Source organism: Micromonospora terminaliae, assembly GCF_009671205.1.
Taxonomy (GTDB): domain Bacteria; phylum Actinomycetota; class Actinomycetes; order Mycobacteriales; family Micromonosporaceae; genus Micromonospora; species Micromonospora terminaliae.
The window spans coordinates 1,188,140-1,245,810 of record NZ_CP045309.1; the positions used below are offsets into that span (position 1 = coordinate 1,188,140).

A 57,671-nucleotide genomic window follows, 5' to 3' on the forward strand; every position below is an offset into this window, starting at 1 on the left:
GAGCGGTGCGAGCCTGGCCTGCCGCCGATCCTCGGGACGTTCGGGGATGTGGCGACCGCCGTGGCGCACGTGGGTGCGGACACGGTGGTCGTGCTCTCCTGCCCGGAGATGGCCGGAGCGGCGCTGCGCCGCCTGGGGTGGCAGTTGGAACGCGACGACGTGGACCTCATCGTGGCGAGCAACCTCGTCGACGTGGCCGGCGACCGCACCACGGTCCGCCCGGTGGACGGCCTGCCGATGCTGCACGTCGAGCATCCTCGGCTGAAGGGTGGCCGGCGGTTCGTCAAAGAGGTCTTCGACCGCGTGTCGGCGCTCGCACTGCTGATCCTCGCCGCCCCGCTGCTGTTGGCGATCGCCCTGGCGGTGCGGACCGGCCCGGGAGCCGGCGGTCCCGCTGTCTTCAGCCAGGTGCGGGTGGGTAAGAACGGCCGGCCGTTCACCATCTACAAGTTCCGCACGATGTACGTGGACGCCGAGGCGCGCCAGGCGGAGTTGCTCGACCGCAACGAATCCGACGGCGAGCTGTTCAAGATGCGGCACGACCCCCGGGTCACGCCGGTCGGACGGTGGCTGCGCCGGCTGTCGCTTGACGAACTCCCGCAGCTCGTCAACGTGCTCAAGGGCGACATGTCGCTGGTCGGGCCCCGGCCGCCGCTGCCTCGTGAGGTGGCCAACTATCCGTCCGACATGCGCCGGCGCCTGGTGGTCAAGCCCGGGCTCACCGGGCTGTGGCAGGTCTCCGGCCGGTCCGACCTGTCGTGGGAGGAGTCCATCCGGCTCGATCTGTCATACGTGGAGAACTGGTCGCTGACGATGGACCTGGCCATCCTGGCCCGCACGCTCAGCGCCGTCGTCCGGAGCTCCGGAGCCTACTGACCGCACCGTTTGGAGGAAGTAAATGACGACCGAGCATGCCGAACCGGGCGCTGCCACGAGCCCCAGGCTCACCGTCATCGGCACGGGCTACCTGGGGGCCACCCACGCGGTGTGCATGGCGGCTCTGGGCCATCAGGTTCTCGGCGTGGACGTCGACGCCGCGAAGATCTCGCGCCTGGCCTCGGGTGAGGTGCCGTTCTTCGAACCCGGGCTGCCCGAGTTGCTCGTCAAGGCGTTGGAGTCGGGGCGGCTGCGGTTCACCACCTCGTTCCCGGAGGCGGCGGACTTCGGCGACGTTCATTTCGTCTGTGTGGGGACGCCGCAGCGCGCCGGGTCGTTCGCGGCCGACCTGAGCCAGGTCGAGGCCGCAGTGACCGCGCTGGCCCGGGACGTGCGGCGGCGGGCGCTGGTCGTGGGCAAGTCGACCGTGCCGGTGGGCACCGCGGCTCGCCTCGCCGAGCTGATCCGATCGGTCGCGCCGGCGGGTGACGGCGTGGAACTGGCGTGGAACCCGGAGTTCCTTCGCGAGGGCTTCGCGATCGACGACACGATGCAGCCGGATCGGCTGGTGTTCGGCGTTTCGTCGCCGTGGGCCGAGCAACGGCTACGTGAGGTGTTCGCGCCGGTGATCGGTCAGGGCAGCCCGGTGCTGGTGACGGACCCGCAGACCGCCGAGTTGGTGAAGGTGGCCGCCAACTCCTTCCTCGCCACGAAGATCTCGTACATCAACGCCATGGCCGAGGTGTGCGAGGCCATCGGAGCGGACGTCCACGACCTGGCGGTGGCGCTGGGCCTCGACGCCCGGATCGGCAGCCGGTTCCTGCGGCCCGGGCTGGGCTTCGGTGGCGGGTGCCTGCCCAAGGACATCCGCGCGTTCCTGCATCGCGCCGAGGAACTGGGCGTGGGTCACGCGGTGGCGTTCCTCCGCGACGTCGACGAGATCAACCACCGACGCCGGGCACGGACGGTGGATCTGGTGCGCGAACTCGCCGGCGGTGACCTGCGGGGCGTCCGGGTGGCGGCGCTCGGTGCGGCGTTCAAGCCGGATTCCGACGACATCCGGGACGCGCCCGCCCTCGATGTCGCGAACGCCCTTCACCAGTTGGGGGCCCGGGTGCGGGTGTTCGACCCGGTTGCCATGGACAACGCCCGCCGGGCCTGGCCCACCCTCGGGTATGGACAGAGCACCTTCGACGTGGCATCGGGCGCGGACGTCGTGGTGCTGCTGACCGAGTGGTCCCAGTTCCGGGAGATCGACCCGGAGGCGTTGGGCACCGTGGTCGGCAAGCGGCGTATCGTCGACGGCCGGCACGCCCTGGAGCCGGCGCGCTGGCGCGCGGCGGGTTGGGAGTATCGGGCCCTGGGCCGTCCATGAGCCCGAGCCTCGCTCCGCCGGGCGTCGGCCGCCGGCTCACCAGCTGACTCAGCCGCTCAGCCGGCCCAGCCGGACGTCGGGATCATGCTGACCGCCGGATCGCGGACGGCCGGACACCTGGCAGTGACTTTCCCGCTAATCTCGGCGCGTGAGCGTCCGTTCGCTGCGATCGCGGTTGGTCGACGCCCCCGATTCGTGGGGCGCGCGCCGCCGTGAAGCGCGGGCACGCTGGCTTGGTGAGGCCTTTCCCGACCTCGCCAACATGTCGGTGATCGACCTCGGTGGCCGGCTGGACACCTGGCTTCGGGCGCCGGTCCGCCCGAAGCACGTGCACGTGGTCAATCTGGAGCCGATGTCGGGCGACCTGCCCGAGTGGGCCGACCTCGACTACGGGGACGCGTGCGGCCTGCCCGCGCACATCGCCAGACGCCGCTACGACCTCGTCTTCTCGAATTCCGTGCTCGAGCACGTCGGCGGGCACGAGCGCCGGCTGCGCTTCGCCGAGTCGGTGCACAGCCTGGCAGACGCCCACTGGGTGCAGACGCCGTACCGCTTCTTTCCGGTCGAGCCGCACTGGCTGGCGCCCGGCATGCAGTTCCTGCCCACCGCCGGCCGTGCCTGGCTGGCGCAGCGCTGGCCGCTCGCGCACAGCCCCGCCAGGGACCGGCTCGACGCGACGCGCAGCGTGCTCTGGACGGAGTTGCTCGACCGGACGCAGCTGCGGTTCTACTTCCCGGACTCGACGATCCGGTCGGAGCGCTTCCTCGGCATGACCAAGTCGCTGATCGCCTGCCGCGCTTCGAATGCCTGATCACGACCGGTCCCGCCTCAGCCGGCGGCCGAGGACGCTTCCGCCGGCGCAACCTCGCCGGCCGTGGTGAGGCCGATCGCCTCGGCCACCGTCCGCGCCCTCCGCGGCCATGAGTGTCGCTCGGCGAACCGGCGCCTGCGGGCGACCAGGTCGGGCTGTCGGGCGCGTTGCGCCGCCGTGCGCACGGCGGCGGAGAACTGCGCCGGACCGGAGGCGACCTCGATCAGGTCGGTGTCGAGCCAGCGGATCGCTGGTAGATCCGTGCTCACCACCGGCTTGCCCGCCGCGAGATACTCCAGCGTCTTCAGCGGGAACGACGCCCGGTTGAAGGCGTTGTCCACGTACGGCGTCAGGCCGACATCGATCATCTTCAGATAGGACGGGAGCGCGGCGAAGGGCCGGTGCCCGACGTAGGACACGCGGGGGTGTGCGGTGAGTTTCGCGAAGCGCTCGGGTTCCCACCGCTCGTCACGGGAGCCGACGAGCAGCAGGGAGGAGCCCTCCTCGACCACCGCCTCCAGCAGCCCGACGTCGATGCGGTCGGACAGGTGCCCGACGACCCCGGCGACCGGAGCCGGCAGACGAACATCGTCCGGCAGCGGCGCCGACTCCACATCGGCGTACGCCTCGGTCAGTACCCCACCGGGCACGAGCACCGGGTCGGCCCCCCGGGCCCGCCATTTGTCCGCGAGCACCGGGGAGACGGCCACGATCCGGTCGGCGCGGGACAGGGCGGCCTTCTCCTCCCTGGCGATGTCGTCGGCGCTGATGCCGAGCAGGTCCGCGCCCGCCAGGAAGTCGTCGGTCGCGTAGAGCACGTCGATCACGTCGTCGCCCCAGCGCCCGAGCAGGTCGGTCGCGGAGAAGGTGATGACGGCGGCGGGCGTCACGCGCAGCCGCCGTAGCGCCCAACGGATCTGCGCGCGTAGCAGTGCCGGGGTGGCGAGCCGGATCAGCCGGCGCGTGTAGAACGGTTGCGCCACGGTGACCAGCCGCGTGATGCGTGGGCCCTCGGGGATCAGCCTGGGCCGGACCCCCCGGGACGCACCGTAGCGAGACGCGGCGGGAGTCACCACGGAGACCGGAGGCTCCACCCAGAGGACCCGGGCGTAGCGGCTGAGCTGCGTGGCCATGTGCCGGTCGGTGCGGGCCGTGCCGGTCCAGAGGTTGACGGCGCAGAGCACGATCCACGGCAGAGTGGCCGGGTCGCTCCTCGGCTCGCGTTCGGAGGCCATCTCCATCCCTTCACCACCGGGATCAGCTAGCGGACAAACCACGCCCAGCGCGCCGCCGTGCCCTGACACAGCGCGTCGCTCAACGACCGCCCGACGAGGCCCTGCTCGTCGAGACCGGTGAGCATCATCGTCGCGAGCAGGCCGCGATCGATGGGTGGCGGCGGGCCGTCGTCCACCCCGTCGTCCGGCCCGGCGTGCCCGTCGTGGGCGAGCACGATCGCGCCGGGACGGCTGGCGGCGAGCGCGTCGCGCGCCATCGTCTCCTCGGGGACGTGCCGCCAGTCGGCGGGCGTCGCTCCCCAGACCACCGGCATCAGGCCGGCCCGGCGCACCGCGCGCCAGTGGGGCAGCAGCAACGCACCGTACGGCGCTCGGAACCAGCGTACGGGCGTACCCGTCAGGTCCTCCAGCTCCGCCCGGCCGGCCTGGGTGCGTCGCAGCACCTCGGGTGCCGGAACGCCGGTGAGACGGACGTGGTCGAGGCCGTGCAGGGCGACCTCGTGCCCGGCGGCGATCAGCTCGGCGAGCAGATCGGGATGACGGCGGGCCCGTCCGACGAGGACGAAGAAGGTGGCGGTGGCGCCGAACTTGGCGAGAGCCTGGAGCACGAGCGGGGTGCCCTGGGGATCCGGCCCGTCGTCGTACGTGAGCACGACGTGCGGAGCGTCGGTCGCGACCGCGCGAATCGTGCCGACCGGGCGGGTCAGGTAGCGTCCCGCCGCACGGGCCATCCGGTAGCCGGCCGTCCTGGTCGAGCCAGTGGTCACCGATGCCTCCCGCCTGGTCCGAGGGCTTCACCATAACCAGCGGCGCCGTATGACCAGCGCACTTCGGCAGTCGGATATCCGTCCCGGCGCTTCGCCGGTCGGAGCGCCGACGCATGGATAGAGTCGGTCGTCCGGGGTCGGTACCGAGGAGGAGACGTGCAGCTCTGCAGGGACCTGCTGGCGGTGACGGCCGCACCCGGATGCACGGCGCCGAACCCGACCGCGCCCTTCGGTGGCCTGGCCGAGTGCCACCCGTTCGACGGCGGCACGGTCTGGACCCGGGCGGTGGGGCACGCTCTCCCGTCCGGCGGCGACGTGCAGGTCTTCGCGCTCTCCCGGGGGCCGCGTGACCACGACTTCCGGCCGGTCGACTCGACCGAGCTGGCCGCGCGGCTGCTGTCCGGCGCGGCGCTGGGGCAGTTGGCCGCCCCGTTCGCCGCTGCGGCGCTGACCGCCACGGAATTCGTCGCCGCGACCGACCATGCCGGCCTGCGTCACCTCTACGCCGTGCAGGGCGAGGGCTGGGCGGCGGTCTCGACCTCCGCGCTCGAACTCGCCCGCCTCGCGGGTGCTCCCGTGGACCGTTCCGCGCTGGCGGCGTTCGCCGTCACCGGCTTCCATCTCGGCGAGGCGACGCCGTTCCAGGGTGTGCGGAAGCTGCCGGCCGGCACCCGCACCGGCTTGGCGAAGGGCATCCTGGAGATCAGTCGGTACCCGTCGGCCGCCGCCGACGAGCCGGACCGGGCCGACGCGGTCACCGCCATGGCCGACCTGCTGCGCGGCTCGGTCGAGCGGTGCCTCGACCGGCACCCCGACACCGTCTTCGAACTGTCCGGCGGATTCGACAGCCGGTTGCTCTTCGCCGCCGTCCCGCCGGCGCGCCGCGCCGGTCTGCGAACCCTCACGCTGGCCGCCCCGGGAAGTGCCGACGCCGCGATCGCCGGTGCCCTCGCCACGCGCTACGGCACGCGTCATCAGGTCATCGACCTTGCCCGGCTGGGCGCGCTACCGCCGTCCGCCGCGTACGAACTCGTCCTGGCCGCGGCCCGCCGGCACGACACCGTCGGCAACCCGGTCGCGCTCGGCGTGCTGGACTGGGTGGAGAGCCAGGTCGAGCCGGGGGTCCGGATCAACGGGCAGGGCGGCGAGATCTGCCGCGGCAGCTACCACATGGGGCAGCGGCAGCACCCCCGGCCCGATCCGGCGCTGGTCGACCGGCTGGCGCGGTGGTGGTTCATGACGAACGAGGCCGTCAACCCGAATGCGCTCGTGCCGGACTTCGCCGAGCGGGCGCAGGCCCAGGGGCTCGCGGTGATCCGTGCCGCCTTCGCCGCCTACGACACCGACTGGCTCACCGCGATCGACCACTTCTTCCTGGACGAGCGGGTGCACCGCTGGGTCGGCATCAACTTCTCCGGGGCCTGCCTGGACCGCACGATCGTGAGCATCTACCTCGACCCGCGGTTTCTCGCCATCGCCCGCGCGGTGCCGCCCGCGGTCCGGGGCGGATCCGGTTTCGCGGCCCGAGTCCTGGAGCGGCTCGACCGCGACCTGGCCCTCGTGCCGCTCGCCACCGGCGTACGACCGAAGCACCTGCCCCGCCGCTACGTGCCCCGGGCGCTCGCCGAATACTCCGTGGCCAGGTACGTACGGCGTGGCGGGGAGAAGCTTCTCCAGTTCGCGCGACGTGAGGCGCAGACCGCCGCCGGCACCCCGGCTCTCGCTGATCTCGTGGTCCGTCACTGGCGGGAGCATCCGGACCTCGCGGAGCCGGCGCTGCGGATCGGGGTCGTCCGCGAGGACTGGCTCCGTGGCCTGCTCGCCGGCCGCCACGGCGCCGACGCCGCCACCGTGGGCTTCCTGGTCAACCTGGCCGTGACCGCCGAGGAGCAGACCCCGGTCAGCGCGGGCTGACCGGCATGGGCGTCGCGGCGCCGCCGGAGATCGTCCTGGGCGGCTCGATGCCGTCGCCCGGCACCGCCGGCCAGCCCGGCAGCCACGCGCCGCGGTCGCGCCACACCGTCCGCCAGGCGCTCTCGCGCCGCAGCAGGGCCCCGACGGAAGCACGCAGGCCGACGCCCACCACGAGCAGCGCCCGCGCGGCAGCCGCCCGGCGTCGGGGCCAGTGCAGCCGCACGTATGTGCACTTCCCCCGCAGCACCATCATCCCTTTGTTGGCGGTCGAGGAGGAGGCTCCGCCGAGGTGCCGCAGGCGGGCGTGCGGCACGAGCACCGGGCGGGCGCCGAGTGCGGCGGCCCGGGTGCACAGGTCGATGTCCTCGCTGTACATGAAATAGTCCGGCGTGAACCCGCCCAGCTCGGTGAAGAGATCGCGGCGGATCAGCATGAGGCAGCCGGAGACGGCCGGCACCTCGCGCGGCTGGGTCCGGTCGTAGCCGGGCAGCTCCTCCGGGTTGAACCAGCGGCCCAGCCAGCTCACCCGCCGGCCGACCGTGGAGAGACCCAGCGCGAACGCCAGATAGCCACGCAGGCTGGGCAGCGCGAAGCAGGAGCGGAAGTCGTCGGTGCCGTCGACGTGCAGGGTGCGGCCGGTGTAGATGCCGTGCTCCGGGTGGTCCGCCGCGTAGGCGACGAGGGCGGTGATGACATCACCGTCGGGCTCGGTGTCCGGATTCATCAGCAGCAGCCACTCACCCCGGGCATGAGTCGCGGCCCGATTGACGGCCCGGCCGAAACCCACATTGACCGGCAGCTGATCCACTGTGGCCGACGGGAAGGCGGCGGCCACCGCCTCGGCGGCGCCGTCGGTGGAGGCGTTGTCGACCACCACCACCTCGTAGGGCGTGCCGACGCAGGTGTCGCGCAGGCCGCGGAGCGCACGCAGCGTCAGCTCGCGGGTCTGATACGACACCATCAGCACGCTCACGCTCGGCGTCACGACGCCACCTCCCGGGAGGACTCGTCCTGTGCCCAGCCGACGCCCTGCCGGGCCCGCAGTTCGGCGGCGGCGATGATGCCGACGTAGCAGACGGCGGCCGGCAGCAGCCATGGGCGTGGCAGGGTGACGTCGCGCAGCCACGAGGACCGCACCGGCGGGCGGACGCCGGCGGAGGTGGCCCGCAGGGCACGGTTGCCCGTGCGCACCCGCGCCAGCCGCCGGACCAGGTCGCGGGCGCGCCGGGGGACCACCACCCGGCTGACCACGGTCGCCACCTCACGCCGCTCCTGCGGGGCGAACAGGGAGTCGAGGAACAGGTCGTCGGCGATGATCGCCGGGAAGCGGTCGAACCGGGCCCGCCCCGACGCGCCGAGCATGACGACGCCGCGGCCGAAGAGGGAACCCCGGAATGCGGGCAGGCGGCGGTTGATGGCGTAGTAGCCGCGTACGGGCACCGACGAGCCGGCGGTGTCGAGTTCGCGGCGCGCCGTGGCCGCCCGGATTCCCGGCTCGTCGAGCGCCGCAGCGAGCGCGCGCAGGTCCGCCGCGGTGACGGCCACATCCGCGTCCAGATAGACGCGCGGAAAGCCCGTCGCCGCTGCGTCTCCGGCGTTGAGCGCGGCCGCCTTCGACGCCTCTGCCAGGACGATGACCCGCACACCGGGACGCCGGCGCGCCACGTCCGCGGTGCCGTCGGTACAGCCGTTGGCTACCACGATCACCTCGAACTCGTCCGGCTCGGCGTCGGCGAGCACCGTGTCGAGACACCGGCCCAGCACTCGCGCCTCGTTGTGGGCCGCGATCACCACGCTCATCGTCACCGGCGCACCGGCTCCACGGTCGGTGACGCCTCCGGCCCGGCGGCTACGGACACCGTGCCGGACGCGGCAGCGGACACGAGCGCGGGAACCGGCTGACGGTGGGGAAGCACCTTCCGCCACACGGCCGCGTACGCGACGCTCTGGTGCTCCCACGACAGCTCTTCGGCGAAGCGCGCGAGCGCTGTCCGGCGCATGGCGGCGCGCCGCTGCGGATCAGAGAGCAGCGCGTCGACCGCAGCCGCGATCTCGACCGGATCGCCCGTCGGCACGTACGCGGCCGCCTCGCCCGCGGTACGTCTCGTCTCGACGAGGTCCACGGCCACCACCGGCACGCCGCGGCTGACATATTCCACCGTCTTGGCCATTGTCGACAGTTGGTTCATCTCCGTCGGCAGATCGGGTTGGATCGCGACGGTGGCGCTCTGCAGCAGGGCGTCCACCTGCGGGCCGTCCAACCAGCCGGGGAACTCGATCAGATCGGCGACTCCCAGCGTGTCGGCGAGTTCCCGTAGTTCGGTCAGGGTCTCGCCGTCGCCGGCGATGGTGACCCGCCAGCCGCCGCGTCCCCTGAGCCGAGCCAGCTCCGCCGCGCTGGTGACGACCCCGGCGACGTTGTCCTGCTTGCCGAGTACGCCGAGATACACGATGTGGTGGACGCTGCCCTCGGTCTCCAGCGGGGCCGGGGCCGGCGCGATCTCCCGGCTCGCGGGTCCGTTGCGGACGACGGTCACCTTGCCGGGCGCCACCCCGCGACGCAGGGCGTTCGCCCGGAACGACTCGTTGGTTGCCACCACCGCGGTCGCGGTGCGCAGGGTCAGCCACTCCAGGGCGATGAGGGTCCGGTACACGAGGGGGTTGGGCCTACCTTCGCTGCGCGTGGCGTAGATCTCCGGACACAGGTCGTGGTGATCGAACACCCATGGCCGGCCCAGTGCGCGCAGCAGCAGCGCAAGCGGCCAGTAGACGTCCGGCGGGTTGCAGACCTGCACGGCCTGTGCCCGCCCCCGACAGATCTCGCCGAACAGGCGCACCGCGATGCACAGAAATGACCAGGCGAACTCGACCGCGAACGACAGCACCCCGGAGCCGTAGACCGGAATCGGGTAGGGCTTGAGTCGCGTGTTCCGGCTGCCGGGCAGAACGCGAAGGCCCTTTTCGCCGCGCGGCGCGATCACGGTCACGTCGTAGCCGTTCTCCTCGAGCGAGAGGCATTCACGAATGACGCGCCGATCTCGCTCCGCGGGAAGATTCGCGATGAGAATGGTGACGTTCGGCCGGCGTACGCGACCATTCGGGCTGGCTTCCTCTGCACGCAACTCGGCTCCCCTCGTCGAACGGCCGGCTCATTTGTTGACCGGACCGTCCTCGCCGTGACGGATGAGAATGGAGTACGTGCTCACGTTCACTTAGGCGCCGCGCAACAGCAAGTACCCTCGCGTACGCGGCGTGTCGGTTTGCTTACAGGTTTCGACGCGGGGCGGATGTTGTTGTGGCTGTTCGGCCGAGAGTCGTTGCGATCGTGTTGATTGCCTCGCCGGCCGACCGATCCCAGGAGAACCAAGAGGCCACTTCGGACGAGCCGGCGCGGCAGCTCGAATAGATTTCGTCATCGGCGAGGATCATGGCGATCAGACTGGCGAGCTCCGCCGGGTCGTCCTTACTGAGAAGCCCGCCGTTGACGCCGGGCCTGATCATCTCGGGCATGGCGAAGGCGTCGCGACCGACGCAGGGCAGGCCGCGGGCGAGCGCTTCGGCGAACACGAGGCCGAAGCCTTCGATGCGCGTGGGCAGCACGAACAGATCGTGCGTGTCATAGAGGAGGGCCACCTCGCGTCGCGACATCGCACCCCGGAAGTCGACGCCGTCGGGTACCGGCCCGGGAAGCGGCCAACTCGGCGGTCCGGCCACGGTGAGCGTGATCGCCGGGTCGACGTCCCGGCGCAGGATGCGCAGCGCCTCCAGCGCGAGATCCCCACCCTTGCTGTGAAAGGTGCGGCCGACGAAGAGCAGCCGGCGCCGTGGTTCGGGCCGGAGCGGTGGCGGCTGGTCGGTGGCGAGTCCGGCCCGCGTGTCCAGGTGCAGTCCCGGGTGCAGGACGTGCACCTTCGTCGCGGGCAGGTGGGAGTCCTCGACCAGGCTGCGGGCGAGCCAGTGACTCATCGCGAAGACCCCGGCCGCCCGCTCGTACACCCGGTGTTGGCGCTCGCGCCGGCGGAGCAGTTCGTCCCGGGACAGTTGGCGGAAGATCGGCTGGCCGGCGTCGACCATTTTGATGAGCGCGTCGAAGCTCATGTCCTGGTAGACGAAGTACGGCCGGTCCAGCGGTGTGAGGTCCTGGATCTGCAGCACCGCGTCGCAGCCGAGCCGCCTCGCTCGGCTCCGGATCTTGATCCGGCAGTACGCGTCCCCGGTCCTGGACTGCTCCCACATGGTGCTCAGGCGACCGTTGCGCCAGCGCGGGTGCATGGCCGACAGCGCCAGGCGCGTCCGTTGCGGGACCTCCACCCCCACGTCGGCGATGTCGGCCTGCCGGCGCAGCGCCGCACGCAGGTGCCACGGGGTGCCGGACCAGGTCGACGGGGCGTGTGAATCCCAAAGGCAGGCGAATCCGATGCGCATCCGGCTATCCTCGCTCCTCACCACGGGGGGATCGCGAGAATTCTCCCTGTCGCCCGAAGACTCACAATCCTTCGTCAGTTTTGCGACAGGGCGGTCCGGGTGTTACCGACGCGGCCTGTCACGAGGCATGATGGTGCCCGGATCGCTGCGGCGGTGGGGGATCGACACTTCGGCCGGCAATACCAGCGTCGTCTACGCACGACAAACTTCACGCCTGGCCGACGGAGGGCCGAATGGATCTCTGGGATGTCACCAAGGTGCTGTGGCGCCGTCGGTGGATCGCGCTGCCGATGTTGTTGGTGAGCGCGCTGGTGGCGTTCTACGTCGTCTCCACGGTCCGTTCCGACTATCAGGCGACCGGCCACCTCACGCTGTTGCCCCCGAGCCAGCAGCGAGCGGTTGACCCGAAGGCGACCAAGACGCCCCAGACGGTGAGCCCCTGGAACGTCTACTCGCTCGCGGACGCACTGGTGATCTACGCCGGGCGGGCCGATGTGAAGCGCGAGTTCGCCACGGCGGGCTTCTCCGAGGAGTTCACGGTGACGATCGGTGGGACGCAGCTGCCGATCGTCGAGGCCGAGGTGGTGGCCCCGAGCCCGGAGAAGGCCCGGGCGACCCTGGACCGCCTCATCGACCTGCTCGGCCAGCAGTTGAAACGACTTCAGGCACCCTTTGGAGTCGAGGGCGGAGAGGCGATCACCGCCGAGGTGCTTGACTCGGGGCAGAACATCGAGGTGCTCAGCTCGGCGAAGAAGCGCATGCTCATCGTCGTCGTGGCGATCGGTCTGGTTCTCACGGTCTCGATCTGCCTGGGCGTGGACGCTCTGCGCCGCCGGGCCACCGCCGCCGGCCCGCCTGCGCCGCGCTCGGGCGGCAGCCGTGGCAAGCCGCCGGCGGGGGACCAGGACGACGACCCTGTCCAGTCCCTCTTGATCAGGCGTCCAGGGGCGCCGGGGGAGCGATCCCAGCCCGCACCGGCGTGGCCGTGGTCGGCGCCGCCCACGGCTGCCGGGCAGGCGGCAGGCCGCCCCGACCCCTGGAGCGGCCGAGGTCCGTCCGGGGGCCCCGAGGCTGCGCCGCGGGCCGCGACCGACGAGGCCACCACGGTGCTCGACTACCGGCTGTCGAAGCGTGACGGGGCTCCCGCATCCGCGACCGGCGGCCCTGCCCTGCCGCGGGACAAATCCTCTGTCCTGCCCTTCGCCGGGCCCGACCGCATGAGCCGTCCGGCCGCGCGTGGCGACGAGGGACCGCATGGGGCGGACCGGCGTTGACCGTCGCGTCGGTCGATTTTGATCCGTCCCGGCTCGACGCCGGAACGTACGCGTCACGGCAGCGCCGTCACCTGGTTGACGTGGCTTTCCTGCTCAGCCTCCTGGTGACGCTGGCGCTTCTGCTCCCCGCGGGGCTGGTCGTCCCGCAGTTCAGCGACCTCGGCCGCCCCGCGACGCTGATGGGCTTCGCGCTGGCGACCATCTGGATGCTGTCCCGGACCCATCAGCGCCTCGCCACCCATGGGCCCCAGCCGATGCGTTGGGCCACCATCGCATACTTCACGAGCTACCTGGCCTCGTACGTCGCGGGCCTGTACCGCGGCATGCCCAGCCTCGAGGCGAGTGGGGCAGAGCGTGCCCTGCTCGGCGCGCTGGCGTTCCTCGGGCCCATGGTGGCCTTCGCCGACGGCGCGCCGAACCGCCGTCGGGTCGACGGCGTCATCCAGACTCTGGTGTTCGCCGCCGCCGGGATGGCCGCGATCGGGGTGGTCCAGTCGATCCTGGCCCTCGACCTGACCGCGTACATCAGGGTCCCGGGGCTGATCTCGCTGAGCGACTACGGCACCGGGATCCCGGCGGAGGGTTCGGAGCGTCTCGGCGTGGCGAGCACGGCCGCGCACTACATCGAATTCGCCGCGGTGATGGCCATGGTGCTGCCCTTCGCCGTGCACGTGGCCCGGTTCGCCGCGTCGCGCGCGGTCCGCCAGTGGGGGGCCCTCGCCGCCGTGACGATCCTGGCCGTGATCCCGATGACCCAGTCCCGCACCGGCACGCTGGCGCTGGTCGTCGGCATGCTGGTCATGCTCCCGGTGTGGTCCTGGCGAGTCCGCTACAACCTCGTGCTGCCCTTCTTCGGGCTGCTGGCCGCCATGATGGTGGTCCGGCCCGGCATGCTCGGCTCGGTCGCCAGCCTGTTCTACGGCTGGAACAGCGATCCCAGCGTCCAGGGCCGCAAGGACGACTACGAGATCGTCGGCTACTTCTTCAGTCAACGGCCGTGGTTCGGCCGCGGGCAGGGGACCTTCATCCCGACCCTCTACACCTTCCTGGACAACCAGTGGCTGGGGCAGGCGGTCAGCGGCGGCATCGTGGGGATCGCCACGCTCGCGGGCCTGCACCTGACCGCGATCGTGCTCGCCGTCATCGCCTATCGGCGGGCCACCGCGGTGGCGGACCGGCACCTCTGCGGCTGCCTCATCGCGGTGCAGGTGATCGCCATGGTGGCCGAGGGAACCTTCGACGCTCTGGCCTTCACCACCTTCAGCGGAGTGCTCGCCGTGCTCACCGGCTGCGCCGGCGCCATGTGGCGGCTGCTGCATCCGTCACGGCAGGTGCGGACCACCGGCCCGGGCTACGTGGATTAGCGGTGCGGCCCCGGCCCAGGTACCCACACCGGACCACTTATCGATTCGAATAACTGCGCAATCCGCCTGCCCGGCCTCCGCCGCCTGCGAAAACAACTAACTGGATCTTTTGGTGTGTTACCCCGTCCGCCAGGCGGTCCCCGAATCCGCCCGAGTCCGGTGTGGAAATGGCGAACCGAACGGCGGAGGGCGTCTCGTCCGCCCTGACGCGACCCATGGCGTAATCGACATTGTGGCGCGGTTCTTCCACTGGCTATGGTCCGGCTGATCCTAGAGTTTGCGGTGAGGTCTGGTTTCTGGTGGCAGTGAGGGGGTGGACCGTTCATGATCTGGTGGCAGCAGCGGAACGACGAACTATCGGGGTCCCGGTCATCTTTTCGTACATCGCGTAGAGCCGTTCCTGGGACGGTCCGCTTCGCCGACCGATTCCGCATCCGGCTCGCCGTCGGTGGCGGATTCCTCGCACTGGCCCTGGTGGCCAGCGGGATCACGGCCGGGTCGGCCACCGCGGCCACGGATCCGTGCGCACCGCTGGTCAATCCGGTCGTCTGCGAGAACAGCAAGACCGGTTCGCCCCCCGCGGAATGGGACATCTTCGAGGCCGGCGACGATTCCATTCAGGGGTTCGCCACCGACATCAGCGTCAACCGCGGCCAGACCATCAACTTCAAGATCAAGACGACGGCGTCGGCGTACACGATCGACATCTACCGGTTGGGTTGGTACAACGGCAACGGCGCCCGGAAGATCACGAGCGTCACGCCCTCGGCGCAGCTTCCGCAATCCCAGCCGGCCTGCGTCACCGATCCGGCAACCGAGATCTACGACTGCGGCGTCTGGGCGGTCTCCGCGTCCTGGACCGTGCCCTCCACCACGGTGTCAGGCGTCTTCATCGCCAAGCTCAGGCGTCCGGACAACGGCGACACCAGCCACATCACCTTCATCGTGCGCGACGACAGCAGCACCTCCGCGCTGTTCTTCCAGACCTCCGACGCCACCTGGCACGCCTACAACATGTACGGCGGCTCGAACTTCTACCACGGCGGAAACAACGGCCGCGCTTTCAAGATCAGTTACAACCGTCCGTTCGGGACCCGTGGAAACAACCCCGAGGACTTCCTGTTCAGCAACGAGTACCCGATGTTGCGCTTCCTCGAGCGCAACGGGTACGACGTCAGCTACACCACCAACGTCGACTCCGATCGACGGGGCGGGCTCATCAAGAACCACCAGGTGTTCCTGTCGGTGGGACACGACGAGTACTGGTCTGGCCAGCAGCGGGCCAACGTCGAGGCCGCTCGGGACGCCGGCGTGAACCTCGCCTTCTTCAGCGGCAACGAGAGCTACTGGCGGACCCGGTGGGAGACGAGTAAGGACGGCGCCGCGACGGCGTATCGGACCCTGGTCTGCTACAAGGAGACGTGGAACAACGCGAAGATCGACCCGGCCGCGGAATGGACGGGCACCTGGCGTGATCCCCGGTTCAGTCCACCGTCGAACGGTGGCCGGCCGGAGAACGCGCTGACCGGTACCGCCTACATGTCCAACTCCACCGACCTGGCCGTCCAGGTGCCGGCCGAGCAGGGCAGGTACCGGTTGTGGCGCGACACCGGCCTGGCCTCGCTCGCCGCCGGGCAGACGGCCACCCTCGCACCGCACACGGTGGGCTACGAGTCCAACGAGGATCTCGACAACGGCTTCCGGCCCGCCGGACTGATCCGCCTCTCGACCACGGTCGGACCGACGCCGGAATACCTGCGCGACTACGGCAACACCGTGACCCCGGGCACGACCACCCACCACCTCACCCTCTACCGCGCCGACAGTGGCGCCCTGGTCTTCTCCGCCGGCACCATCCAGTGGGCGTGGGGCCTGGACGAGCAGCACGACGGGCCGGTGGAGCCTGCCGACCCGCGGATGCAGCAGGCGACGCTCAACCTCCTGGCCGACATGGGCGCCCGGCCCGCCACCACGATGAGCGGGCTCGTCACCCCGACCGCCTCCACGGACTCGATCGCGCCGACGACGACGATCACGTCCCCGGCAGCCGGTGCCTCCGTGGCCAACGGGAGCCAGGTCACCGTCCGGGGCACCGCCACCGACACCGGCGGCGGGCGGGTCGCCGGGGTCGAGGTGTCCACCGACGGTGGCACGAGCTGGCATCCCGCCACCGGCACCACGTCCTGGTCCTACCCCTTCTACAGCAACGGCGCGGGCACCCAGGCCGTCCTCGTCCGGGCGATCGACGACAGCGTCAACATCGGGCAGCCGGCCACCCTCTCGCTGAACCTGACCGGCCCGAGCACGATCTTCGGTGCCCGCGTTCCGCCGACGTCGACGGTCGCCGACGGCGGGGGCTACGAGCTCGGCGTCAAGTTCAAGCCGCAGACGGACGGCTTCATCACCGGCATCCGCTTCTACAAGGGCACGACCAACACCGGAACGCATGTCGGGAGCCTCTGGTCGAGCGGTGGCACCCGGTTGGCCAGGGCAACGTTCACCGGTGAGACCGGCTCGGGATGGCAGCAGGTGACGTTCGCGACGCCGGTGGCGGTCACCGCCTTCACGACGTACGTCGCGTCGTACTACGCGCCCAACGGGCACTACGCCGCCGAGCAGTCCTTCTTCACCGCGGCGGACTTCGTGTCGGCGCCGCTGACCGCCCCGCGGTCGCTGGGCGCGGGTGGCAACGGGGTCTACCGGGAGGGTGCCGGGTTCCCCTCGACCAGCTACAAGGACACCAACTACTACGTGGACGTGCTCTTCACGTCCAGCAACGCCGCGGGACCCGTGGTGGTGTCGGCGTTGCCGCTGCCGGACTCGACCGACGTGCCGGTCACGGCCCGACCCTCGGTGGTGTTCTCCAAGGCGGTCGACCCCGCGACGATCCAGTTCACCCTGACCGCCGACGGCGGCGGTGCCGTCGCCGGAAGCACCTCCTACGACAGCGCCACGAAGACGGCGACGTTCACACCGGCGGCCGCGTTGGCCTCGGAGCAGGTCTACCGGGCGAGTGTGCAGGCCGGCGACACCCAGGGCCAGGCCATGGAGTCGCCGCGGACCTGGTCGTTCACCACCGCGTTGGACCCGTCGATCGCCAAGCTCTTCGGGACCGACGCCGTACCCGGCGAGACGAGCGTCAACGACACCAGGTCAGTGGAACTCGGCGTGAAGTTCGTGGCGTCGACCAGCGGCTCGGTCGTCGGCGTGCGGTTCTACCAGGGACCGGGCAACACCGGTCCGCACACCGGCAGCCTCTGGTCGGCCACGGGGACACTGCTCGCGCGCGTCACCTTCCCGGACAGCGCCGGGGTCGGCTGGCAGACCGCCCGCTTCGCCACTCCGGTGACGGTCACGGCCGGCACGACCTACGTGGTGTCCTACTTCGCGCCGGAAGGCCACTACGCCGCGGACGGCAACTTCTTCGTCGCGCCGTACACCAACGGGCCGCTCACCGCCCCGGCGGGAAGCAACGGTGTCTACCAGTACGCCGCCACCACCGGTTTCCCGACCGAGTCGTACAACTCCAGCAACTACTGGGTCGAGCCACTGTTCGTCTCCGACGGAGGTGGTCCCACGCCGGGTCCGACCGGATCACCCTCGCCGACTCCCTCAGCCTCCCCGACGCCGAGCCCGACCGGGACGTCGCCGCCGCCGTGGCCCACGGACGGGTCGGTCACCATCTTCACCCCGACCGACAACCCTGCGTCGCCGAACTGGAGCGACCGGTCCGCGGTGGAGGTCGGGGTTCGGTTCCGGTCCGACGTGAACGGGGTGGTGACCGGTGTGCGGTTCTACAAGGGCCCGGCGAACACCGGAGTGCACACGGGCTCGCTGTGGACCACCGGTGGGCAGTTGCTGGCCAGCGGGACGTTCCAGAACGAGTCCGGATCGGGCTGGCAGACGCTGACCTTCGCCCAGCCGGTCGGGGTCACGGCGGGCACCACCTACGTGGCCTCGTATCACACGGCGGTCGGCTACTACGCGGTGACCGTCGGCGCCTTCAACAACCCTCTCGACCGGCCTCCGCTGCACGCCTCGGCCAACGGCGGCGTCTACCGCTACGGCGCAGGTTCGGCCTATCCGAGCGAAGGAACCCCGCACAACTACTGGGTCGATGTCATGTTCCGGACCCCGTAGCGCTCACCGGGCTGATTCAGTTGGCGGGACCACGGGCCGGCTGACCGGGTCAGCCCTCCGGCGAGTTCGCGCGGTGGGTGCCACGACGACCTGGTGACCAAGGTGAGGGTATGAAGCTGAAGGTCAGCGAAGACGGCTCGCTGTCCGGTCGGGCCGGCCGGGCGCTGGGCTGGAGCTTCGCGAGTACCGCGCTGGGGCGACTCAGCACCCTGGCCATCGGGATCGCGATCGCCCGCCTGCTCGGGCCGGCGGAGTTCGGCACGTTCGCGGTGGCCACCGTGGCGCTCATGGCCGTGCTCAGCTTCAACGAACTGGGCGTCAGCCTGGCGATCGTGCGGTGGCCCGGTGACCCCCGGGAGATCGCACCCACGGTGGCCACGATCTCGGTCATCTCCAGCGTCCTGGTCTACGTCGGCTGCTTCCTGGGCGCGCCGGCGTTCGCCTCCGCGATGGGGGAGCCGGGCGCCACCCCCGTGGTCCGCCTGCTCGCGGTCAGTGTCATTCTCGACGGCCTGCTGGCGACGCCGGCCGCGATGCTGCAACGCAAGTTCCGCCAGGACCGCAAGACCGTCGTCGACCAGGTGACCCACTGGACCGGCTCGCTCACCTCGATCGCCCTCGCGATCTCCGGCCTGGGTGCCATGAGCCTGGCGGTGGGACGGCTCACCGGCGCGCTCGCCGGCGGGCTCCTGCTGGTCCGTTTCGAGTGGGCGTCGATGCGGTTCGGACTGGACCGTGCGAAGGCGCGGGAGCTGATGCGCTTCGGGCTCCCGCTCGCGGGTTCCAGCATCCTGGTCTTCACCGTCAACAACGTGGACCGGCTGCTCGTCGGCGCGGTGCTCGGACCCGTACCGCTCGGCTACTACGTACTCGCCTCCAACCTGGCGGGCTGGCCGATCAGCATCTTCTCGGCGCCGGTGCGGGCGGTGGCGCCGGCGGCGCTCTCCCGACTGCAGAACGACCGGCCCGTCATGCACCGGACCTTCCTGTCCACCGCCGGGTTGCTCGTCGCTGTCACGCTGCCCGCCTGCGTGCTGCTGTCGGCCGCGGCGGAGCCCCTGGTCAGGTTCGTCTACGGGGCCGTGTGGCAGCCCGCCGCCACCGTGCTGCCCTGGCTCGGACTGCTCGCCGCGTTGCGGATCATCTTCGAGCTGATCTACGACTACTTCGTCGTGCTCGCCAGCAGCCGGGTGGTCTTCACGGCGCAGGTGATCTGGCTGGCCGCGCTCGTTCCCGCCCTCTACGTCGGCGCAACGCTCTGGGAGTTGCCCGGCGCGGGCCTCGCCCAGCTGGTCGTGGGACTGCTCGTGGTGCTCCCGATGTATCTGTACGAGCTCGACCGGACCGGCGTCCGTGCCGGGGCGTTCGCGGCGCAGATGATCCGGCCGGTCCTGGGCGCGGCGGCCGTCGGGGTGATCGTCTTCCTGATCAGCGGTGGCCTCCGGCACGACCTGCTCGCACTCGTGCTCGCCGGCCTGGTGGGGGTGTCCGCGATCGTCCTGCTGGTCTACCAGAAGCGCGACGTGCTGCGGTCACTGCGCGCCGTCGGTGCCGCCGAGCCCGAGCCGTCAGCCGAGGCCCAGCTAGCCCTGCGCGCCTGAACCGGATTCGACCACGTCCTGCCGGGCCGGCGGCTGCCGTTCCTCCTGCCGGAGGGAGGCGGCCGCGAGGGTGGCGGCGTTGAAGTCGTCCCGCGCCGCGGACCCGCGGAGCGACTCCACCCGCCGGCGCACCTTGTGGGTGCCGACGCCGGCGAGGGCGCGCAGATACTCCCGAGCGGCCGTGAACTCGCGAGCGGACGCCCGCCGCGCCACCGCCTCCTCGTAGATCTGCTCCTGCAGCAGCGCCGCCCGCTGCAGGCTGAACCGCCGCACCACCAGGTCGCGCCCGTACGCACCGAGTGTCTGCCGCAACGCGGCGTCGTCGAGCAGCCGACGCAGGATGCCGTGCAGCCGCTCACCGCCGGCGGTGCCGCCGCCCACGCCGTACCACCCCTGGTGCAGGAAGAGATCGCAGCTCTCCGGGGTGAGCAGTTCCCAGAAGCCGCCCTCGCCCTGGACGATGAGCGGGCAGCCGAAGGCGAGCGCGCGCAGGGCCGACCCGCCCATGCCGAGAACGATGTCGGCCGCGGCGTAGGCGGGCCGTGGATCGAGCAGTTCCCCGGTGAGCACCACCGCCCGTCGCCCCGCCTGCGCGTTGGCCCGCGCCGCGCGTTGCTCGACCGTCTCGCGGGCCACACCGTCGCCGACGACGACCAGGCGTACCGGCCGTTGTCGGGCGAGCGCGCCGACCACGTCGATGGCGGTGAGGATGCCTTCCAGCTTGAGCTGCGGGGCGAGCCGGCTCACCACGACCAGGTCGAGCGGCCGTTCCGCGCCGGGATCGGCGTGCAGCCCGTGGTCGGCGCGGAACTTCCCCGCCGGGTGGCCCGGCGCGTTGTCGACCGTGTCGACCGGAGGCTCGATGAGATGCACGGGCCCGGGCCGGCGCGCGGCGGTGTGCAGCTGCAACGCGCGGGTGCCCACCACCAGCGGCATGGATGCGGGCAGGAACGGTGCGACGGCCATGGACATCACGGTGCAGACGGCGGCGGCCCGGTCGCCGGGAAGAACCGCCGCGGCCGCGTCCAGCGCGGGTGGCCATTCATAGCCGTGAACCACGTCGATCCCGCGCGCCCGGATGAGCCGGCGGAGCTTCGCGGCGACGGTCGGGGAGGGGCGCCGGCGGCGGGCGCTGACGGGCAGCAGCTCCAGGCCGAGCGCCTCGACCCGGGCCGCGAGCGGCCCCTCGTCGCCCAGCACGGCGACCTCGTGGCCGAGGTCGCGTACGGCCGCGCCCAACTCGATGGCGTTGAGCTGGCTGCCTCCGACGTTCATGGCGTGTGGGTAAACGATGATCTTCATGCCGATCCTGCCTGCCTTCGCTAGCGCACCACGGCCGGAGACCAGGCGTCGTGGATGAGGACAATCGGGCTGCCGCTACCGTCCGCGGGCACGCTCCAGATGTCGCTGGTCGCGGCGGCGCCGTCGGTGCCGCTCCGGGGAAGCCCGTACAGGACGTGGCTGTCGTCGAGCCATTCGGGCTGGTCGTCGACACTGCGTGTCTCCGAGAGAAGGGTCTCCCTGCCGGTGGCGATCTCGAGCACTGCCAGCCGCCACTGTCCCGGTGGCAGGTCACCGTGCTTCTTGAAGGCGATCCGCGTGCCGTCCGGCGACAACGACGGACACTCGACGTCTTCGCGCAGTGCCGTCAGTCGCCGGGCGGCCAGGCTGCCCTTCACGAGCCAGGTCGCGTCTCCCGAGGCCGCGGTCGCGTAGAACAGATCGTCGTCGGCGAACGTCACGCCCCACATGTTCTTGTCGGCCGCCGCGACGGTCCGGCCCTTGACCACCAGCGCGAACTTCTCGATGTCGCCGACGGTCGCACCGTCCATCCGGCTGACCACCGTGCGCGTCGAGAACTGGCCGGGATTGGCGTACGAGTCGCCTGACACGAAGCTCGTCGTGGCGACCAGCGTTCCGTCCCGGGAGAGCCGCGCCCGGCTCGGGACGCCGGTGAGCGGAAGTTCCCGTCGCGGAGCCCACTCCGCGTCGAGCAGCTTCGCCTGGTACGTGGTGACCAGACCACGGCTGGCGGTGAGGCAGATCGTCTGGCCCGCGGCGGCATACACGCGGTCACACGACGCGGGCGTGAAGGTGCGGGGGCCGCCGGGTGCGGACAGCGGAACGAGCGCGACCTGGCCGTACCCCTCGCCCTGCGCCGTGCTCCGGAACACCACGTGCGGTCCTGCCGCGACGCTGGTGAGACGATCCCGGCTGGCCGCGGCCGGCACCTTCGGCCCGGCCGCCGGTTGCGACGTGCGCGCGTGCAGGACGTAACCGCCCGCGCCGAGCACGGCGAGGAGCACGACGCCCGCCAGCACCACCAGCCGCAGTCGTGCGGTGGTGTCCCGCTGAACCTGCTCCGTCGTCACGCCGGGACACCCCCGTCCGGTGTGCGGTCGGCCGGGCTCCGGTCCGCGGTGTCCGGAGTACCGGCCCCATTCGGGTCGGCGCCGGCCTCGACACCGCGCAGCAGCCAGGCCGCGCCGGGAAGGACGACCGCGAGCAGCATGGCGGCGACCACCAGGGCCCTGCCGGGGCCCGTCGCGTCCCAGGCGAGCCCGAACGCCAGGGACGCTACGAAGCGGGCGGCCGCCACGACGGTCTGCGCGGCGGCGATGCCGCTGCCCCGCACCTCCGCGGGCACGAGCCGACTGATCAGCGCCGCCAGGACTCCGTCGGTCGAGGCATAGAACGTGCCGAGCAACAGGAGTACGACGACGGTGGCGGCGAGCCCGCCCGACGGTCCGGCAGCCAGCAGATAGCAGCCGAGCAGGGCGAGGTGCCCGCCGACGAGCACGCGCGCGCGGCCCACCCGGTCGGCGAGGCGGCCGAGCGGCACGGCGAGCACGAGGTAGGCGACGTTGGTGCCGACGTACAGCAACGGGAACCAGCGCGCGGCGAAGTCGTCGCGGTCCTGCAGCGTCAGGTAGAGGAAGCCGTCACCGACGGTGAGCAGGCCGAGCAGGCCGGCGGCGAGCAGTGGACGGCGCAGACGCGGGCTGGTCAGCTCGCGACCGAGACGGCGCAGTCCGGCGCGGCGGCCCTCCGTCGCCGTGAGCGGGTTCGGTACGAACAGGACGAGCACCGCCAGCCCGACCGCGGCGAATGCGAACGACACGACGAAGATCGAGTCGTAGCTGCCGGGCACGCCCGCGAGCAGTCCGAACGCGAGCAACGGCCCCAACGCCGCGCCGGCGGTGTCCAGCGCCCGATGGACGCCGAAGGACCTGCCCAGCGTCGCCGGGTCCGACGAGGCGGCGATCAGAGCGTCGCGGGGGGCGGTCCGCAGACCCTTGCCCAACCGGTCCGCGGTGATGACCGCGGTGATGGCCGCGAGCCCCTGCACCGGCAGCATGGCGATCCGGGACAGCGCCGACACCCCGTAGCCGATCGCCGCCACCCACTTCGGCCGGCTGCTCCGGTCGCCGGCGTACCCGCCGGCGATGCGAACCGCCGCGCTGACGCCCTGGTAGACGCCGTCCAGGAAGCCGTAGGCGGTCATCGTCAGCCCAACCTGCGCGGTCAGGTAGAGCGGCAGGACGGACGAGACCATCTCCGAGGAGACGTCGGTGAGCAGGCTGACCACGCCCAGCAGGACGACGGTCGTGGAGACACGGGCCACGACCGCATGCGGGCCCGGCCGCCGGCCGCTCCCGGGTCGATCCCGTATCGATACGTACACGTCCTGCCTTTCGTCCCGATCCGGGCGGGGCGGCCGCGGATAGGGCCTATCGCAGTGCCGCGGCGAGCGACTCCACCACCCGCTCCTGCTGCTCGGCGGTGATCTGTGGATAGATCGGCAGGGAGAGAAGTTCCGGCGCGATCCGCTCGGCGACCGGGAACGCGCCGGCCCCGTATCCCAGCCCGGCGAAGGCCCCGGTGAGGTGAACCGGCACCGGGTAGTGGACCGCGGCGCCCACGCCCGCGGCGTTGAGGCGGCCCAGCACCTCGTCCCGGCGGCTCGGCGAGCCGTCGCCGGGGATCCGCACGCAGTAGATGTGCCACACGTGTTCGTTGCCGGGCAGCGTCGTCGGCCGCACCACGTCGAGGCCGGCGAGCAGCGCGTCGTACCGCGCCGCCGCGGTCCGGCGCAGGGCGTTCCAGCCGGCCAGCCGCGCCAGCTTGGCGCGCAGCACGACGGCCTGCAGCCCGTCGAGCCGGCTGTTGACGCCGATCACGTCATGCGTGTATTTCTTCAGGCCGCCATGGCTGCCGAGCGTGCGCACCGCGGTGGCGAGCCCGGCGTCGGCTGCCACCACGGCGCCCGCGTCCCCGTACGCCCCCAGGTTCTTCCCGGGGTAGAAGCTCGTCGCAGCGATGCCGTCCACGCCCGCGCCGCGGCCGTGCCGGGTGGCGCCCTGGCACTGGGCGGCATCCTCCACGATCGCGACGTCCCGCCCGGCGAGCCCCGCGCGCAGCCGCTCCACCGGCGCCAGCTGCCCGTACAGGTGCACCGGGACGACCGCCCTGGTGGCCGGGGTGATCGCGGCCAGCGCGGCGTCCACGTCGATGAGATACGTGTCGGGGTCGCAGTCCACCGGCACCACCCGGGCGCCGGCCCGCGCGACCGCCTCCGCGGTGGCGATGAACGTGTTGGCCGGAAGCACCACCTCGCTGCCCGGACCGACGCCGAGCGCGCGCAACGCCAACTCGAGCGCGTCGGTGCCGTTGGCCACCCCGACGCAGTGCGGTAGGCCGCTGAAGGCCGCGTACTCCTGCTCGAACGCGGTCACCTCGGCGCCGCCGATGAACGCGGTGTCGGCGATGATCCGTTTGAAGCCGGCCTCGACCTCTTCCGCCACCTCTGCGTGGGCGGCGGCCAGGTCGACGAGCGGAATGCTGGTCATACAGGGCTCCTCCGAAGACTGAGCGGCTCGGCGGGTAGGTGGGTACGGCGCAGGAACCGGGCCGGGTTGCCGGCCCAGACCTCGGCCGGGGGCAGGTCGTCGAGAAGGACCGAGCCCATGCCGAGCAGGGACCCCGCGCCGACGGTCAGCGACTCCCGGAGCAGCGCGCCGGCGCCGAGGTAGGCGCCCTCGGCGACGGTGACCCCGCCGCCCAGCCGCACGCCCGAGGCGATCGTCGCGAAGTCGTGTACGACGTCGTCATGAGTCAGCACGGACTGCGGCATGATCGCCACGTGACTGCCGACCGCGACGTCCGCGGTCAGGGTGACCTGAGCCAGCAGCACCGACCCCGCTCCGAGCAGGCAGCCCGCGCCGAGCTGGGCGGACGGGTGGACGACGGTGGCGAAGCGTGCCGCGGGCAGGCCGAGCCGGCGGACCACCCGCGCCCGGGCGAGCTGGTCGCGCGGGTTGCCGACGCAGACCACGACGGCTGCGTCGGGTAGCTCCGCGAGCTCGTCGATCCCGCCGAGGATCGGCAGACCCGCCCGCTCGGTGCCGTGCAGCGCCGGATCGTCGTCGAGGAAGCCTCGCAGCTGCCAGACGGGTCGCACCTGATTGACCGCGCGGACGGCCGCGGCGGTCTCCCGGGCGAAGCCTCCGGCACCGACGATCACCAGAGGCTGTGTCATCGACCGGCCAGCCGGCGCAGCACGGCGACGATGTGGTCCTGGTCGGCGTCGGTCAGCGCGTGGTGCAGCGGCAGGATCAGCGAGTCGCGGGTGAGCTGTTCGGTCACCGGCAGCGGCGCCGAGGGCAGGTCGGCGTACGCCGGTTCGAGGTGGGCCGCCATGATGCCCCGCCGGGCCGACACGCCCTGCGCCGCCAACTCGGCGAGCACCTCGTCGCGGCTCGTGCCGTACTCGGGCCCGAGCAGCACCCAGAACGACTGGACGTTGCTCTGGCCGTAGGCGGGGTCCCGGACCGGCACGATGCCGCGGAGGTCGGCCAGCAGCGCACGATACCGTTCGGCCCGCGCCCGGCGCTGCGTGACCAGCCCGGCGAGACGGCCGAGCTGCACCAGGCCGACCGCCGCCTGGATGTCGGTCATCCGGTAGTTGTAGGCGGTCTCCAGGTACGCCTCCAGCACCGGCTGCGCGCTGGCGTGCCGGTCGGCGGCGGAGACGTTCATCCCGTGCTCCCGCAGCCGGCGCAGGCGCCGCGCCCAGTCGGCGTTGTCCGTGGTCAGCATGCCGCCCTCGCCGGTCGTGATGACCTTGCGGGGATGGAACGACCAGGCGGCGATGGTGGCGCCGGCACCGACGGGCTGACCGTAGGCGGTGGAGCCGGCCGCGCAGGCGGCGTCCTCCACCAGCGCCACGTTCCATCCGTCGGCGGCCTTACGCAGCGCGGCCACGTCGAACGGCACGCCGCCCTGGTGGACCGCGATGACGGCGCGGGTTCGCGGCGTGCGTACCGCGTCGACGGTGTCGACCGTGAGGTTGCCGGTGGCGAGGTCGACGTCGGCGAAGATCGGGGTCGCACCGACGTACCGCACCGCGTTGGCGGTGGCGATGAAGGACAGGGACGGGACGATCACCTCGTCCCCCGGGCCGATCTCGAGGACGACCAGAGCCAGATGCAAGGCGGTCGTGCAGGAGCTGACGGCCACCCCGTGGTCGGCGCCGACGCGCGCGGAGAATTCCCGCTCGAACTGTGCCACCCGTGGGCCCTGGGCCACCCAGCCGGAGCGGACGGCGTCCGCCGCGGCCTGTGCCTCCTCCTCGCCCAGCAGGGGAATCATGACCGGTATCCGGCGGCCCGGATCGGCTGGACTCATCGCTGCCCCCGCCACCAGTCGACCAGGCCCTGCAGGCCTTCGTGGAGCCCGATGCCGGCCCGGAAGCCGATCCGCTCGTCGGCCGCCGAGGTGTCCGCCAACCGCCGCGTCACCCCGTTGACCGCGCGCGCGGGCCCGTGCTGCGGCGGCAGGTCGGACTTCATGACCTCGCTCAGCGCCTGTGCCAGCTCCTTGAGGCTGGTCTCCGTACCGCTGGCGATGTTGAACACCTCGTCGGTCACGTCGGCCTCGGCGGCCAGGATGTTGGCCCGCGCGATGTCGGCAACGTGCACGAAGTCCATGGTCTGCCGGCCGTCGCCGAGGATCAGCGGGGGAGTGCCCGACTCGATGCGTTCCATCCAGCGGATCAGCACCTCGGTGTACAGACCGTGGATGTCCATCCGGGGGCCGTAGACGTTGAAGTAGCGCAGGGCCACGTAGTCGAGGCCGTACATGCTGTGGAAGCTGCGCAGCATGCCCTCGTTGAACGCCTTGGCGGCACCGTAGAAGGTGTCGTTGTTGTACGGATGGTGCCGTTCGGTAGTGGGAAAGACCTCCGCCAGGCCGTACACCGACGCCGACGAGGAGGCGACGACCTTGCGGACGCCCGCGGCGGCGGCCGCTTCCAGCACATTGAACGTGCCGTCGACGAGCACCTCGTTGGCCAGCCGCGGCTCCTCGGCGCACTGGGTGATCCGGATGGCGGCGAGGTGGAACACCAGGTCCTTGCCCCGGCTGACCTCGCGGACCAGGTCCGCGTCGCGGATGTCCCCCGCCACCAGGCGCACCGGGCCGTTCTGCAGAGCCCACTGCAGGTTCTCGCGCCGGCCGCGGACGAAGTTGTCGAGCACCACCACCTCTCTGGCGCCGCCCTGCACGAGGAGGTCGACCACGTGGGAGCCGATCGTGCCGGCACCGCCCGTCACCAGGGCACACGCGTCCTTGACCGATACCGCCGCACTCATCCTTCGGATCCTCCCTGCAGGTCGACCATCAAACCGCCGTTGGCGAGACTGTGCGACGCCGCCTGCAGGATCTGGAGCACCCGCAGGCCGGACCGGCCGTCGGTGAGCGCCGGCGATCCGGTGCGGATGGCGCGCGCGTACTCCTCCACCATGGTCCGCAGTGCCTCGCGCTCGGTGAGCGCCGGCGCCACCATGTCCCCGGAGCGGTACGAGACCAGCACGTCGCGGCGTTCCTCGTCGCCGAGTTCCTCGGGCGTCGCCACGTCGACGCCGCGATCGAAGATCGCCAGACGCTGGCTGGGGTTGAGGTCGTCCCAGATGAGGGTGCGCTTGGATCCGCCGATGATGGCGGTGCGGATCTTGACCGGGGAGAGCCAGTTGACGTGGATGTGCGCGATCGCGCCCGTGTTGAGCTGGAGCGTGAGGTACGCGACGCAGCTGCGCCCGGCCCCGATGCCGTCGGCGCCGTGGGCGGCGACGGCCGTCGGCGCGATCCCCGGCGGCAGGACGAAGTCCAGGATGGACAGGTCGTGCGGGGCCAGATCCCAGACCACGTCGATGTCGCGCTGGACCAGACCGAGGTTGATCCGCACCGAGTCGAGGTAGTGCAGCTCGCCCAGGTCGCCGGAGCGCAGGAGCTCACGGATGCGCAGGACCGCCGGCGTGTAGCAGTAGGTGTGGTCGCACATGAGGGTCAGCCCGCGACGGTCCGCCTCCTCGACGAGCTGGCGCCCCTCGTCGTACGTGGCCGCGAGCGGCTTCTCCACCAGCACGTGCCGACCGGCGCGCAGCGCGGCCAGTGCCACCGGCAGGTGGGTGCCGGCCGGGGTGGCGATCGCGACGGCCTGCACGGTCTCGTCGGCAAGCACCGTGTCAAGGTCGTCGGTGACCTGCACGGTCGAGTAGTCGCCGAGGACGCGGCGGGCCCGGTCGCGGTCGAGGTCGCACAGCCACCGGAGGCGGAAGGCCGGCGATCCCTGGAAGTTGCGCACCAGGTTGGGGCCCCAGTAACCGGCGCCGATGACGGCGACGCCGATGGGACTGTCTGAGATGGCAGGCGAAGAACTCACGGCACTCCGTTCGTCCGTACGGTGGTTCGTTTGACGCCCATTGACCTGATCCGTTCGGGAAGCTACCGGCCGGTGACGGGCGTTCGCAGCGCTGTGTCGCATTTCGGCGGGCGGCCGCCGGGAAAGCGGTACCTTCGGCCCACCAGCGCGCGCTTTCGGGTGTGTCGTCGCCAACCGACAGTGCGTGACACCGATCGCCTCATCGGAAACGAGGCCTACCCGCGAGGCCACCATCGCCCCGGTCATGTGAGGTGGCCGCAGGGGATGCGGGCCAGCCAGGGGGGCGCCTCGTTCCGCGGAGCGACCGGCACGACGGCGGTGGCGCCCGGAGCGCAGGTGGTGCGGGCGCGCGTCAGTTCCTCGCGCCACGACGGACCGTCCGCACGCGGGTTGTCGACTCGGAAGTTGACCGCCGCAACCACCGCGAGCACGACCGCGAGGGCGCACAGGGGCACTTTCCCGGCACGGGCGGCGCCGGCCGGTTGGAGCAGGGCCACCAGCGCCGTCACGACGAGCAGCGCCGGAGCCACCGCGTAGCGCGGCGCGGCCGTGCCGGACAGGAACACCGGCAGGACGTACAGGGCGGCGCCGTGCAGCGCGGCGGCGATCGCCAGCGGCCAGGCCGGACCGGTCAGCCGGGCGGAGGCCAGCCACACCACCGCACCCACCGCGAGCCAGGCGACGGCGGCCAGCACCAGCCAGCGGGCGTCGATCTCGCCGCCCAACCAGCGCTCGCCGACCAGTGGAGCCGGCACCGCGCGCAGCAGGTAGCCGGCCAGCGCGCGGACCGGGTCGGGAGAGAGTTGCCGCCCGCTCGATCCGGCCAGCAGGCCGGCCAGGTGCACCGCCACGCCGAGGGCGAGCGCGCCGGCCAGAACGATGCCGTGCCGGTCCCGCCCCGGCCCGTCCGCCGGGCGGAACGCACGCCACAACACAAGGGGCGCGAAGACGACACTCAGGATGTCGCTCGCCACCACGAGGAGCGTCACCACGACCGCGACGGCCCGCCCGGACCTGGTGCGCGGCGTCCAGATCAGCACCCAGAAGAGCGCGTACAAGCCGTACCAGTGGAAGTTGGCGATCGAGTTCAGCACCTCGCCCTGGCCCACCGGCACCACCAGGATCGCCGCGGACACCAGCACGCGGGACAGCGGTGCGGCCAGGTGCGCCGCACTGGCGACGTAGACCAGCACCGCGAGGAGTGCGACAGCGAGCGCCGCCTCGACGGCCAGGACGGCGGCGGCCGCGTCCGCCGGGACGAGCGCCGCGATTCCGCCCAGGAGCCGAGGTACGGCGTGGTAGTAACCGGCGTACGAGGTGGCGAATGCCGTCAGCGGCCCCTGCCGCAGGGCGTCGCTGAGGAAGACCGTGCCGTCCTCGGCCCAGACGGTGTCGAGTGCGCCGGCACCCGGCTGGCGCAACAGTTGGAGCGCGGCGCCGGCCACGACCGCAACCGTGGCGAGCGCGGGGCCACTCCATCCTCCGAACCGGGCCGGCGCCGGGGCGACGAACAACGCCCGAGCGGCCGTCGGTGGTGCCGGGCGGGTGTCCGGCCGCTGGGTGGCGGTCAGAGCCGCCCCTCCGCGACCGCCTGCGTCACCCACGGGATCACCTCGCCGAGCATCTCGTTCAGCGTGGTCGTCGCCTCGAATCCGAGCACTTCCCGTGCCTTCGTGACGTCGGGGACGCGCTTCTGCACGTCGTACTCGAACGGGTCGTCGGACACGTACCGGAACGGCGTCTCCGGACCCTTGATCCGGCGCCAGATCAGCTCGGCCAACTCCAGCACCGTGGTCGACTCCGCGGTCGACAGGTTGAAGTCCTCGTTCCGGGCCGCTTCGTGCTCCATCGCGATCACGATGCCGCGCGCCAGGTCGCCCCCGTACGTGTAGTGGCGGACCTGGTTGCCGTCACCGAGGATGTGCAGCGGATCCTGTCCCTTGACGATCTTCTGGACGAGGTCGGGCACCACGTGGGACATGGCCAGCTTCACGTTGCCGGAGAGCACCTCGGCCTCGCCCAGCGCCCGGCCCTCACCGACGCCGACACAGTTGAACGGCCGCACGATCGTGTACGGCAGCCGGTACTGGTCCCAGGCCGCGCGGGCGTAGTACTCCACGGCCAGCTTCTGGAAGCCGTAGGAGGACAGCGGCGGCGGGATCTGCCGCTCGTCGCCCTCCTTCGACGGCCAGTGGTCCGTGGACTCGAACACCATCGACGAGGACAGGTAGGTCACCTTTCGCAGCCGGCCGTCGCGGTGCGCCCGAATCGCGGCGTCGCAGGACGCGGCCATGATCCGCTCGTTGGTGGCCAGCAGGTCGTACGCGTAGGTGTGGAAGTAGGAGATGCCACCGATCATCGCCGCGCCGGCGATGAAGTGGTCACAGTCGGCCAGGAGATCGCCGAGCAGGTCCGTGTCCCGGGCGTCCCCTTCCACGAAGCGGTATCGCGGGTCGGCATCGTACGAGTGCGACACCGGACCGTACTTGGAGAAGTTGTCGACTCCCACCACCTCGTGGCCGCGTGACAGCAACTCCTCGACGACGTAGCCGCCGATGAAGCCGGCCGAACCGGTGACCAGAACCTTTGACACGAATGCTCCTAGTGGATCTGTTCGAGGGTGGGGGTGGCGATGGGTTGTTGCCTGTCGCGGTGCTCTTTTCGGGCGGCGAGTTGCTCCATCGTCAGCCGCCGGCCGTAGGCGAACCGGTACCAGCGCAGGTAGCTGGGGAGGAACCGACCCAGGTCGAAGTGGGACTCGCCGAGCTGCCGGTCGAGCCAGATGGTGGGGATCTCGGCCACCGGACGGCGGACCCGGCTGGCCTTCGCGGTCAGCTCCAGACCGATCTCGAAGCCGGCCCGCGACTCGATGCCGACCGACCGGACGAACTCGGTGTCGTACGCCTTGAAGCTGTTGGTCGCGTCGCGGGTGCCGACGCGGGTGAAGAGGTAGAGGCTGCGCCCCGCCCAGCGCGACAGGAACCGCTTGAGGCGCGGACCGCCGACCTGCTGCCCGCCGGGCATGTACCGCGACGCCGCCGCCACGACCACACCGCGCTCGACGAGGCGGGCCAGCTCGTCGATCTGCCGTGGGTCGTCGCAGCCGTCCGCCATCGTCACCACGGTGACCGGAGCCTGGGCGGCGTCGATGCCGAAGCGGATGGCGTTGGCGGGCCCCGGCCCGTACGTGTTGAGGACCGGACGGACACGCGAGTCGGTGACGGCGATCTTTTCCGCGTAGGGCACCGTGGAGTCATCGGGGGTGTCGTGCACGAGCAGGATCTCGCTGGGCAGCAGGACGTCCCGCAGGATCCGTTCCATGCACGGCAGGATGGCCTCGCCCTCGTCGTAGACCGGGATGACGATGGACACCCGCGGCCTCACAGCAGGACCCCCTGCCTGGTGACACCCCACATGTCGATCACCGGGCGCTCGGTGTCGAGGCGGGCGTAGTCGGCGTGTGGCGCGGCGATGACCAGGACGTCGGCGGCCGCCAGCACATCGGTGAGCGGGACGAACCGGTCGTCCACCACGTACGGGTCGGTGCACAGGACCGACTTCGCCTTCAGCGTCAGGATCTTCCGGAGTTTGTAGGCCAGGCTCTCGCGCGGGTCGTCGCTGCCGGCCTTGAACGCCATGCCCAGGACGCCGACCGTGCTGCTCGCCAGGTCGAAGCGGTCTTCGAGGCGGGACACCAGATAGAGCGGCAACCCTTCGTTGATGAGCATCGCCGCGTGGCCGAGCACGAAATTGTTCTTGTTGAAGGCGGCCAGCTGCATGGTGTCCTTCAGCAGGCATGGTCCGGCGGCGAAGCCCGGCATCGGCACGTCTGCCGCACGTGGGTAGTCGAACGTGATGGCGTGGCGGATACGGGCGTAGTCCAGGCCGAAGTCGTTGGCCATCATCCAGAACTGGTTGGCGGTGGCGAACTTGATGTAGCGCCAGGTGTTCGTGAACAGCTTCGCCAGTTCCGCTTCCTCGGGTGCGAGCGGCACGATCTGACCGGTGAGGTTCCGGAAGAACTTCTCCGCTCGCTGGCTGACGTCCGAGGTCCGTGCCGCCACGATCTGCGGCAGGTCGAAGAGTTCGGTGAGGGCCTTGCCCTCGGCGATCCGCTCGGGGCAGAAGGCCACGTCCGCGTGGATGCCCTTGTCGCGCAGCAGCTTCTCGACGAGCCCGGTGACTCCGGGATACACGGTGCTGCGCAGAATGATCAACTGGCCGGGGACCAGATGCTCCGCGCAGCGTTCAAGCGCACGCGGCACGGCCCCCAGGTCGGGGTTCAGATGCTCGTCGACCGGGGTTCCCACCACCACGATCAGGTTCTCGGCCGTACCCACGCTCGCGGGATCGGTGGTCGCGGTGAGCCGGCCGGCTCCGGTCGCCTCGGCCAGCAGCGTGTCGGCGCCATCCTCGGCAAAGGGCATCACACCGTTGTTGACGGCTATCACCGCCGCCTCGTTGATGTCGTAGAGGGCCACCGTCAGGCCGCGTGAGGCGAGCGCTATGCCCAAGGGCAGCCCGACCCGGCCGCAACCGCCAATGATGACCACATCGCGCGAAAACTGGTTATTGCGCACAGGGCGTACCCCCAGATTGCATCGACCCGTGGATTGTCGGACCGTGGCGGAAGCCTTTGCCAGTCCTAACGACGGGCTAAATGCTATGGACGACTGTAGAGCCGAAACTCCGTCTGTCCGCTAAGCGACACGCGCCACGAACAGGTGGCTGAGGTCGGCCGCCCAAACTACCGATAGGGCACTCGCCGTTTTCTTCGTCCACTCGTCAAAGATCTATGCGATGCGGTGGCGGGAGGACAGCGACGGGGCAAGCTTTTCGGCTGATCACAGCACCTGTCGGGCGCCGATGCTCGTTGAGCACGTCGTCGGTCCGATCAGTCTGAGGCATTGCCAGGGGTGGCGGAGCCAAGGATCGACCGCTTCCTGCGAGTGGGCACGTGCGAGTTGCGCAGGGCAGGTATCAGCGGCAAGTCACATAGTCTGGCCGAGGACCACCCTCGTCATGATCGAAATAGCGGCGTGGCTTCGGTGCCTGCGGAACAGCCGTGGCACCGCAAGAAGGGGTAACGGATGCGTGATCAGTTGAGATCGATCGTCGTGTTGGGCGTCGCCGGCATCGTCGCCGTTGCCGGGACGGCTCTTGCCAATGCGACGCTCACCGGTACTCGCACCGGAGACCCCGTTCCCGATCAATCGCATTCCCTGTGGAGCAGTTCCACGGTTCCCGGAACGGTGACCGACCCGGACCGGCGGGCCGTCGAGCTGGGGGTCAAGTTCACCTCGGATCAGGCCGGCACCGTGCTCGGTGTGCGGTTCTACAAGTCGAAAACCAACACCGGAGCGCACACCGGCAGCCTCTGGACGATCAGCGGGGCCCGGCTGGCAACGGCTCAGTTCACCGGCGAGACGGCGTCCGGGTGGCAGTACGTCGCCTTCTCGAAGCCGGTCCCCATCAAGGCCAACGACCTGTATGTGGTGTCGTACCACACGAACGTGGGGGCCTACTCGGCCGACGACAACTACTTCAAGGCCGGCCGCGATCGCGGCCCGCTGCATGCCCCGGCTGACGGGGCCAAGGGCGCCAACGGTGTGTACCGGTACGGCGCCGGCGGCTTCCCGGACCAGGGCTACAAGGCCACCAACTACTGGGTGGACGTGGTCTTCACGTCCGGTACGCCCACTCCGTCCGGCTCCCCGACACCGCGGCCCACGGCCACGCGTCCCAGTCCCACCCCTACTGCGACCGTCACCCGCACACCGAGCGCCTCGCCGACACCGAGTCCCACCCGGAGCGCCACGCCGCCGCCGGCTCCCGGCGCCTGCCCGCCGTTCCCCGCCTTCCCGGACGAGAACTGCACCGGGTGGCAGCACACCGGAGTGAAGCTGCGCAACTGCGACGGTGACATCCGCACGTCCGGCACAACGCTCGACGGCTGCTACTTCCCCCGGGATCTCAAGATCGTGGCGAAGAACGTGACCATCAAGCGGTCCCACGTGAAGGGCTCGGTGTACGCCTCCTGGATGACGGACTGGGACTTCCAGAATCTCACCTTGATCGATGTCGAGGTCGAGGACGAGGGCAACGCCACGCCGGACCGGGCAGCGATCGGTGGACCGAACTTCACCTGCATCCGCTGCCATGTGCACAACACGGGCACGGGCATCAGCATGGGAGACAACGTCACCATCCGGGACTCGTACGCCCACGACTTCACGTACACCGAGGGCGCTCACCAGGCGGCGGCCGGCGCCAACGGCGGTGCGAACCTCACCCTCGTCCACAACAACCTCGAGTGCAGCCGGGTCAACGTCTCTCCGGACAAGCAGGGCTGCTCGTCGGCCCTGTCGCTCTACGACGAGCCGACCATCGACAACGTGCTGGTACAGAACAACCTCTTCAACACCGCCGGTGGCTACTGCACCTACGGCGGTGGCCCGAACGGCACCAACATCCGCTACCTCGACAACCGCTTCGGCAAGAAGTTCAACCCCCGCTGCGGCAGCTACGGACCCGTTGCCGCCTACCGGAACAACTCGGGCAACGTCTGGCAGGGGAACCTGTGGGCGGACGGATCGGGGCCCGTCGGACCCTGACCGGGCGGACCACTAGTCTCCCCGGGGTGAACTGGCTGGAACTCGTCGGCTGGGCCGGCTCCGCGCTGCTGGTCTGGTCGCTACTGCAGACCCGCATCCTGCGGCTGCGCGCGCTCAACCTGCTCGGCTGCCTCATCCTGATCGGCTACAACGCCGCCGTGCACGTGTGGCCCATGGTGGGGCTCAACGTGGTGCTCGCCGTGATCAACGTCTGGTACCTGCGCAAGATGCTCGCCACCCGGCACGACGCGCAGACCTACGAGGTGGTCGAGGTGGGCACCGGCGACGCCTTCCTGGCCCACACCCTGCGGGTGCACGCCGCCGACATCGCCCGGTTCAACCCCGACTTCCGCTGGGACCCGGCCGCCGCCGACCGCTCGGCCTTCCTGGTGGTCCGCGCCGACGAGGTCGTCGGCGTGGTGGTCTCGCACGCGGAGGCCGGCGGCGTGGCCCAGATCGACCTGGACTACGTGACCCCGCCCTTCCGCGACTTCACCCCCGGCGAGTTCGTCTACCGCCGCAGCCGCCTGTTCACCGACCGCGGCTTCCGCCGGGTGGTCAGCCCCCGCGGCATGGTCGCCCCCTACTACCACCGGCTCGGCTTCCGCCCCGAGGGCGACGCGTACGTGCTCGACCTGCCCGCCACCGCCTGACCGCACGCCCGCAGGATTCATCGGGCCGCCCGCGGGGCACTGAGGGGCCTACGCCGTCCGGACCCCGGGCGGCGCGCGGGTGGGCCACGGCGGCCCGCCCCGATCGGGCCGAGGGAGAGAACCGGGCGTGCAGAGCTACTGGAGCCAGCTGGCCCTGGTCGGAGTTCTGGTGATCGTCAACGCGGCCTTCGCCGGCAGCGAGATGGCCCTGGTGTCGCTGCGCGACAGCCAGCTCCAGCGGCTGGAACGCGGCAGCCGGGCCGGCCGCACCCTGGCCCGCCTGGCCAAGGACCCCAACCGGTTCCTCGCCACCATCCAGATCGGGATCACCCTGGCCGGCTTCCTGGCCTCCGCCGCGGCGGCGGTGTCCCTCGCGAAGCCCCTCGTCCCGCTGCTCGGGGGGCTCGGCGACGCCGCCGAGACGGTGGCCATCGTGGTGGTCACCCTGGCGCTGACCTTCGTGACCCTGGTCTTCGGCGAGCTGGCCCCCAAGCGCATCGCCATGCAGTCCGCCGAGCGGTGGGCTCTCGTCGTGGCGCGCCCGCTCGACCTGCTGGCCAGCGTCACCCGGCCGGCGGTGTGGGCCCTCGGCGCCACCAGCGACCTGGTGGTCCGCCTGTTCGGGCTGAACCCGAAGCACGAGCCGGACGAGATCGGCCCCGACGAGCTGCGCGACATCGTGGCCGGCAACCACGGCTTCACGAAGGAACAGCGGACCATCATCGCCGGCGCCGTCGAGATCGCCGACCGGCAGCTGCGCGCGGTGCTCGTACCCCGGTTGCAGGTCTTCACCCTCGACAGCGGGACGACCGCGGAGGCCGCCCGGCTGGTCCTCGCCGCGACCGGCCACTCCCGGGCGCCGGTGGTGCGGCACGGCGGCCTGGACGAGGCGGTCGGGGTGATCCACCTGCGGGACCTGGTCGGCGTCCCCGACGACCGGCCGGTGGACGAGATCGCCAGGCCGCCCATGCTGCTGCCCGACTCGCTGCCCGTGGTCGACGCGCTGCGCCAGTTCAAGGCGGAACGCCAGCACATCGCGCTGGTGGTCGACGAGCGCGGCGCCGTGGACGGCATCGTCACCCTCGAGGACATCCTCGAGGAGATCGTCGGCGAGATCTACGACGAGACCGACCGGGACCTCGGCTCGATCCGCACCGAGGAGGACGGCACGCTGGTGCTGCCCGGCACCTTCCCGGTGCACGACCTCACCGACCTGGGCGTCGAGCTGCCGAACCGGCCGCCCGGCGACTACACCACCATCGCCGGGCTCGTGCTCATCTGCCTCGGGCACATCCCCACCGTGGCGGGGGAGCGGGTCCGGGTCGACGGCTGGGACCTGGCCGTGGGCGGCGTCGACCACCATGCCATCACCGAGGTACGCGTCCGCCGCCACCGCCGTCGCGACCGCACGGAGGACGCCGACGCGGACGACGCGCCGGTGCTCGACGAGGCCCGCGGCTGACCCTCACCGGCGCCCGGCCGGGGGCCCGAACGGGAAGCCCGGCACCGGCGGGCGCAGCTGCACCGAGTCGGCGGGCACCTGGAGGGTGCTGCGCTTCAGCACCCGGGTGATCGCGCGCAGCAGCCACGGCCCCGACGGGTGCCGCTCCGGCCCGATCAGCCGGCTGGTGACCAGGGTCCACCAGTGGCCGGCCACGATGACATCGGTGATCCGCAGCCGGTCCGGCGGCCACCCGCCCCGCACCACCACGTCGACCACCCGGCCCAACCGCCGCCCGTGCAGGTCGTACGCGGTGCGGCCGAGCAGCTCACCCGCTCGCACGGTGCGCTCCCGGGATCCGGTCGATCAGGTGCCGGCGCAGCCAGGACTCCACCGGCGAGGGCGGCAGGTCGGCCGCCGGGCAGCGCAGCCGCACCACGCTGTCCACCCGGTCGACCTGGGTGAGCAGGACACGCAGCGGCGGCGCCGGCGGGTCGTCGGTGAACCGGTCGGCGACGGCCTTGAGCAGCCGCCCGGTCCGGCCCCCGATCCGCTCCCCGAGCGCCGCCTGCCCGGTGAGCAGGCACTCCACGTACGGGTAGCCCTCCTCGTCGACGGCGAACTCGATGTCGTCGACCCGGCCGACCAGCCGGCCGTCGACGTCGATGATCTGCCGGTCGAGCACCTGCTTGGCGAGCTGGATCCTCATCGGCCCATCCTCGTGACGATCGCCAGTGGGATCGCCGCCAGCGAGGCGGCGACGATGAGCAGCAGGAACACGGCCCCGAGCAGGTTCGTCCACCAGCCGTTGACCCGGTCGCCGAGGTAGCCGCGGTCGTTCGCCACCACCAGGATCGGCAGGTAGGTCAGCGGCAGCACCACCGCGCTGAGCACCAGCATGTACTCGGTGAGCCGGATCGGGTCCACCGCCGTCATGAGCAACAGCACCCCGAGCAGCAGCCCGACCAGCAGCACGCTGTGGAACCGGGCCGCCTCCCGCGGGCTCACCCGCTTGCCCCACTGCCAGCCGAAGTACTGCGACGCCGCGTACGCGGCCGACAGGCCGGTCTCCAGGGCCGCGCCGAAGGTCACCGCGAAGAACGCCAGCACCGCGGCGGCCAGCCCGGCCCCGCCCAGCGCGCTCACCACCGGGCGGGCGACCGCCTCGAGGGTGTCCGGCGACGTCCCCGACGGGTGGTACGCCACCGTCGCCACGGCGATCAGCGACAGCGCCAGGAAACCGCCGACCGGGAAACCGATCAGCACGTTCGAGCGGGCGTGCGCCAGGTCCGCGGCGCTCCACCGCTCCTCGACCCCGCCGGAGGAGAAGAAGAACACCTCGTACGGGCTGACCGTCGACGCGAACAGGGCCACCGCCACGAACCAGTACGCCGGCCAGCCCGCACCGGCCGAGCCGACGTGCAGCGCACCGTGCCCCAGCTCCGCCCAGTCGGTCGGCAGGGCGAACAGCGCGACCGCGAAGACCAGCAGCGCCAGCCCGGCCAGGCCGAAGACCCGTTCCATCAGCTCGAAGCGCATCCGCCACAGCACCAGCCAGACCGCCACCGCGGCCACCGGCACCCAGAGCAGGTGGCTCAACCCCGTGGCGAGCTGCAACGCGAGCGCCACCCCGCCCAGCTCGGCCGCCAGGGTGATCACCGTGACCAGCCAGGAGGCGACCAGGTTGAGCAGCGCCACGCGCGGCCCCAGCCGCTCCCGTACCAGGTCGAACACCGCCCGGCCGCTCACCGCCGCGATCCGGCCGGCCATCTCGGCGTACGCGCAGATGCCCACCACCCCGACGAGCAGCACCCAGGCGTGGGCCATCCCGAAGCGGGCACCGGCCTGGCTCGCCGCCACCAGGTCGCCGATGTCGACGAAGCCGCCGACGGCGGACAGCACGCCGAGCGTGGCGGCGAAGAGCTTCCTCACGTCGGGTCGGGAGCGGGCGGTCTCATCGACGCGACGATATCGGCGTCAGATCGCCCTTTTCGGGCGAATCGAGCAACCCCCGGGTCAGGCCGCCGTCAGGTTCTGGAGCCGCACCTGACCGCGCGCCACCAGCCGGCCGCCCTCGTCGCTGATCTCGACGACCCAGAGCTGCTGGCTGCGGCCGCGGTGGATCGGGGTGCCGACCGCCGTCAGCTCGCCGTCGCGCACGGCGCGCAGGAAGTCGGTCTGGTTGGAGACCCCGACCACCTTGCCCTTGTCGCCCAGCCACAGGGCGCCGCCGATGCTGGCCGCCGTCTCCACGACCGAGCAGTAGACGCCGCCGTGCTGGATCCCGTACGGCTGGTGCAGCTCGGGGCGGACCTGCCAGCGGATGACCACCCGGTCTCCGCTCACCTCGTCGAACTTCAACCCCAGCAGGGCGACGAAGCCCCCGGTCATGTCCGGCGCCTCCACGGCGACCCCCTCCTGTCGGTGGAGCCGCCAGCCTAGTCGCCCGTCGTCGGCAAACCCGGTACGGGCCGGGACCGCTGATGGGGGAGAATCGGTGACCGTGACCGACAGCAACCTCCCGCAGGGGCGGGACTCCCTGACCGAAGACCTGCTGTGGCGGGGCCTGATCCAGGACTCGACCGGCCTCGACGAGCTGCGCGAGCTGCTCGACGGCGGGAGCATGACCTTCTACGTGGGCTTCGACCCGACGGCGGCCAGCCTGCACGTCGGCAACCTCATGCAGGTCGTCATGGCCCGTCGGCTCCAGCTAGCCGGGCACCGGCCGCTGCTGCTGGTCGGCGGCGCCACCGGTCAGATCGGCGACCCGAAGGAGAGCGCCGAGCGCACCCTGAACCCGCCCGAGGTCATCGCCGGCTGGGTGCAACGCATCCGCGACCAGCTCGCGCCGTTCGTCTCGTACACCGGCGAGAACGCCGCCCAGATGGTCAACAACCTGGACTGGACCGGCGAGATGTCGGTGGTGGAGTTCCTCCGGGACGTCGGCAAGCACTTCCCGGTGAACAAGATGCTGGCCCGTGAGGTGGTCAAGGCCCGGCTGGAGACCGGCATCAGCTACACCGAGTTCAGCTACCAGCTCCTCCAGGCCAACGACTTCTTCGAGCTGCACCGCCGGCACGGCTGCCAGCTCCAGTACGGCGGCTCCGACCAGTGGGGCAACATCACCGCGGGCGTGGACTACATCCGCCGCCGGGGCGCCGGCCCCGTGGAGGCGTTCACCACGCCGCTGGTGACCAAGTCCGACGGCACCAAGTTCGGCAAGAGCGAGACCGGCGCCGTCTGGCTCGACCCCCAGATGACCAGCCCGTACGCCTTCTACCAGTTCTGGGTCAACGCCGACGACCGGGACGTCAGCCGCTACCTGCGGTACTTCAGCTTCCGCTCCCGCGAGGAGATTGAGGAGCTGGAGAAGGCCACCGCGGAACGGCCGCAGGCGCGGCTCGCCCAGCGGGCGCTCGCCGAGGAGCTGACCACGCTCGTCCACGGGGAGCGGGAGATGGCCCAGGCCGTCGCCGCCAGCCAGGCGCTCTTCGGCCGCGGCTCGCTCGACGAGCTCTCCCCGGCGACCCTGCGTGCCGCGCTCACCGAGGCCGGTCTGGTGCACCTCGACGAGCTGCCCGACGTCGCGGGCCTGCTCAAGGAGTCGGGCCTGGTGCCGAGCATGAAGGAGGCCCGGCGGGTCATCGCCGAGGGCGGCGCGTACGTCAACAACGTGCGGATCGCCGAGGTCGACGCGACCGTGTCGCCGGCGGATCTGCTGCACGGCCGCTACCTCGTGCTGCGGCGCGGGAAGCGCAACTTCGCCGGCGTTGAGCTGGGCGGATAGCTCCACGTCGACGGTGTGACGCGGGACGCGCCCGGTGGATTTGACGATCAATCCGCCGGGCGCGTAACTTTCTCTCTGCCAGCGCGGAACGGACGAAACAGGCGAAAGACCTGGGAGGCCGGAGCGCGGGAATGACGACCGGGCGAGGATGGTTGACCCCATCGGACCCTGGACCGGGCGGTGCCCCGGATTCGCCGGGAGGCGGATTTGGCGAGGCGGAACCGACCGGGTAAGGTTGTCGACCGGCAGGGACACGGACGAGCGAGCGGGAAACCGCAGCGGCCGTCCTGCCGAAACCCACGAAACGCCCGGTGCGAGCCGGTCGAATTGTGGTGCCCGGCAAAAGGATTGCAAGCACGACAAACCGCGAAACACCGGTTTGACACGGCAGAATCCGGCGGGTAACGTAGTAAAAGTGCCCGGCGCGAGAGCGGCGGGCGGATGAACGAAATGCCCCGGACGGGGGTCCTGCTGGTGCGGGGTTTCCGGATGGTGTGTGGTTGTTCTTTGAGAACTCAACAGGGTGCTTGATAAGCCAGTGCCAAATTGATTTATACCCCGGACTGGTCAGGCTGTGGTCTGATTGGTTGGGATTCCTTTGGCAACACTTTTGTTGTCAGGACATGTTTTCAACAAGTTTTTGTTGGAGAGTTTGATCCTGGCTCAGGACGAACGCTGGCGGCGTGCTTAACACATGCAAGTCGAGCGGAAAGGCCCTTCGGGGTACTCGAGCGGCGAACGGGTGAGTAACACGTGAGCAACCTGCCCTAGGCTTTGGGATAACCCCGGGAAACCGGGGCTAATACCGAATAGGACCTGGCCTCGCATGAGGCTGGGTGGAAAGTTTTTCGGCCTGGGATGGGCTCGCGGCCTATCAGCTTGTTGGTGGGGTGATGGCCTACCAAGGCGACGACGGGTAGCCGGCCTGAGAGGGCGACCGGCCACACTGGGACTGAGACACGGCCCAGACTCCTACGGGAGGCAGCAGTGGGGAATATTGCACAATGGGCGGAAGCCTGATGCAGCGACGCCGCGTGAGGGATGACGGCCTTCGGGTTGTAAACCTCTTTCAGCAGGGACGAAGCGTAAGTGACGGTACCTGCAGAAGAAGCGCCGGCCAACTACGTGCCAGCAGCCGCGGTAAGACGTAGGGCGCGAGCGTTGTCCGGATTTATTGGGCGTAAAGAGCTCGTAGGCGGCTTGTCGCGTCGACTGTGAAAACCCGCAGCTCAACTGCGGGCCTGCAGTCGATACGGGCAGGCTAGAGTTCGGTAGGGGAGACTGGAATTCCTGGTGTAGCGGTGAAATGCGCAGATATCAGGAGGAACACCGGTGGCGAAGGCGGGTCTCTGGGCCGATACTGACGCTGAGGAGCGAAAGCGTGGGGAGCGAACAGGATTAGATACCCTGGTAGTCCACGCTGTAAACGTTGGGCGCTAGGTGTGGGGGGCCTCTCCGGTTCCCTGTGCCGCAGCTAACGCATTAAGCGCCCCGCCTGGGGAGTACGGCCGCAAGGCTAAAACTCAAAGGAATTGACGGGGGCCCGCACAAGCGGCGGAGCATGCGGATTAATTCGATGCAACGCGAAGAACCTTACCTGGGTTTGACATGGCCGCAAAACTGTCAGAGATGGCAGGTCCTTCGGGGGCGGTCACAGGTGGTGCATGGCTGTCGTCAGCTCGTGTCGTGAGATGTTGGGTTAAGTCCCGCAACGAGCGCAACCCTCGTTCGATGTTGCCAGCGCGTTATGGCGGGGACTCATCGAAGACTGCCGGGGTCAACTCGGAGGAAGGTGGGGATGACGTCAAGTCATCATGCCCCTTATGTCCAGGGCTTCACGCATGCTACAATGGCCGGTACAATGGGCTGCGATACCGTGAGGTGGAGCGAATCCCAAAAAGCCGGTCTCAGTTCGGATCGGGGTCTGCAACTCGACCCCGTGAAGTCGGAGTCGCTAGTAATCGCAGATCAGCAACGCTGCGGTGAATACGTTCCCGGGCCTTGTACACACCGCCCGTCACGTCACGAAAGTCGGCAACACCCGAAGCCGGTGGCCCAACCCCTTGTGGGAGGGAGCCGTCGAAGGTGGGGCTGGCGATTGGGACGAAGTCGTAACAAGGTAGCCGTACCGGAAGGTGCGGCTGGATCACCTCCTTTCTAAGGAGCACCTTCACCCGAAAGGGTGCAAGGAGCCCGCGGCCCGCGAATGTCGGGTCGGGGTGCTCAATGGCGGAGACACTGGCGAGTCTTTCCCTGGCAACGGCCGGGTTCCTTCTAGTACGGCCACCTCGGTGGTGTGGAACGAAGTCCTGGTGCGGCTGGGGGAGGATGTAAAGCACCCTGTTGGGTCCTGAAAGAACAACCCGTGGTTGTCTTTCAGAGCCGAAGCTCGAGGTGGATTGCCTCGGGATGGCGCCAGGCACGGCCTGGTGTGGCATACCGCCGGCGGTTGGCCGGGTTTGGTGTCGCACGGATCTGGTTGTGGGTTGGTTGTTTGTTGAGAATTGCACAGTGGACGCGAGCATCTTTGTGGTCAAGTTGTCAAGGGCGAACGGTGGATGCCTTGGCACCAGGAGCCGATGAAGGACGTGGGAGGCCGCGATAGGCCTGGGGGAGCTGTCAACCAAGCTGTGATCCCAGGGTGTCCGAATGGGGAAACCCGGCACCAGTCATGTGGTGTCACCCGCACCTGAACACATAGGGTGTGTGGGGGGAACGCGGGGAAGTGAAACATCTCAGTACCCGTAGGAAGAGAAAACAACTAGTGATTCCGTGAGTAGTGGCGAGCGAAAGCGGATTGAGGCTAAACCGGCTGCGTGTGATACCTGTCAGGGGTTGCGTGGTCGGGGTTGTGGGACCCTGCTGAATGAGCTGACACTTGTTCGAGGAGTTACAAAGTCAATGGCTAGTCGAACAGTCTGGAATGGCTGACCGTAGACGGTGATAGTCCGGTAGGTGAAAGTTGTTGACCTCCTGTGGGTGTTCCCGAGTAGCGGCGGACCCCTGAAATCTGCCGTGAATCTGCCAGGACCACCTGGTAAGCCTAAATACTTCCTGGTGACCGATAGCGGACGAGTACCGTGAGGGAATGGTGAAAAGTACCCCGGGAGGGGAGTGAAATAGTACCTGAAACCGTTCGCCTACAATCCGTCGGAGCCTTGCGGGGTGACGGCGTGCCTTTTGAAGAATGAGCCTGCGAGTTAGTGGCATGTGGCGAGGTTAACCCGTGTGGGGGAGCCGTAGCGAAAGCGAGTCTGAATAGGGCGTTTTAGTCGCATGCTCTAGACCCGAAGCGGAGTGATCTAGCCATGGGCAGGCTGAAGCGCGGGTAAGACCGCGTGGAGGGCCGAACCCACCAACGTTGAAAAGTTGGGGGATGACCTGTGGTTAGGGGTGAAAGGCCAATCAAACTCCGTGATAGCTGGTTCTCCCCGAAATGCATTTAGGTGCAGCGTCGCGTGTTTCTTGCCGGAGGTAGAGCACTGGATGGTCTAGGGGGCCCACAAGCTTACCGAAATCAGCCAAACTCCGAATGCCGGTAAGTGAGAGCGCGGCAGTGAGACTGCGGGGGATAAGCTTCGTAGTCGAGAGGGAAACAGCCCAGATCACCAGCTAAGGCCCCTAAGCGTGTGCTAAGTGGAAAAGGATGTGGGGTCGCATAGACAACCAGGAGGTTGGCTTAGAAGCAGCCACCCTTTAAAGAGTGCGTAATAGCTCACTGGTCAAGTGGTTCCGCGCCGACAATGTAGCGGGGCTCAAGCACACCGCCGAAGCTGTGGCATTCACATTTCAACCTCGCTTGGACTTGATTCCTTGTGCAGGTGTGTGGATGGGTAGGGGAGCGTCGTGCCGCGAGTGAAGCAACGGGGTGACCTAGTTGTGGACGCGGCACGAGTGAGAATGCAGGCATGAGTAGCGAAAGAAGGGTGAGAAACCCTTCCGCCGGATGACCAAGGGTTCCAGGGCCAGGCTAATCCGCCCTGGGTGAGTCGGGACCTAAGGCGAGGCCGAGAGGCGTAGTCGATGGACAACGGGTTGATATTCCCGTACCCGCGAAAGAGCGACCCTGACGAACCTCGTTGTGCTAACCACCCGAGCTGTGGATGACCTTCGGGTCTGAAGCGGTGAGCGTGGGAACCTGGCGGGTAGTAGTCAAGCGATGGGGTGACGCAGGAAGGTAGCTGAGCCCGGCCGGTGGTTGTGCCGGGGTAAGCGTGTAGGCCGGCGTGTAGGCAAATCCGCACGCCATATAGGCTGAGACGTGATGCCGAGCCGATTCAGGTGAAGTCAGTGATCCTATGCTGCCGAGAAAAGCCTCTAGCGAGTTCTTAGCGGCCCGTACCCCAAACCGACACAGGTGGTCAGGTAGAGAATACCGAGGCGATCGGGCGAACTGTGGTTAAGGAACTCGGCAAATTGCCCCCGTAACTTAGGGAGAAGGGGGGCCGGAGACGTGAAGCCCCGCGCGGGTGGAGCGTTGTATGGCCGCAGAGAGCAGGGGGAAGCGACTGTTTACTAAAAACACAGGTCCATGCGAAGAAGTAATTCGATGTATATGGACTGACGCCTGCCCGGTGCTGGAACGTTAAGGGGACCTGTTAGCTCTTCGGGGCGAAGCGGAGAACTTAAGCGCCAGTAAACGGCGGTGGTAACTATAACCATCCTAAGGTAGCGAAATTCCTTGTCGGGTAAGTTCCGACCTGCACGAATGGCGTAACGACTTCCCCACTGTCTCAACCACAGGCCCGGCGAAATTGCACTACGAGTAAAGATGCTCGTTACGCGCGGCAGGACGGAAAGACCCCGGGACCTTTACTATAGCTTGACATTGGTACTTGAGTTAGCTTGTGTAGGATAGGTGGGAGCCGGTGAAGCTCATACGCCAGTATGGGTGGAGGCAATCTTGAAATACCACTCTGGTTGATTTGGGTATCTAACTTCGGACCGTTATCCGGTTCAGGGACAGTGTCTGGTGGGTAGTTTAACTGGGGCGGTTGCCTCCTAAAGGGTAACGGAGGCGCCCAAAGGTTCCCTCAGCCTGGTTGGCAATCAGGTGTTGAGTGCAAGTGCACAAGGGAGCTTGACTGTGAGACTGACAGGTCGAGCAGGGACGAAAGTCGGGACTAGTGATCCGGCACTGGCATGTGGAAGCGGTGTCGCTCAACGGATAAAAGGTACCCCGGGGATAACAGGCTGATCTTCCCCAAGAGTCCATATCGACGGGATGGTTTGGCACCTCGATGTCGGCTCGTCGCATCCTGGGGCTGTAGCAGGTCCCAAGGGTTGGGCTGTTCGCCCATTAAAGCGGTACGCGAGCTGGGTTTAGAACGTCGTGAGACAGTTCGGTCCCTATCCGCCGTGCGCGTAGGATACTTGAGAAGGGCTGTCCCTAGTACGAGAGGACCGGGACGGACGAACCTCTGGTGTGCCAGTTGTCCCGCCAGGGGCACGGCTGGTTAGCTACGTTCGGAAGGGATAACCGCTGAAAGCATCTAAGCGGGAAGCTCGCTTCAAGATGAGGTATCCCACCCACATTTGTGGGGTAAGGCCCCCAGCTAGACGACTGGGTTGATAGGCCGGAAATGTAAGCCCGGTAACGGGTTCAGTTGACCGGTACTAATAGGCCGAGGACTTGACTACCAAGCTGCTACGCGTCCACTGTGCAACTCTGAACAAACGACAACCACAGGCTGGTTGTTTGACATGTTCATAGAGTTACGGCGGTCATGGCGGAGGGGAAACGCCCGGTAACATTCCGAACCCGGAAGCTAAGCCCTCCAGCGCCGATGGTACTGCACTCGGGAGGGTGTGGGAGAGTAGGACACCGCCGGACAATCTTCCAGTCGAGGGCCGCCCCAGCAGGGTCGGCCCTCGACTGCGTTAGCGTCCTTGGAGACGCACTGAGGAAGGATGTACCCGTGAGTTCAGGACCGCAGGGCGAGGACCGCCCCCGTCGTTACGAGGACCGCGCCGAGCGCGGGCAGGGGCGTGGCGACGCCCGCCGCGACGACCGCCCCGCGTACCGGGGCGACCGGGACGACCGCTCGGGCGGCCCGCGGGGCGGCTTCCGCTCTGGTGAGCGCCGTGAGGGCGGTTCCCGCGGCGGCGACCGCGAGGGCGGGTTCCGTGGTGGCGACCGCGAGGGCGGGTTCCGTGGCGGTGAGCGGCGCGGCGGCTTCGCCGGCGGCGACCGCCGTGAGGGCGGCTTCCGTGGCGGCGAGCGCCGCGAGGGCGGTTTCCGTGGCGGTGACCGCCGCGAGGGTGGCGACCGCGAGGGTGGCTTCCGCGGTGGTGAGCGCCGCGAGGGCGGCTTCCGCGGTGGTGAGCGCCGTGAGGGTGGCTTCGGTGGCGGTGAGCGTCGCGAGGGCGGTTTCCGTGGCGGTGAGCGCCGTGAGGGTGGCTTCCGTGGTGGCGACCGCGAGGGTGGCTTCCGTGGCGGTGAGCGCCGCGAGGGTGGCTTCCGTGGTGGCGACCGCGAGGGTGGCTTCCGTGGCGGTGAGCGCCGCGAGGGTGGCTTCCGTGGCGGCGAGCGCCGCGAGGGTGGCTTCCGTGGCGGCGACCGCGAGGGCGGCTTCCGTGGCGGCGAGCGCCGCGAGGGTGGCTTCCGTGGTGGCGACCGCGAGGGCGGTTTCCGCGGTGGTGAGCGCCGCGAGGGTGGCTTCCGCGGCGGTGAGCGCCGCGAGGGTGGCTTCCGCGGTGGTGAGCGTGAGGGTGGCTTCCGTGGTGGCGACCGCGAGGGTGGCTTCCGTGGCGGTGAGCGCCGCGAGGGTGGCTTCCGCGGTGGTGAGCGTGAGGGTGGCTTCCGTGGTGGTGAGCGCCGTGAGGGTGGCTTCCGCGGTGGTGAGCGCCGTGAGGGTGGCTTCCGTGGCGGCGAGCGCCGTGAGGGTGGCTTCCGTGGCGGCGAGCGCCGTGAGGGTGGCTTCCGTGGCGGCGAGCGCCGCGAGGGTGGCTTCCGTGGTGGCGAGCGCCGCGAGGGTGGCTTCCGCGGTGGCGACCGCGAGGGCGGCTTCCGCGGTGGCGAGCGCCGTGAGGGCTTCGCCGGCGGTGAGCGTCGTGAAGGCTTCCGCCGCGACGACCGTCCGGGCGGCCGGCGGGAGGGCGGCTTCGGCGGCGACCGGCGCGAGGGCGGCTTCCGCGGCGGTGAGCGCCGTGAGGGTGGCTTCCGCGGTGGTGAGCGCCGCGAGGGTGGCTTCGGTGGTGACCGTCGTGAGGGCGGCTTCCGTGGCGGCGAGCGCCGCGAGGGCTTCCGCCGCGACGAGCGGCCCGGTGGCTTCCGTCGCGAGGAGCGCGAGGGTGGCTTCCGCGGCGGGCGCGAGCGTACCGAGCGGGACGGGGAGCGCCGGGGCTACGGCCGGGACGACCGCCGCCCCGAGGGTGGCTACCGCGAGCGGCAGGACGAGCGCGCCGAGGGGCGTACGGGTGAGGCGCCGGCGTTGCCGGACGAGGTGGTCGCCACCGACCTCGACTCGACCGTCCGGGCGGAGCTGCTCTCCCTCGCCAAGCCGGTGGCGGAGACCGTCGCCCGGCACCTGGTCGCGACCGGGCTGCTGATCGACGACGACCCGGCCGAGGCGCTGGCGCACGCCATGGCCGCCCGCCGGCTCGCCTCGCGGATCGCCGCGGTGCGGGAGGCGGTCGGGCTGGCCGCGTACCACGCGGGGGAGTGGCAGACGGCCGTCGCCGAGCTGCGCACCTACCACCGGATGACCGGGCTCCAGAGCCACCTGGCCGTGCTGGCCGATTGCGAGCGGGCGCTGGGCCGCCCCGAGCGGGCCATCGACCTGTTCCGCGGGGCGGACCGGGAGAAGCTCGACCAGGCCGTCGCCATCGAGCTGCTGATCGTGGCCAGCGGGGCGCGGGGCGACCTCGGGCAGAAGGACGCGGCCGTGGCCATGCTCCAGGTCCCGGAGCTGACCGCCGACTCGACCGAGTCGTGGGCGGCGCGGCTGCGCTACGCCTACGCGGACGCGCTGCTGGCGGTGGGCCGCCGCGAGGAGGCACGGGAGTGGTTCTCCCGGGCCGCCGACGCCGACGCCGAGGGTGAGACCGACGCCGCCGAGCGGCTGCTGGAGCTGGACGGCGTCGTTATCGAGGGCGACGACGAGGAGGACGAGGAGTTCGCGGGCGGCCCGGGAGCCCCGGGTGCCGTGCCGGCCCGTCCCGACGCCGACCTCACCGGCGGCGCCGACTCCGACGACGACCTCGACGACGAGGACGACCTCAGCGACGACGATGAGGACCTCGACGACGACGAGGACGACGACGAGACCGGCTACGACGACGACCAGGACGACGAGGGCTACGACGACGACCTCGACGGCGACCAGGGCGACGACGAGGACGAGGACGACGACCTCGACGGCGACCAGGACGGCGACCAGGACGAGGACGACCTCGACGGCGACGCCCGGCTGCGGGCCGACGCCGACACGGCGGACGCCGTCGCGGCGGACGGCGCTGACGCGGTGCCGGCCGGCGAGGGCGCAGGGTACCGGGACCGGGACGCCGCGGACCTGGGCGACGACGAGCTGACCGACGCCGAGGCGCGGTCGCTGGTCGCCGACACCCGCGCCGCCGCCGTGGACGCCACCGGCCCGGACGCCGCGCGTTCGGATGACCAGGGCGGGAACGCCAGGGGTGACGAGGCGCCGGAGCCGGAGCGCCGGTGACCGGGAGCGCCGGGGACGACGCGGGTTCCGGTCCGGATCGCGGAGACCGCGACCGGGCCGGAACGCGCGGCCGGCTGATCGACGGGTACGCCCTGGTCGTGTTCGACCTGGACGGGGTGATCTACCTGATCGACCGGCCGATCCCCGGCGCGGTCGAGGCGGTCGGCAGGCTGCACGCCGAGGGGCGCTCGGTCGCGTACGCCACGAACAACGCCTCGCGCCGCTCCAGTGAGGTGGCCGACCTGCTCACCGGCATGGGTGTGCCGGCCGGGCCGGAGGAGGTGCTGACCTCCGCGGCCGCGACCGCCGAGCTGCTGCGCGACCGGCTGCCCGCCGGCGCGCCGGTGCTGGTGGTCGGGGCGGAGGCGCTGCGCGCCGAGCTGCGTGCCGTGGGCCTGCGCCCCGTGTCGACGGTGGACGAGGAGCCGGCCGCCGTGGCCCAGGGGTACGGCCCGCAGGTCGGCTGGTCCGACCTGGCGGAGGCGTCGCTGGCCGTCCGGGCGGGAGCGCTCTGGTACGCCACCAACACCGACCGCACCCTGCCCAGCCCGCGCGGCCCGCTGCCGGGCAACGGCTCGCTCGTGGCGGTGCTGCGTACCGCGCTCGGGCGGGATCCCGACGTGGTGGTGGGCAAGCCGGAGCCGGCGCTGTTCGCCACCGCCGCCCACCGGGCCGGTGCGGGGCGGACCCTGGTGGTCGGCGACCGGCTGGACACCGACATCGAGGGTGCCCGCCGGGCCGGACTGGACAGCCTCCTGGTGCTCACCGGGGTCAGCGACGCGGCCGAGCTGCTGGCCGCGCCCGAGTCGCGCCGGCCCGCGTACGTCTCCGTCGACCTGGCGGGGCTCTTCGACCCGGCGGCCGTGGTGCGGGTGCCGGGCCCGGCGGACGCCGATGGCTGGTCGGTGAGCGCCGCCGACGGGGAGCTCGTCCTCGACGGCGCGGGACGCCCGCTGGACGCCCTCGCGGCGCTGTGCGGAAAGGCCTGGTCGACGGGGGCCGGCCCGCGGGTGCGGGCCGTGTCGGCGGCCGCGGGGGAGGCCCTGGCCGCGCTCGGCCTCGCGGGCTGACCCGCCGGGTCAGAGCAGCTTGCGGAGCTTCATGAGGTCCAACGGGTTCGCCTTGATCGACACCCGGCGGGCACCCACGGCCTTCATGATGTCGAGCTGACCGTGCACCAGGGCGACCAGGTCGTCGCTGCTGGTGCTCAGCGCGATCTTCGCCTTCGGGTCGTCGCCGTCGGCCAGGTCGACCAGCCGGCCGCCCTCGAGGCGCCCGTGGAACGCCGTGTCCAGGTCGGTGATCCGGCAGGCGAGGGTGCGGTCGAGGTCGATCCGCCCCTGCACGTCGGCGTGCCGGTCCAGCCGCGCGGCCAGGTCCTGCAACGCCTGCCGGCACTCGTCCACGCTGGCCACATCATCTCCTCACCACGCGCCACGCCGTTCCCGGCACCGTACCGCAATGGGACGTCCGGGGCGCCCGGTAGCGTGACACCTGCACACCCCGCCCCGCGGAAGGACTCAGGCATGCAGGACGCGTGGCGCGCCTACCTCGAGCTGGCCATGGGCCTGACGGAGGCGCCCCGGAAGAAGGCCCAGGACGCGGTGAAGCGCGTGGTCGGCCAGGGCGGCGCGACCGCCGCCCAGCTCCAGTCGCTCGCCGAGGAGCTGGTCTCCACCGGCATGGCGAACCGGGAGGCGCTGACCAAGCTGGTCCGCTTCGAGGTCGACCGCGCCCTGGGCGCGGTCGGGCTGGCCACCGCCGACGAGGTCGCCGAGCTGACCCGCCGGGTGCACGACCTGGAGCGGCAGCTGCGCGAGGCCAAGACCACCGGAGCGGAGACCGAGCCGAAGACCACCGGCACGCCGGAAGCCGGCGCCGGGCGCGCGCCGGCGGGCCCGCCGCCGGCTGCCGAGACGGCGGGCGCGGGCGCGGTGACACCGTCGGGGGATCTGGCCGCCGACCACGCGGCCGAGGTCAGGCCGGGCGCCGGGCGGCCGGCCCCGACCCCGCCGGCCGCTGAGCCGTCGGCCCCGGCCACCGCCGAGGCGCCCGTCTCGGCGCCTCCCGTGCCCGCGAAGACCAAGGCGGTCGCGAAGAAGGCCGTGGCCAAGAAGGCCATCGCGCGCAAGCCCGCCGCCACCGTCGCGCGGACCCCGGCCGAGGAGTCGCCGGCCGCCCCGACGCGCCCGGCCAGGAAGGCCGGCGGCCGCAAGCCGAGTGGCGGTGCCGGCTCGTGACCGCGCCCTTCCGCCCCGGCCCGCGTCCCGGGCCGCCGCCGGGCGGTCCCCGGCCCGGCCCGCCTCCCGGCGTACGGCCGGCGCCGGTCGAGGAGGTCGGCGAGGCGCGGCACCCGGCCGTCGACGCCGCCGTGCACGCCATGATCAACGCCGAGGCGCTGTCCCCGGCGGACCAGATCGCCCAGTACGAGGCGGCGTACGAGACGCTGCGCGAGACCCTGGCCAGCATCGACCAGGCCTGAAAAGAGGCGGAGAACAACCACCGATGGCACGTCGTACCCGGCTGGATGCCGAACTCGTCCGCCGCGGTCTGGCCCGCTCCCGTGAGCAGGCGGCCGCGCTGGTGGAGGCCGGTCGCGTCCAGTTGCGCGGGGTGCGGGCGCGCAAGGCCGCCGCGATGGTCGACCCGGCCGACCCGCTGCTGGTCACCGGCGAGGACCCCGCCGACGAGTACGTCTCCCGGGGCGGTCACAAGCTGGCCGGTGCCTTCGCCGCGTTCACCCCCGGCGGGCTGACCGTGGCGGGCCGGCGCTGCCTGGACGCGGGCGCCTCCACCGGTGGCTTCACCGACGTGCTGCTGCGCGCCGGCGCCGCCGAGGTGGTGGCGGTCGACGTCGGCTACGGGCAGCTGGCCTGGTCGCTGCGCAACGACGAGCGGGTGCACGTCTTCGAGCGCACCAACGTGCGTACCCTCACGCCGGAGGCGATCGGCGGCCCGGTCGACCTGACGGTGGCCGACCTGTCGTTCATCTCGCTGCGGCTGGTGCTGCCCGCGCTGGCCGGCTGCACGCGGCCCGACGGCGACCTGGCGCTCATGGTCAAACCGCAGTTCGAGGTCGGCCGGGAGCGGGTCGGCGCGGGCGGGGTGGTCCGCGACCCGGAGTTGCGCGCGGAGGCCGTGCTCGACGTGGCCGCCGCGGCCGCGCAGCTCGGGCTGGGCCTCGCCGACGTGGCCGCCAGCCCCCTGCCCGGGCCGAGCGGCAACGTCGAGTTCTTCGTATGGTTACGCCGGGACGCGCCCGCCGCGGACCCCGACCGGGTGCGCGCCGTGGTGGCCGCCGGCCCGCAGGGATTTCCGGCCGCCGGGCCGGAGGCCACGACTGAGGAGGTGTCCGGGTGAGCCGGACCGCTCTGCTGGTGACGCACACGGGGCGTCGGCGCAGCACCGAGCACGCGCGGGCGGTGGCGGCCGACCTCATCGCGGCCGGCTTCGAGGTGCGGGTCGTCGCCGAGGAGGCCGACGACCTGGACCTGCCCGGGGTCGTGCCGGTGACCGGCCCGGAGGCCGCCGAGGGCGCCGAGATCGTCTTCGCGCTCGGCGGGGACGGCACGTTCCTGCGCGCCGCCGAGCTGGCCCGCCCGGCCAAGGCGCCCCTGCTCGGCATCAACCTCGGCAAGGTCGGGTTCCTCGCCGAGGCCGAGATCGACGACCTGGACACCGCGGTGCGCGACGTGGTCGGGCGCAACTACACGGTGGACGAGCGGCTCACCCTCGACGTCACGGCCGAGTTCGAGGGCGGCCCGACCGTCGAGTCGTGGGCGTTGAACGAGATCAGCGTGGAGAAGGGCGAGCGGGCCCAGATGCTGGAGCTGCTCGTCGACGTCGACGGCCGGCCGCTGTCCCGCTACGGCTGCGACGGCGTGGTCTGCGCGACCCCCACGGGCTCGACGGCGTACGCGTTCTCCGGCGGCGGGCCGGTGGTCTGGCCCGAGGTGGAGGCGCTGCTGCTGGTGCCGATCAGCGCGCACGCGCTGTTCAGCCGCCCGCTGGTCACCGCGCCGACGTCCACGTTCGTCATCACCGTGGACCCGTTCACCACCCTGGCGGTGCTCTGCTGCGACGGCCGGCGGGTCTACGACCTGCCCCCGGGGGCCCGGGTCACCGTGCGCCGGGGCGCGCTGCCGGTGCGCATCGTCCGGCTGCGGGCGCGGCCGTTCACCGACCGCCTCGTCGCCAAGTTCGACCTGCCCGTGCAGGGCTGGCGCGGCAGCCGTCGCTGACCGGCGGCTCAGCGAACAACCGGCGGGCCGACCTCGCGTCGGCCCGTTCGGCGTACCCGGGTCCGGCCGCGGGCGCGTTACGGTAGGAGCCTCCCCCGACGGCACGCCGCGCCGGGTGCGGCGTACCGCGCCGGCACCGGGCCGGGGCGGATGGTCCCGCCCCCCGCGGCGGGCGCGGCCGCCGGGGCCGGTACCGCCGTCGCGCACCGACGGCGATCGGGGCGTCCGGGCTACGCCGAGGTGGAGTCCGGGCGGGGCGGTGACGCCCGCGCCCGGGCCGACGCGGCCCGGCGGTCGTGGCCCTGGCCAGGGGGTGGTCGGGTCCACGACGGTCGGGGTGCCGGAGGAGTCGCGGCCGGCCGCGGCGGGCGGACGGCGAGCCGCGCCCGGCCGGGTTTCGACCCCGGTCGGGTCGGCCGGATCGGCGAGCCGCCGTCGGAGGAAACGGCGGCCCGCGAACCGGGCGGCGACGCACTCGCTCCGGCACCCCGGCCATCGCCCGCGCCGGCTCGCGCGCCCACATTCCACGCCCGGCGCTCCCGGCAATCCGCCCGACACCCGGTGGTCCGACCGCGTTCGACCCGTGTCCACCTGGCGACATGTCGCCGGTGCGGCGTGGCGTACCTAGTGACCGACCGATGATCTCCGTCGCAGACTCCGGTTCGGCCGGCCTCAATCCCCCCCGAGGCCGGCCACCCGAGTAGAGGAGCGCATCGCATGCACCGGTCCCCACGCTGGCTCGCCGCCGGCGCGGTCGGCGCGCTGGTGGTCGGACTCGCCGTACCGGCGTCCGCCGACCCGCCCGCCCGGCCCACCGGCCCGAGGCCGGCCACGCCCGCCCCGGCCGCCGCACCCGTCCGTATCACCCTGATCACGGGCGACCAGGTCGACCTCGCCCCGGCCGCGCCGGGCCGGGTCGCCGCCACGGTCCGTCCCGGCCCCGGCCGGGAGCGGATCACCTTCCACACCCTCGAGGTCGACGGCGGGCTGCGGGTGTTGCCCAGCGACGTCGTGCCGTACGTCTCCGCCGGGGTGCTCGACGCCGACCTGTTCGACGTGCAGGAACTGGTCGCGGACGGGTACGGCGACGCGGCGCAGGGCGCGTTGCCGCTGATCGTCCGCTACCAGCAGCCCGCCGCCGGCCGGGTCCGGCCGCTCGCCGGCGCCACCGCCGCCCGGCCGCTGGAGAGCATCAACGGCGCGGCGCTGCGGGTCGGCAAGAGCGACCTCGGCGGCCTGTGGACCACGCTGCGGGGCACGCCTGAGGCCCGGACCGCCGGCGGCGCGCCCCGGCTCGGCGCCGGCATCGCCCGCGTCTGGCTGGACGGGCGCGTCCACGCGGACCTGGAGCACAGCGTGCCGCAGATCGGCGCCCCGGCGGCCTGGGCGGCCGGCCGGGACGGCAAGGGTGTCCGGGTGGCGGTGCTCGACACCGGCGTCGACTCGGGCCACCCCGACCTGGCCGGTCGGATCGCCGAGGCGCAGGACTTCACCGGCAGCGGCAGCGCCCGGGACGGCCACGGCCATGGCACCCACGTGGCCTCCACCATCGCCGGCAGCGGGGCCGCGTCCGACGGGCTGCGCAAGGGCGTCGCGCCCGGCGCGCAGCTGCTGATCGGCAAGGTCCTCGACGACAACGGCAGCGGCTACGACTCGGGGATCATCGCGGGCATGGAGTGGGCCAGCCACTCCGGCGCGAAGGTGGTCAGCATGAGCCTCGGCGGCCCGGCCACCGACGGCACCGACCCGATGAGCCAGGCGGTCAACGACCTCACCGCCGAGACCGGCACGCTCTTCGTGATCGCCGCCGGCAACAGTGGCGCCGCGGGCACCGTCGGGACGCCGGGCGCGGCCAGTGCCGCCCTCACCGTCGGGGCGGTGGACCGCGACGACAACCTGGCCGACTTCTCCAGCCGCGGCCCCCGGATCGGCGACAACGGCCTGAAGCCGGAGATCACCGCGCCGGGCGTCGGCATCGCCGCCGCTCGCGCCGAAGGCACCACGATGGGTACGCCGGTGGACGACGCGTACACGCGGGCGTCCGGGACCTCGATGGCCACCCCGCACGTGGCCGGGGCGGCCGCGATCCTCGCCCAGGAACACCCGGACTGGACCGCGCAGAAGCTCAAGGACGCGCTGGTCAGCACCACGAAGGCGAACCCCGCGCTGACCGTCTACGAGCAGGGCGGCGGCCGCGTCGACGTGGCCCGCGCGCTCGCCCAGCGGGTGTACGGCTCGGCCACCGCCGACTTCGGCCGGGTGAACACCGGCGGCGCGGTGGCGGAGCGGACCGTGACGTACACCAACGGCACCGCGTCCCCGCAGACCCTGCGGCTGGCCCTCGAGCTGCGCAACCTGGACAGCGGCGCCGCCGAGCCGGACGGGATCTCGCTCGACGGCACGGAGGTGACCGTGCCGGCCGGCGGCAGCGTGAACGTCCCGCTGCACGCCGACCCGGCGAAGCTGGACCGCGGCGTACACGGCGGGTGGCTGGTGGCCACCGGCGCGGACGGTGTCGCGGTACGGACGGCCGTCGGGCTCACCCTCAGCGGCCCGATCCACACCGTCACCCTGCGCGCCCTGGACATGGCCGGGCAGCCCGGCGTCTCGCCGGCGGTCACCCTCTTCGGTGAGCACGCCGACTCGGACCAGCTGCTCTGGCTTCCTCCCACCGGGTGGCAGGTGCAGGTCGAGGAGGGCCCGTACCTGCTGGAGGGCCTCATCGAGCACGGCGCCCCGCTGGACGAGCAGATCACCCTGGTCACCGATCCCGAGCTCATGGTGGATCGCGACCTCACCGTGGTGCTCGACCCGCGCAAGGGCACTCCGGTGCGGATCGAGACGCCGAAGCCGACCGAGCAGCGGGCGGTGATCAGCTTCTACGAGCACCGGATCTTCGGCAACGGGCGCCAGGTCGACCACGGCGTCATGAACTTCAGCACGACCCAGCAGGTCAACGTCACCCCGACGCGGCAGGTGAGTCGGGGCGAGTTCGAGTTCGCCTCCCGCTGGCAGCTGGTGGCGCCCATGGTGGACGCCCAGGTCAGCGACGTCTCCGGTCCGCTGGACATCAACCTGCTCGGCCAGTCGCCGGCTCCGGCGGGCCGGCGCAAGCTCCCGCTGGTCTGGGCGGGCGACGGCACCGCCGCCGAGCTGGCCCGGGCCGGGGTCCGGGGTGCGGCCGCGCTGGTGGCCGGCAGCTACGACCGCGCCGAGGAGGACCAGATCGCCGACGCCGCGGCGGCCGGCGCCGCCATGGTGCTCATCGTCCGGCCGGCGGACCGGAGCGCGTGGACGGTCTGGCGCCCGGACGGGGACCGGTTGCCGATCCCGTCGCTGGTGGTCGCGTACGACGACGGACAGCCGATGATCGCGGCGGCGAAGCGCGGCCGCGCGACCCTGGACGTCACGCTGACCGTGGACAGCCCCTACCTCTACGACGTGTGGCAGGTGTCGAAGGGGCGGGTCCCGGAGCGGATCGTGCACCGGGTGACGGCGGACAACACCGCCGAGGTGACCACCCGCTACGCCGACACCGGCGGGTCCGACTGGGCCAGTGAGCAGCGGTTCGGCTGGCGTCCCTGGCAGGAGTACTCCTGGAACGACGACCAGCGGATGGTGCGTACCGGCACCAGCCGGCAGGAGTTCGTCAGCGCCGGGGACAACTGGTGGCAGCAGCGGGTGCTGCACCGACTCACCTGGTCCTGGGGGCCGCTGCTCGGCGGCCTCACCCAGCAGCCCCGGCAGTACGCCGCCGACGAC

At 71.0% G+C, this 57,671-nt stretch carries 42 protein-coding genes, 3 rRNA genes and 1 pseudogene (2 of these 46 running past the window's edge); 22 read left to right on the top strand and 24 right to left on the bottom strand.

Annotation, left to right across the window (positions count from 1 at the left end):
- From GCE86_RS05420 to GCE86_RS05430, 3 genes are all read left to right on the top strand, one after another.
- Positions 1-876, top strand: partial view of a sugar transferase gene (locus GCE86_RS05420; protein ID WP_338106366.1) — the 3' portion only. The gene continues 501 nt to the left of window position 1, outside the view; 876 of the gene's 1,377 nt are visible here — the last part of the coding sequence; the start codon falls outside the window, past its left edge; it ends in the stop codon at positions 874-876.
- Between the two features lie 22 nt (positions 877-898).
- A complete protein-coding gene (locus GCE86_RS05425) occupies positions 899-2,251 on the top strand; it encodes a UDP-glucose dehydrogenase family protein (RefSeq protein ID WP_154225904.1) in 1,353 nt (450 codons plus the stop codon).
- Positions 2,252-2,399: 148 nt separating this feature from the next.
- Positions 2,400-3,062 carry a class I SAM-dependent methyltransferase gene (locus GCE86_RS05430; RefSeq protein WP_154225905.1) on the top strand — a complete coding sequence of 221 codons (663 nt, stop codon included), beginning with the start codon at positions 2,400-2,402 and terminating at the stop codon, positions 3,060-3,062.
- Positions 3,063-3,079: 17 nt separating this feature from the next.
- Here GCE86_RS05430 and GCE86_RS05435 read toward each other — a convergent pair whose 3' ends face one another.
- Together GCE86_RS05435 and GCE86_RS05440 are read right to left on the bottom strand one after the other, a co-directional pair.
- On the bottom strand, positions 3,080-4,297 hold the full coding sequence (locus GCE86_RS05435) for a glycosyltransferase (protein ID WP_208818072.1): 1,218 nt from the start codon (positions 4,295-4,297) through the stop codon (positions 3,080-3,082).
- A gap of 26 nt (positions 4,298-4,323) precedes the next feature.
- A complete protein-coding gene (locus GCE86_RS05440) occupies positions 4,324-5,064 on the bottom strand; it encodes a polysaccharide deacetylase family protein (protein WP_204342891.1) in 741 nt (246 codons plus the stop codon).
- Between the two features lie 156 nt (positions 5,065-5,220).
- On the opposite strand from GCE86_RS05440, the gene GCE86_RS05445 reads away from it, so the two are divergent.
- Positions 5,221-6,978 (top strand): asparagine synthase-related protein, encoded by a 1,758-nt coding sequence (locus GCE86_RS05445; RefSeq protein ID WP_154225907.1) that lies wholly within the window; start codon positions 5,221-5,223, stop codon positions 6,976-6,978.
- Here the strand turns inward: GCE86_RS05445 and GCE86_RS05450 are convergent.
- The 4 genes from GCE86_RS05450 to GCE86_RS05465 all read right to left on the bottom strand — a co-directional run bounded on the left by GCE86_RS05450 (position 6,965) and on the right by GCE86_RS05465 (position 11,403).
- The gene (locus GCE86_RS05450) at positions 6,965-7,963 is read right to left on the bottom strand and encodes a glycosyltransferase family 2 protein (RefSeq protein WP_163636907.1); all 999 of its coding nucleotides are present in this window, start codon (positions 7,961-7,963) and stop codon (positions 6,965-6,967) included. The genes GCE86_RS05445 and GCE86_RS05450 overlap by 14 nt on opposite strands.
- Positions 7,960-8,778: a glycosyltransferase gene (locus tag GCE86_RS05455; RefSeq protein WP_154230345.1), complete on the bottom strand. Its 819-nt coding sequence runs from the start codon at positions 8,776-8,778 to the stop codon at positions 7,960-7,962. Before GCE86_RS05455 ends, GCE86_RS05450 begins: the two co-directional genes overlap by 4 nt.
- A gap of 2 nt (positions 8,779-8,780) precedes the next feature.
- Positions 8,781-10,100, bottom strand: a complete 1,320-nt coding sequence (locus GCE86_RS05460; protein WP_154225909.1) for a glycosyltransferase family 4 protein — start codon at positions 10,098-10,100, stop codon at positions 8,781-8,783.
- A gap of 142 nt (positions 10,101-10,242) precedes the next feature.
- On the bottom strand, positions 10,243-11,403 hold the full coding sequence (locus tag GCE86_RS05465; protein WP_154225910.1) for a glycosyltransferase family 4 protein: 1,161 nt from the start codon (positions 11,401-11,403) through the stop codon (positions 10,243-10,245).
- 233 nt (positions 11,404-11,636) lie between these two features.
- Here GCE86_RS05465 and GCE86_RS05470 point away from each other — a divergent pair, with 233 nt between their 5' ends.
- The 4 genes from GCE86_RS05470 (at position 11,637) to GCE86_RS05485 (ending at position 19,782) form a co-directional block, all read left to right on the top strand.
- On the top strand, positions 11,637-12,677 hold the full coding sequence (locus GCE86_RS05470) for a hypothetical protein (protein ID WP_154225911.1): 1,041 nt from the start codon (positions 11,637-11,639) through the stop codon (positions 12,675-12,677).
- An 80-nt stretch (positions 12,678-12,757) separates the two neighbouring features.
- Positions 12,758-14,041, top strand: coding sequence for an O-antigen ligase family protein (locus GCE86_RS05475; protein WP_154225912.1), 1,284 nt, complete (start codon positions 12,758-12,760; stop codon positions 14,039-14,041).
- Positions 14,042-14,515: 474 nt separating this feature from the next.
- Positions 14,516-18,181 carry a DUF4082 domain-containing protein gene (locus tag GCE86_RS05480; RefSeq protein WP_154225913.1) on the top strand — a complete coding sequence of 1,222 codons (3,666 nt, stop codon included), beginning with the start codon at positions 14,516-14,518 and terminating at the stop codon, positions 18,179-18,181.
- Positions 18,182-18,291: 110 nt separating this feature from the next.
- Positions 18,292-19,782 (top strand): lipopolysaccharide biosynthesis protein, encoded by a 1,491-nt coding sequence (locus GCE86_RS05485; protein ID WP_154225914.1) that lies wholly within the window; start codon positions 18,292-18,294, stop codon positions 19,780-19,782.
- Here the strand turns inward: GCE86_RS05485 and GCE86_RS05490 are convergent.
- From GCE86_RS05490 to GCE86_RS05545, 12 genes are all read right to left on the bottom strand, one after another.
- Entirely contained in the window at positions 19,765-21,084 is a 1,320-nt protein-coding gene (locus GCE86_RS05490) for a glycosyltransferase family 4 protein (protein WP_154225915.1), read from the bottom strand. The two genes, GCE86_RS05485 and GCE86_RS05490, sit on opposite strands and share 18 nt — an antisense overlap.
- Positions 21,085-21,104: 20 nt before the next feature.
- The gene (locus GCE86_RS05495) at positions 21,105-22,106 is read right to left on the bottom strand and encodes a TolB family protein (protein WP_204342892.1); all 1,002 of its coding nucleotides are present in this window, start codon (positions 22,104-22,106) and stop codon (positions 21,105-21,107) included.
- Between the two features lie 44 nt (positions 22,107-22,150).
- Positions 22,151-23,407, bottom strand: coding sequence for an MFS transporter (locus tag GCE86_RS05500; protein WP_244317191.1), 1,257 nt, complete (start codon positions 23,405-23,407; stop codon positions 22,151-22,153).
- A 106-nt stretch (positions 23,408-23,513) separates the two neighbouring features.
- Positions 23,514-24,632: a DegT/DnrJ/EryC1/StrS family aminotransferase gene (locus tag GCE86_RS05505; protein ID WP_154225918.1), complete on the bottom strand. Its 1,119-nt coding sequence runs from the start codon at positions 24,630-24,632 to the stop codon at positions 23,514-23,516.
- Positions 24,629-25,321 (bottom strand): acetyltransferase, encoded by a 693-nt coding sequence (locus GCE86_RS05510; protein WP_154225919.1) that lies wholly within the window; start codon positions 25,319-25,321, stop codon positions 24,629-24,631. Before GCE86_RS05510 ends, GCE86_RS05505 begins: the two co-directional genes overlap by 4 nt.
- The gene (locus tag GCE86_RS05515) at positions 25,318-26,433 is read right to left on the bottom strand and encodes a DegT/DnrJ/EryC1/StrS family aminotransferase (RefSeq protein ID WP_154225920.1); all 1,116 of its coding nucleotides are present in this window, start codon (positions 26,431-26,433) and stop codon (positions 25,318-25,320) included. The genes GCE86_RS05510 and GCE86_RS05515 overlap by 4 nt, the downstream gene beginning before the upstream one ends.
- Positions 26,434-26,465: 32 nt before the next feature.
- Positions 26,466-27,434 (bottom strand): NAD-dependent epimerase/dehydratase family protein, encoded by a 969-nt coding sequence (locus tag GCE86_RS05520; protein ID WP_154225921.1) that lies wholly within the window; start codon positions 27,432-27,434, stop codon positions 26,466-26,468.
- Positions 27,431-28,504 carry a Gfo/Idh/MocA family protein gene (locus GCE86_RS05525; RefSeq protein ID WP_244317193.1) on the bottom strand — a complete coding sequence of 358 codons (1,074 nt, stop codon included), beginning with the start codon at positions 28,502-28,504 and terminating at the stop codon, positions 27,431-27,433. Before GCE86_RS05525 ends, GCE86_RS05520 begins: the two co-directional genes overlap by 4 nt.
- Positions 28,505-28,746: 242 nt before the next feature.
- On the bottom strand, positions 28,747-29,949 hold the full coding sequence (locus tag GCE86_RS05530) for a hypothetical protein (RefSeq protein ID WP_154225922.1): 1,203 nt from the start codon (positions 29,947-29,949) through the stop codon (positions 28,747-28,749).
- Positions 29,950-30,071: 122 nt separating this feature from the next.
- Positions 30,072-31,097, bottom strand: a complete 1,026-nt coding sequence (locus GCE86_RS05535) for an NAD-dependent epimerase/dehydratase family protein (RefSeq protein ID WP_154225923.1) — start codon at positions 31,095-31,097, stop codon at positions 30,072-30,074.
- An 8-nt stretch (positions 31,098-31,105) separates the two neighbouring features.
- A complete protein-coding gene (locus GCE86_RS05540; protein ID WP_244317195.1) occupies positions 31,106-31,876 on the bottom strand; it encodes a glycosyltransferase family 2 protein in 771 nt (256 codons plus the stop codon).
- An 8-nt stretch (positions 31,877-31,884) separates the two neighbouring features.
- Positions 31,885-33,084: a nucleotide sugar dehydrogenase gene (locus tag GCE86_RS05545; RefSeq protein ID WP_244317196.1), complete on the bottom strand. Its 1,200-nt coding sequence runs from the start codon at positions 33,082-33,084 to the stop codon at positions 31,885-31,887.
- Positions 33,085-33,594: 510 nt separating this feature from the next.
- On the opposite strand from GCE86_RS05545, the gene GCE86_RS31785 reads away from it, so the two are divergent.
- The 3 genes from GCE86_RS31785 (at position 33,595) to GCE86_RS05560 (ending at position 37,233) form a co-directional block, all read left to right on the top strand.
- The gene (locus tag GCE86_RS31785) at positions 33,595-35,118 is read left to right on the top strand and encodes a DUF4082 domain-containing protein (RefSeq protein WP_208818073.1); all 1,524 of its coding nucleotides are present in this window, start codon (positions 33,595-33,597) and stop codon (positions 35,116-35,118) included.
- 26 nt (positions 35,119-35,144) lie between these two features.
- Positions 35,145-35,771, top strand: a complete 627-nt coding sequence (locus GCE86_RS05555; RefSeq protein ID WP_154225925.1) for a hypothetical protein — start codon at positions 35,145-35,147, stop codon at positions 35,769-35,771.
- Between the two features lie 127 nt (positions 35,772-35,898).
- Complete coding sequence (locus tag GCE86_RS05560) at positions 35,899-37,233, top strand: hemolysin family protein (protein ID WP_154225926.1); 1,335 nt, start codon at positions 35,899-35,901, stop codon at positions 37,231-37,233.
- 3 nt (positions 37,234-37,236) lie between these two features.
- Here GCE86_RS05560 and GCE86_RS05565 read toward each other — a convergent pair whose 3' ends face one another.
- The 4 genes from GCE86_RS05565 to GCE86_RS05580 all read right to left on the bottom strand — a co-directional run bounded on the left by GCE86_RS05565 (position 37,237) and on the right by GCE86_RS05580 (position 39,603).
- Complete coding sequence (locus tag GCE86_RS05565) at positions 37,237-37,554, bottom strand: PRC-barrel domain containing protein (protein ID WP_154225927.1); 318 nt, start codon at positions 37,552-37,554, stop codon at positions 37,237-37,239.
- Entirely contained in the window at positions 37,541-37,921 is a 381-nt protein-coding gene (locus GCE86_RS05570; protein ID WP_154225928.1) for a hypothetical protein, read from the bottom strand. The genes GCE86_RS05565 and GCE86_RS05570 overlap by 14 nt, the downstream gene beginning before the upstream one ends.
- Positions 37,918-39,144 carry an NRAMP family divalent metal transporter gene (locus GCE86_RS05575; RefSeq protein WP_154225929.1) on the bottom strand — a complete coding sequence of 409 codons (1,227 nt, stop codon included), beginning with the start codon at positions 39,142-39,144 and terminating at the stop codon, positions 37,918-37,920. Before GCE86_RS05575 ends, GCE86_RS05570 begins: the two co-directional genes overlap by 4 nt.
- A gap of 84 nt (positions 39,145-39,228) precedes the next feature.
- Positions 39,229-39,603, bottom strand: a complete 375-nt coding sequence (locus GCE86_RS05580) for a PaaI family thioesterase (RefSeq protein ID WP_204342894.1) — start codon at positions 39,601-39,603, stop codon at positions 39,229-39,231.
- Positions 39,604-39,709: 106 nt separating this feature from the next.
- Between GCE86_RS05580 and tyrS the strand changes: the two genes are divergently transcribed.
- From tyrS to rrf, 4 genes are all read left to right on the top strand, one after another.
- Complete coding sequence (gene tyrS / locus GCE86_RS05585; RefSeq protein WP_420846494.1) at positions 39,710-40,999, top strand: tyrosine--tRNA ligase; 1,290 nt, start codon at positions 39,710-39,712, stop codon at positions 40,997-40,999.
- 640 nt (positions 41,000-41,639) lie between these two features.
- Positions 41,640-43,156, top strand: a 16S ribosomal RNA gene (locus tag GCE86_RS05590).
- Positions 43,157-43,530: 374 nt separating this feature from the next.
- A 23S ribosomal RNA gene (locus GCE86_RS05595) occupies positions 43,531-46,639 on the top strand.
- Between the two features lie 76 nt (positions 46,640-46,715).
- Positions 46,716-46,832, top strand: a 5S ribosomal RNA gene (gene rrf / locus GCE86_RS05600).
- The 16S, 23S and 5S rRNA genes sit together here, the layout of an rRNA operon.
- A 91-nt stretch (positions 46,833-46,923) precedes the next feature.
- Here the strand turns inward: rrf and GCE86_RS05605 are convergent.
- Positions 46,924-48,528: a hypothetical protein gene (locus GCE86_RS05605; protein ID WP_154225931.1), complete on the bottom strand. Its 1,605-nt coding sequence runs from the start codon at positions 48,526-48,528 to the stop codon at positions 46,924-46,926.
- Between GCE86_RS05605 and GCE86_RS05610 the strand changes: the two are divergent.
- A pseudogene (locus tag GCE86_RS05610) lies at positions 48,505-49,221 on the top strand (hypothetical protein); the annotation flags it as partial. The gene GCE86_RS05605 and the pseudogene GCE86_RS05610 sit on opposite strands and share 24 nt — an antisense overlap.
- A gap of 521 nt (positions 49,222-49,742) precedes the next feature.
- A complete protein-coding gene (locus GCE86_RS05615; RefSeq protein ID WP_204343146.1) occupies positions 49,743-50,738 on the top strand; it encodes an HAD-IIA family hydrolase in 996 nt (331 codons plus the stop codon).
- Between the two features lie 9 nt (positions 50,739-50,747).
- Here the strand turns inward: GCE86_RS05615 and GCE86_RS05620 are convergent, their stop codons facing one another.
- On the bottom strand, positions 50,748-51,083 hold the full coding sequence (locus tag GCE86_RS05620; RefSeq protein WP_154225933.1) for an SCP2 sterol-binding domain-containing protein: 336 nt from the start codon (positions 51,081-51,083) through the stop codon (positions 50,748-50,750).
- 111 nt (positions 51,084-51,194) lie between these two features.
- Between GCE86_RS05620 and GCE86_RS05625 the strand changes: the two genes are divergently transcribed.
- The 5 genes from GCE86_RS05625 to GCE86_RS05645 all read left to right on the top strand — a co-directional run.
- The gene (locus GCE86_RS05625; protein ID WP_154225934.1) at positions 51,195-51,908 is read left to right on the top strand and encodes a phasin family protein; all 714 of its coding nucleotides are present in this window, start codon (positions 51,195-51,197) and stop codon (positions 51,906-51,908) included.
- Positions 51,905-52,150, top strand: coding sequence for a hypothetical protein (locus GCE86_RS05630; RefSeq protein WP_154225935.1), 246 nt, complete (start codon positions 51,905-51,907; stop codon positions 52,148-52,150). Before GCE86_RS05625 ends, GCE86_RS05630 begins: the two co-directional genes overlap by 4 nt.
- A 23-nt stretch (positions 52,151-52,173) precedes the next feature.
- A complete protein-coding gene (locus tag GCE86_RS05635) occupies positions 52,174-53,028 on the top strand; it encodes a TlyA family RNA methyltransferase (RefSeq protein ID WP_154225936.1) in 855 nt (284 codons plus the stop codon).
- Positions 53,025-53,909: an NAD kinase gene (locus GCE86_RS05640; RefSeq protein ID WP_154225937.1), complete on the top strand. Its 885-nt coding sequence runs from the start codon at positions 53,025-53,027 to the stop codon at positions 53,907-53,909. The genes GCE86_RS05635 and GCE86_RS05640 overlap by 4 nt, the downstream gene beginning before the upstream one ends.
- 717 nt (positions 53,910-54,626) lie before the next feature.
- Positions 54,627-57,671: the 5' portion of a S8 family serine peptidase gene (locus GCE86_RS05645; protein WP_154225938.1), read on the top strand. The gene runs 687 nt beyond the window's last position; the window shows 3,045 of its 3,732 coding nt (coding positions 1-3,045); the start codon lies at positions 54,627-54,629; the stop codon falls past the right edge of the window.

Excerpts from the sequence above, each read along its gene's own strand:
- GCE86_RS05465 (WP_154225910.1), bottom strand. The coding sequence starts at position 11,403 with ATGCGCATCGGATTCGCCTGCCTTTGGGATTCACACGCCCCGTCGACC.
- GCE86_RS05470 (WP_154225911.1), top strand. The coding sequence starts at position 11,637 with ATGGATCTCTGGGATGTCACCAAGGTGCTGTGGCGCCGTCGGTGGATC.
- GCE86_RS05515 (WP_154225920.1), bottom strand. The coding sequence starts at position 26,433 with ATGATTCCCCTGCTGGGCGAGGAGGAGGCACAGGCCGCGGCGGACGCC.
- GCE86_RS05580 (WP_204342894.1), bottom strand. The coding sequence starts at position 39,603 with ATGACCGGGGGCTTCGTCGCCCTGCTGGGGTTGAAGTTCGACGAGGTG.
- GCE86_RS05510 (WP_154225919.1), bottom strand. The coding sequence starts at position 25,321 with ATGACACAGCCTCTGGTGATCGTCGGTGCCGGAGGCTTCGCCCGGGAG.
- GCE86_RS05490 (WP_154225915.1), bottom strand. The coding sequence starts at position 21,084 with ATGAAGATCATCGTTTACCCACACGCCATGAACGTCGGAGGCAGCCAG.
- GCE86_RS05505 (WP_154225918.1), bottom strand. The coding sequence starts at position 24,632 with ATGACCAGCATTCCGCTCGTCGACCTGGCCGCCGCCCACGCAGAGGTG.
- GCE86_RS31785 (WP_208818073.1), top strand. The coding sequence starts at position 33,595 with ATGCGTGATCAGTTGAGATCGATCGTCGTGTTGGGCGTCGCCGGCATC.
- GCE86_RS05485 (WP_154225914.1), top strand. The coding sequence starts at position 18,292 with ATGAAGCTGAAGGTCAGCGAAGACGGCTCGCTGTCCGGTCGGGCCGGC.
- GCE86_RS05520 (WP_154225921.1), bottom strand. The coding sequence starts at position 27,434 with ATGAGTGCGGCGGTATCGGTCAAGGACGCGTGTGCCCTGGTGACGGGC.
- GCE86_RS05425 (WP_154225904.1), top strand. The coding sequence starts at position 899 with ATGACGACCGAGCATGCCGAACCGGGCGCTGCCACGAGCCCCAGGCTC.
- GCE86_RS05625 (WP_154225934.1), top strand. The coding sequence starts at position 51,195 with ATGCAGGACGCGTGGCGCGCCTACCTCGAGCTGGCCATGGGCCTGACG.
- GCE86_RS05455 (WP_154230345.1), bottom strand. The coding sequence starts at position 8,778 with ATGAGCGTGGTGATCGCGGCCCACAACGAGGCGCGAGTGCTGGGCCGG.
- GCE86_RS05635 (WP_154225936.1), top strand. The coding sequence starts at position 52,174 with ATGGCACGTCGTACCCGGCTGGATGCCGAACTCGTCCGCCGCGGTCTG.
- GCE86_RS05570 (WP_154225928.1), bottom strand. The coding sequence starts at position 37,921 with ATGAGGATCCAGCTCGCCAAGCAGGTGCTCGACCGGCAGATCATCGAC.
- GCE86_RS05435 (WP_208818072.1), bottom strand. The coding sequence starts at position 4,297 with ATGGCCTCCGAACGCGAGCCGAGGAGCGACCCGGCCACTCTGCCGTGG.